General features: G+C 43.6%; 55 protein-coding genes, 1 tRNA gene and 1 CRISPR repeat array (1 of these 57 running past the window's edge). Of the genes, 33 read left to right on the top strand and 23 right to left on the bottom strand.

Annotated features, from left to right (window positions below; genetic code table 11):
• Positions 1–614: the start of an amidase gene (locus tag ACQY73_RS11550; RefSeq protein ID WP_428665760.1), read on the bottom strand. The gene continues 1,051 nt to the left of window position 1, outside the view; 614 of the gene's 1,665 nt are visible here — the first part of the coding sequence; its start codon is at positions 612–614; its stop codon lies off the left edge, out of view.
• Between the two features lie 156 nt (positions 615–770).
• On the opposite strand from ACQY73_RS11550, the gene ACQY73_RS11545 reads away from it, so the two are divergent.
• The 5 genes from ACQY73_RS11545 (at position 771) to ACQY73_RS11525 (ending at position 2,670) form a co-directional block, all read left to right on the top strand.
• Positions 771–842, top strand: a tRNA-Arg gene (locus ACQY73_RS11545).
• 158 nt (positions 843–1,000) lie between these two features.
• Entirely contained in the window at positions 1,001–1,828 is an 828-nt protein-coding gene (locus tag ACQY73_RS11540) for a phage integrase SAM-like domain-containing protein (RefSeq protein WP_428665758.1), read from the top strand.
• Between the two features lie 196 nt (positions 1,829–2,024).
• Positions 2,025–2,171, top strand: coding sequence for a hypothetical protein (locus ACQY73_RS11535; RefSeq protein WP_428665755.1), 147 nt, complete (start codon positions 2,025–2,027; stop codon positions 2,169–2,171).
• Positions 2,172–2,222: 51 nt separating this feature from the next.
• Positions 2,223–2,393 carry a hypothetical protein gene (locus ACQY73_RS11530; protein WP_428665752.1) on the top strand — a complete coding sequence of 57 codons (171 nt, stop codon included), beginning with the start codon at positions 2,223–2,225 and terminating at the stop codon, positions 2,391–2,393.
• Positions 2,394–2,397: 4 nt separating this feature from the next.
• Positions 2,398–2,670, top strand: coding sequence for a hypothetical protein (locus tag ACQY73_RS11525; RefSeq protein ID WP_428665749.1), 273 nt, complete (start codon positions 2,398–2,400; stop codon positions 2,668–2,670).
• Between the two features lie 126 nt (positions 2,671–2,796).
• Here ACQY73_RS11525 and ACQY73_RS11520 read toward each other — a convergent pair whose 3' ends face one another.
• Positions 2,797–3,105 (bottom strand): hypothetical protein, encoded by a 309-nt coding sequence (locus ACQY73_RS11520; RefSeq protein ID WP_428665747.1) that lies wholly within the window; start codon positions 3,103–3,105, stop codon positions 2,797–2,799.
• A 57-nt stretch (positions 3,106–3,162) separates the two neighbouring features.
• Here ACQY73_RS11520 and ACQY73_RS11515 point away from each other — a divergent pair, with 57 nt between their 5' ends.
• The 9 genes from ACQY73_RS11515 (at position 3,163) to ACQY73_RS11475 (ending at position 9,901) form a co-directional block, all read left to right on the top strand.
• Positions 3,163–3,525, top strand: a complete 363-nt coding sequence (locus tag ACQY73_RS11515) for a helix-turn-helix domain-containing protein (RefSeq protein ID WP_428665745.1) — start codon at positions 3,163–3,165, stop codon at positions 3,523–3,525.
• A gap of 3 nt (positions 3,526–3,528) precedes the next feature.
• Positions 3,529–3,876 carry a helix-turn-helix domain-containing protein gene (locus ACQY73_RS11510; protein ID WP_428665743.1) on the top strand — a complete coding sequence of 116 codons (348 nt, stop codon included), beginning with the start codon at positions 3,529–3,531 and terminating at the stop codon, positions 3,874–3,876.
• Between the two features lie 320 nt (positions 3,877–4,196).
• Positions 4,197–4,565: a membrane protein insertion efficiency factor YidD gene (gene yidD / locus ACQY73_RS11505; RefSeq protein ID WP_428665741.1), complete on the top strand. Its 369-nt coding sequence runs from the start codon at positions 4,197–4,199 to the stop codon at positions 4,563–4,565.
• An 8-nt stretch (positions 4,566–4,573) separates the two neighbouring features.
• On the top strand, positions 4,574–4,762 hold the full coding sequence (locus ACQY73_RS11500) for a hypothetical protein (protein ID WP_428665738.1): 189 nt from the start codon (positions 4,574–4,576) through the stop codon (positions 4,760–4,762).
• Positions 4,763–5,489: 727 nt separating this feature from the next.
• Positions 5,490–6,302 carry a hypothetical protein gene (locus tag ACQY73_RS11495; RefSeq protein ID WP_428665735.1) on the top strand — a complete coding sequence of 271 codons (813 nt, stop codon included), beginning with the start codon at positions 5,490–5,492 and terminating at the stop codon, positions 6,300–6,302.
• 81 nt (positions 6,303–6,383) lie between these two features.
• Positions 6,384–6,791: a hypothetical protein gene (locus ACQY73_RS11490; protein ID WP_428665732.1), complete on the top strand. Its 408-nt coding sequence runs from the start codon at positions 6,384–6,386 to the stop codon at positions 6,789–6,791.
• Positions 6,792–6,839: 48 nt separating this feature from the next.
• Entirely contained in the window at positions 6,840–7,574 is a 735-nt protein-coding gene (locus ACQY73_RS11485; protein WP_428665730.1) for a hypothetical protein, read from the top strand.
• A 263-nt stretch (positions 7,575–7,837) separates the two neighbouring features.
• On the top strand, positions 7,838–9,379 hold the full coding sequence (locus ACQY73_RS11480) for an SBBP repeat-containing protein (protein WP_428665727.1): 1,542 nt from the start codon (positions 7,838–7,840) through the stop codon (positions 9,377–9,379).
• A 330-nt stretch (positions 9,380–9,709) separates the two neighbouring features.
• Positions 9,710–9,901 (top strand): hypothetical protein, encoded by a 192-nt coding sequence (locus ACQY73_RS11475; RefSeq protein WP_428665725.1) that lies wholly within the window; start codon positions 9,710–9,712, stop codon positions 9,899–9,901.
• A gap of 200 nt (positions 9,902–10,101) precedes the next feature.
• Here the strand turns inward: ACQY73_RS11475 and ACQY73_RS11470 are convergent, their stop codons facing one another.
• The gene (locus ACQY73_RS11470; protein WP_428665723.1) at positions 10,102–10,719 is read right to left on the bottom strand and encodes a hypothetical protein; all 618 of its coding nucleotides are present in this window, start codon (positions 10,717–10,719) and stop codon (positions 10,102–10,104) included.
• 144 nt (positions 10,720–10,863) lie between these two features.
• Between ACQY73_RS11470 and ACQY73_RS11465 the strand changes: the two genes are divergently transcribed.
• Both ACQY73_RS11465 and ACQY73_RS11460 read left to right on the top strand, forming a co-directional pair.
• Positions 10,864–11,241 (top strand): hypothetical protein, encoded by a 378-nt coding sequence (locus ACQY73_RS11465; RefSeq protein ID WP_428665720.1) that lies wholly within the window; start codon positions 10,864–10,866, stop codon positions 11,239–11,241.
• 40 nt (positions 11,242–11,281) lie between these two features.
• On the top strand, positions 11,282–11,656 hold the full coding sequence (locus tag ACQY73_RS11460; protein WP_428665717.1) for a hypothetical protein: 375 nt from the start codon (positions 11,282–11,284) through the stop codon (positions 11,654–11,656).
• 2 nt (positions 11,657–11,658) lie between these two features.
• Here ACQY73_RS11460 and ACQY73_RS11455 read toward each other — a convergent pair whose 3' ends face one another.
• Positions 11,659–12,045, bottom strand: coding sequence for a hypothetical protein (locus ACQY73_RS11455; protein WP_428665715.1), 387 nt, complete (start codon positions 12,043–12,045; stop codon positions 11,659–11,661).
• Between the two features lie 425 nt (positions 12,046–12,470).
• Between ACQY73_RS11455 and ACQY73_RS11450 the strand changes: the two genes are divergently transcribed.
• Positions 12,471–13,583, top strand: a complete 1,113-nt coding sequence (locus ACQY73_RS11450) for an acyltransferase family protein (RefSeq protein ID WP_428665712.1) — start codon at positions 12,471–12,473, stop codon at positions 13,581–13,583.
• A gap of 165 nt (positions 13,584–13,748) precedes the next feature.
• Here ACQY73_RS11450 and ACQY73_RS11445 read toward each other — a convergent pair whose 3' ends face one another.
• Positions 13,749–15,017, bottom strand: a complete 1,269-nt coding sequence (locus ACQY73_RS11445; protein ID WP_428665710.1) for a hypothetical protein — start codon at positions 15,015–15,017, stop codon at positions 13,749–13,751.
• Positions 15,018–15,260: 243 nt separating this feature from the next.
• Here ACQY73_RS11445 and ACQY73_RS11440 point away from each other — a divergent pair, with 243 nt between their 5' ends.
• Entirely contained in the window at positions 15,261–16,004 is a 744-nt protein-coding gene (locus ACQY73_RS11440; protein ID WP_428665707.1) for a BPL-N domain-containing protein, read from the top strand.
• A gap of 22 nt (positions 16,005–16,026) precedes the next feature.
• On the opposite strand, the gene ACQY73_RS11435 is transcribed toward ACQY73_RS11440, so the two are convergent.
• A complete protein-coding gene (locus ACQY73_RS11435) occupies positions 16,027–16,410 on the bottom strand; it encodes a nuclear transport factor 2 family protein (protein ID WP_428665704.1) in 384 nt (127 codons plus the stop codon).
• An 878-nt stretch (positions 16,411–17,288) separates the two neighbouring features.
• On the opposite strand from ACQY73_RS11435, the gene ACQY73_RS11430 reads away from it, so the two are divergent.
• From ACQY73_RS11430 to ACQY73_RS11420, 3 genes are all read left to right on the top strand, one after another.
• Positions 17,289–18,407, top strand: a complete 1,119-nt coding sequence (locus tag ACQY73_RS11430; RefSeq protein ID WP_428665701.1) for a sensor histidine kinase — start codon at positions 17,289–17,291, stop codon at positions 18,405–18,407.
• Positions 18,404–19,174 (top strand): LytR/AlgR family response regulator transcription factor, encoded by a 771-nt coding sequence (locus ACQY73_RS11425; protein WP_428665698.1) that lies wholly within the window; start codon positions 18,404–18,406, stop codon positions 19,172–19,174. Before ACQY73_RS11430 ends, ACQY73_RS11425 begins: the two co-directional genes overlap by 4 nt.
• Positions 19,175–19,733: 559 nt before the next feature.
• A CRISPR array of direct repeats spans positions 19,734–21,146; the repeat unit is 30 nt; unit sequence ATTTCAATTCCACATTGGTACGATTAAAAG.
• Between the two features lie 92 nt (positions 21,147–21,238).
• Positions 21,239–21,433: a hypothetical protein gene (locus ACQY73_RS11420; RefSeq protein WP_428665695.1), complete on the top strand. Its 195-nt coding sequence runs from the start codon at positions 21,239–21,241 to the stop codon at positions 21,431–21,433.
• Between the two features lie 28 nt (positions 21,434–21,461).
• On the opposite strand, the gene ACQY73_RS11415 is transcribed toward ACQY73_RS11420, so the two are convergent.
• Positions 21,462–22,478, bottom strand: coding sequence for an MsnO8 family LLM class oxidoreductase (locus ACQY73_RS11415; protein WP_428665692.1), 1,017 nt, complete (start codon positions 22,476–22,478; stop codon positions 21,462–21,464).
• A 121-nt stretch (positions 22,479–22,599) separates the two neighbouring features.
• Between ACQY73_RS11415 and ACQY73_RS11410 the strand changes: the two genes are divergently transcribed.
• Positions 22,600–22,947, top strand: a complete 348-nt coding sequence (locus ACQY73_RS11410) for a winged helix-turn-helix transcriptional regulator (protein WP_428665689.1) — start codon at positions 22,600–22,602, stop codon at positions 22,945–22,947.
• A gap of 85 nt (positions 22,948–23,032) precedes the next feature.
• On the opposite strand, the gene ACQY73_RS11405 is transcribed toward ACQY73_RS11410, so the two are convergent.
• Entirely contained in the window at positions 23,033–24,010 is a 978-nt protein-coding gene (locus ACQY73_RS11405) for a hypothetical protein (protein ID WP_428665686.1), read from the bottom strand.
• Positions 24,011–24,378: 368 nt separating this feature from the next.
• Positions 24,379–27,555 carry a PQQ-dependent sugar dehydrogenase gene (locus ACQY73_RS11400; RefSeq protein WP_428665684.1) on the bottom strand — a complete coding sequence of 1,059 codons (3,177 nt, stop codon included), beginning with the start codon at positions 27,553–27,555 and terminating at the stop codon, positions 24,379–24,381.
• A 303-nt stretch (positions 27,556–27,858) separates the two neighbouring features.
• On the opposite strand from ACQY73_RS11400, the gene ACQY73_RS11395 reads away from it, so the two are divergent.
• Positions 27,859–28,653 carry a hypothetical protein gene (locus tag ACQY73_RS11395; protein WP_428665681.1) on the top strand — a complete coding sequence of 265 codons (795 nt, stop codon included), beginning with the start codon at positions 27,859–27,861 and terminating at the stop codon, positions 28,651–28,653.
• 69 nt (positions 28,654–28,722) lie between these two features.
• On the opposite strand, the gene ACQY73_RS11390 is transcribed toward ACQY73_RS11395, so the two are convergent.
• Positions 28,723–30,840: an acylase gene (locus ACQY73_RS11390; protein WP_428665679.1), complete on the bottom strand. Its 2,118-nt coding sequence runs from the start codon at positions 30,838–30,840 to the stop codon at positions 28,723–28,725.
• Between the two features lie 289 nt (positions 30,841–31,129).
• Between ACQY73_RS11390 and ACQY73_RS11385 the strand changes: the two genes are divergently transcribed.
• Positions 31,130–31,771: a YggS family pyridoxal phosphate-dependent enzyme gene (locus ACQY73_RS11385; protein ID WP_428665676.1), complete on the top strand. Its 642-nt coding sequence runs from the start codon at positions 31,130–31,132 to the stop codon at positions 31,769–31,771.
• A gap of 46 nt (positions 31,772–31,817) precedes the next feature.
• Here the strand turns inward: ACQY73_RS11385 and ACQY73_RS11380 are convergent, their stop codons facing one another.
• From ACQY73_RS11380 to ACQY73_RS11360, 5 genes are all read right to left on the bottom strand, one after another.
• Complete coding sequence (locus ACQY73_RS11380) at positions 31,818–32,141, bottom strand: cupin domain-containing protein (RefSeq protein ID WP_428665673.1); 324 nt, start codon at positions 32,139–32,141, stop codon at positions 31,818–31,820.
• Between the two features lie 30 nt (positions 32,142–32,171).
• Positions 32,172–32,699: a DinB family protein gene (locus ACQY73_RS11375; RefSeq protein ID WP_428665670.1), complete on the bottom strand. Its 528-nt coding sequence runs from the start codon at positions 32,697–32,699 to the stop codon at positions 32,172–32,174.
• Positions 32,700–32,799: 100 nt separating this feature from the next.
• Positions 32,800–33,432 carry a pyridoxamine 5'-phosphate oxidase family protein gene (locus ACQY73_RS11370; protein WP_428665668.1) on the bottom strand — a complete coding sequence of 211 codons (633 nt, stop codon included), beginning with the start codon at positions 33,430–33,432 and terminating at the stop codon, positions 32,800–32,802.
• Between the two features lie 57 nt (positions 33,433–33,489).
• Entirely contained in the window at positions 33,490–34,116 is a 627-nt protein-coding gene (locus ACQY73_RS11365) for a LysE family translocator (RefSeq protein WP_428665665.1), read from the bottom strand.
• Positions 34,117–34,139: 23 nt separating this feature from the next.
• Entirely contained in the window at positions 34,140–35,024 is an 885-nt protein-coding gene (locus ACQY73_RS11360) for a GNAT family N-acetyltransferase (protein WP_428665663.1), read from the bottom strand.
• Between the two features lie 108 nt (positions 35,025–35,132).
• Here ACQY73_RS11360 and ACQY73_RS11355 point away from each other — a divergent pair, with 108 nt between their 5' ends.
• The 4 genes from ACQY73_RS11355 (at position 35,133) to ACQY73_RS11340 (ending at position 39,470) form a co-directional block, all read left to right on the top strand.
• Complete coding sequence (locus tag ACQY73_RS11355; RefSeq protein ID WP_428665661.1) at positions 35,133–36,569, top strand: amidohydrolase; 1,437 nt, start codon at positions 35,133–35,135, stop codon at positions 36,567–36,569.
• A 153-nt stretch (positions 36,570–36,722) separates the two neighbouring features.
• Positions 36,723–38,189, top strand: coding sequence for a PLP-dependent aminotransferase family protein (locus ACQY73_RS11350; RefSeq protein ID WP_428665659.1), 1,467 nt, complete (start codon positions 36,723–36,725; stop codon positions 38,187–38,189).
• A gap of 153 nt (positions 38,190–38,342) precedes the next feature.
• Positions 38,343–38,930, top strand: coding sequence for an HD domain-containing protein (locus tag ACQY73_RS11345; protein ID WP_428665656.1), 588 nt, complete (start codon positions 38,343–38,345; stop codon positions 38,928–38,930).
• Between the two features lie 84 nt (positions 38,931–39,014).
• Entirely contained in the window at positions 39,015–39,470 is a 456-nt protein-coding gene (locus tag ACQY73_RS11340) for a Uma2 family endonuclease (protein ID WP_428665654.1), read from the top strand.
• A 56-nt stretch (positions 39,471–39,526) separates the two neighbouring features.
• On the opposite strand, the gene ACQY73_RS11335 is transcribed toward ACQY73_RS11340, so the two are convergent.
• Positions 39,527–40,558 carry an alpha/beta hydrolase family protein gene (locus ACQY73_RS11335; RefSeq protein ID WP_428665652.1) on the bottom strand — a complete coding sequence of 344 codons (1,032 nt, stop codon included), beginning with the start codon at positions 40,556–40,558 and terminating at the stop codon, positions 39,527–39,529.
• Between the two features lie 184 nt (positions 40,559–40,742).
• Here ACQY73_RS11335 and ACQY73_RS11330 point away from each other — a divergent pair, with 184 nt between their 5' ends.
• A complete protein-coding gene (locus tag ACQY73_RS11330; protein WP_428665650.1) occupies positions 40,743–41,339 on the top strand; it encodes a Pycsar system effector family protein in 597 nt (198 codons plus the stop codon).
• Here the strand turns inward: ACQY73_RS11330 and ACQY73_RS11325 are convergent.
• From ACQY73_RS11325 to ACQY73_RS11300, 6 genes are all read right to left on the bottom strand, one after another.
• The gene (locus ACQY73_RS11325) at positions 41,336–42,400 is read right to left on the bottom strand and encodes a hypothetical protein (RefSeq protein WP_428665648.1); all 1,065 of its coding nucleotides are present in this window, start codon (positions 42,398–42,400) and stop codon (positions 41,336–41,338) included. The genes ACQY73_RS11330 and ACQY73_RS11325 overlap by 4 nt on opposite strands.
• Positions 42,401–42,480: 80 nt before the next feature.
• On the bottom strand, positions 42,481–44,640 hold the full coding sequence (locus ACQY73_RS11320) for an ATP-binding protein (protein WP_428665645.1): 2,160 nt from the start codon (positions 44,638–44,640) through the stop codon (positions 42,481–42,483).
• Positions 44,641–44,670: 30 nt separating this feature from the next.
• Entirely contained in the window at positions 44,671–46,803 is a 2,133-nt protein-coding gene (locus tag ACQY73_RS11315) for an ATP-binding protein (RefSeq protein ID WP_428665643.1), read from the bottom strand.
• A gap of 140 nt (positions 46,804–46,943) precedes the next feature.
• Positions 46,944–48,260, bottom strand: coding sequence for an OmpA family protein (locus ACQY73_RS11310; protein ID WP_428665640.1), 1,317 nt, complete (start codon positions 48,258–48,260; stop codon positions 46,944–46,946).
• Positions 48,261–48,340: 80 nt separating this feature from the next.
• Positions 48,341–50,524, bottom strand: a complete 2,184-nt coding sequence (locus ACQY73_RS11305; protein WP_428665638.1) for a sensor histidine kinase — start codon at positions 50,522–50,524, stop codon at positions 48,341–48,343.
• A gap of 13 nt (positions 50,525–50,537) precedes the next feature.
• Positions 50,538–51,914 (bottom strand): ATP-binding protein, encoded by a 1,377-nt coding sequence (locus tag ACQY73_RS11300; RefSeq protein WP_428665635.1) that lies wholly within the window; start codon positions 51,912–51,914, stop codon positions 50,538–50,540.
• Positions 51,915–52,018: 104 nt separating this feature from the next.
• Here ACQY73_RS11300 and ACQY73_RS11295 point away from each other — a divergent pair, with 104 nt between their 5' ends.
• The 4 genes from ACQY73_RS11295 (at position 52,019) to ACQY73_RS11280 (ending at position 56,312) form a co-directional block, all read left to right on the top strand.
• Complete coding sequence (locus tag ACQY73_RS11295; RefSeq protein WP_428665633.1) at positions 52,019–55,132, top strand: cyclic nucleotide-binding domain-containing protein; 3,114 nt, start codon at positions 52,019–52,021, stop codon at positions 55,130–55,132.
• 69 nt (positions 55,133–55,201) lie between these two features.
• On the top strand, positions 55,202–55,438 hold the full coding sequence (locus tag ACQY73_RS11290) for a hypothetical protein (protein ID WP_428665630.1): 237 nt from the start codon (positions 55,202–55,204) through the stop codon (positions 55,436–55,438).
• A gap of 86 nt (positions 55,439–55,524) precedes the next feature.
• Positions 55,525–55,857, top strand: coding sequence for an HNH endonuclease (locus tag ACQY73_RS11285; protein WP_428665627.1), 333 nt, complete (start codon positions 55,525–55,527; stop codon positions 55,855–55,857).
• Positions 55,854–56,312, top strand: coding sequence for a GNAT family N-acetyltransferase (locus tag ACQY73_RS11280; RefSeq protein WP_428665625.1), 459 nt, complete (start codon positions 55,854–55,856; stop codon positions 56,310–56,312). Before ACQY73_RS11285 ends, ACQY73_RS11280 begins: the two co-directional genes overlap by 4 nt.
• Before the next feature lie 93 nt (positions 56,313–56,405).
• On the opposite strand, the gene ACQY73_RS11275 is transcribed toward ACQY73_RS11280, so the two are convergent.
• Positions 56,406–57,389: a hypothetical protein gene (locus ACQY73_RS11275; protein ID WP_428665622.1), complete on the bottom strand. Its 984-nt coding sequence runs from the start codon at positions 57,387–57,389 to the stop codon at positions 56,406–56,408.
• Positions 57,390–57,671 lie beyond the last annotated feature (282 nt).

The raw sequence follows: 57,671 nt of genomic DNA, 5'->3' as shown, positions 1-57,671 counted from the left end.
CATGTGGTAGGATAGCCTTTTTTCGCCAATAGATCTTTCGCTCCATAGGGAATTCCATGCAACGGTCCGCGGTATTTTCCGATTTTGATTTCTATATCAGCCTGAGCTGCCTGTTGGAGGGCCGACTCCTCGGTTAATGTAATGACATTGAGCAGCGTTGGGCTATATTTTTTAAGTCGGGCAATAAAAAACTGAGTAAGCTCAACGGATGAAATTTGCTTAGTTCGGAGCAATTCGCCCAATTCTGCCACAGTATAATACGCCAAACTGTCTTGTACAGCCGGTAAATGGACTTTTTGTAACACACCGACTTTAAATGGTCTTTTTACTTTTTCGAACTCAAAACCCGTCGGCACCGGGTCAAACAAAAGGGCAGGGGCTACATCGTTGGTAAGGGTAATTTTGCGTACCCTATCAAACCCTTTGAGTTGATTGTTAAGATTGTCGATCATCGAATCGCGCTCGGCAGTGCTAAACTCAATGCCAAAGACTTTGGAGGCATAATTGGCAATGTCGGAGGTAACAGGTTGATCAGCCGAGCGGTAGGAAGTTCCGAGTAAAAAACTGCCAAGACAGGCTGCAATAATAAAAATAGGGAGAATAATTTTTTTCATGTAATCTTCTGTTGATGAGTGAAAGGGAGCAAAACTGAAAAGACAAACGTATAAAACCTGTTTGCAATTTAAGACAATATTGTATATTTGCAGCCCGTTTGAGTGGATAGTTGGACATAACCATCAAAGTTCATTCAAAGGAATTGACATATTGCTGCACCCGTAGTTCAATGGATAGAATTGTGGTTTCCGGTACCATCGATAGGGGTTCGAGTCCCTTCGGGTGCACAGAATTAGTACGACATAGTACAACGTAATATGAAAAACGCCTTAGATTCAATTCTAAGGCGTTTTTTGTTTTATTTCGCACCACCACGTACCATGATGTACCCAAAATGTTTCAGTAATGACCGTCACTCCGGAACTTAATAACCGCCCGAATAAGCATGGTTTGCATACCATTCAAATACGGATCTCCCATAACCGAAAAATTAAAAAGAATTACGTTGGAATATGCCGTTCCATTAGCCGATTGGAACCCCGAAAAAAAAGAAGTGCAGAGATCCAATCCGCTACACGTTCCGATCAATGCCGCCATTAAAATGAAGGTTCTGGAAGCGCAGCAGGAAGCATTGCGCAGCCAAATTCAGGAAAAACCGCTCACGGCAAGCCAACTTAAAAAGCGTTTGAAAAAACAGATATCGGGCGATAGTTTCATTGAGTACGCTCAAAAACGAGCCGATGAAACCGTTAACCCTTCTTCCAAAGCCAACCTGCAATCCACACTTAATAAGTTCAAAGAATTCCTGAAGCAGGAAGATTTGCTTTTTCCTGAGTTGGATTACGACCTTCTCAAGTCCTATCAGCGGTATCTAAAGAAACTCGGTAATGCTACCAACACCATATACAACGCCATGAAGAATCTTCGGGCAACGTACAATGAAGCACTGGTCGATGAAGTGAATGAGACTGATAAAAATCCCTGGAAGCGGATCAAGCTCAAGAAAGAAAAGACGATTCGACGTCGACTCAATATGAAAGAGCTGCTCAGCGTAGAGCAATTTAACCTACGACCCGGTACCGCAGCTTTTCATAGCCGCCATGCGTTCATGTTGGGGTTTTATTTGCAGGGTGCCCGCGTTACAGATCTGTTGCTGCTTACCTGGTCAACCATCAAAGACGGCCGATGCGAGTATTACACCAGCAAAGGTCACAAGTTTTGCTCTAAAAAGATACTAACGCAGGCATTGCCCATTTTGAAATATTTCAGATAAATGTCGGTCAATCTTAAATCAACGGACTACATACTGCCTTTTATTAAACTGAATCGTAAGAAGGTATCTGCCGAGGAGTTTCGTGATCACATCGAAAGCATTAACGCGCAAATGAACGGGCACCTGTACGAGATCGCAGAAAAGCTTCAGATACCGCGCTTCAGTATGCATACAGGCCGCCATACATTTGCCAACAATGCCATCCATCCGAGCTTCAAACGGCAACATTCATGCAGTATCGGATGCCATGGGCCATAGCAGCATCCAGATCACGGAGCAGTATTTTGATTCAGCCTATCGCGACGAAAACGACGCGCTGGGAGATATGGTGTTTGGAAAATAAATCAACTTTTGTTTGTTCCGTTATGGAACAAATGGTACTTTTATACGACAAATGAACAAACAACTGGAATTGATAATTGCCAGGCTGGAACGAGCAAATGTGCAACTCAGGAAACTTCTCGAAAGCTACGGCACCAAGATCACAGAAGAAGAAGTAAACGAGATTCTTGACGAAATCTTAAAGAATGAAGAAACCATCGAAAAACTTAAAAAGGGACTTTAATACTATGGACATACGATCAGAAATTCAGGCGGCTCTGGCCGAGTCAAGAGCTGCCCGTCAGGAAGCCGAAAACTACCTGATCCTAAATGGTGAAACTGTCAATCTGGTTGAATGGGTCACTGCCAAGGAATACGCACGGCGGTTTGACATCGAAAGCACAAACGTAGTGACCAACTGGATTCGCAGAGGCATCATCCCTCCCGAAAATGTCAGAGTCATTCATGAGCTCAACGATATTCGGCTGATCAAGGCTATTCCGTACAAAGAATCTGCCTAACGATTTCTTTGTTACCAATACTTATGCCCGTTGATCCAATCGACGGGCTTTTTTGTGTCCTTTTGTTTCATAGCCGTTCAATCAATCTTTGAGCAAAAAACAAATTCTATGAAACGACTTGCTCCTCTACTTCTCTGCCGGCAGGCTCAGTGCGATGGTAGTGGGATTCAGGATAGGTGGGTTTTGAATACCGGCAATTTTCTCCAATCCAAGCACCACGCGCTCCAGACGGTCGGCGCTGGCTCTTCGTTTGCTCGACACCGCCGAGGCCGCCCCCTGCATCCAATCGGCTCCTACCTGATCGCGGGCATAAATAAAGCGCTCTATCAGTCTATCCCGAATGGGCTTCATGGCCGTTTGCTCAATACTTTTGCGATGACTTTCATAGTATCGTATATTGCATAATGTTAAAATGGCATGACAAATTTTTATCATAATATTGATAAAAATAAATTATATTGTGATAAAAATTCCCATAAAATTTGTGTATCAATGGAAGTCTCTGAAAACCAAAGAATTGAGATTTTAAGGAAGTTTTTGAAAATGAGCCAAACTGAGTTTGCAAAATCAATTGGCATGTCTCAGTCGAACTATAATATGGCAATTAAGGAGGGAAGAAACATTTCAGGAAAACCTGTATACTTACTTCATAGTGTCCACAAAGTCAACTTAGATTGGATTTTCGGAAAAATCGACAGTGAAACGCCCGTTTTCATAAATGACTCAAAAGAAGAAGACAAAATCAGAGAATTGGAGCGGGAGCTTTTGAAAACAACACAAGAGCTGCTCAAGTACAAAACCCGTGAAAACGAAGAATTAAGAAGTAAATCCGCAACAGCCGGGGGTCAGAAGTAACGAATGAATCAATTTTCCAAAAATCTAATTCACTTAATGATTCAACGAGGGCTAACCGAAAACGATATCGCCAAAATGCTCGCCATAAAGCCCTCCACAGTTTTAAATTGGATCACCAAAGGCACACTCCCAAGAGCAAACCGCCTCTATGCACTAAGCGCCATCTTGGGCGTATCCACCGGCCAATTATTCACCGAAGAGCCGCTCCTATCTGAAACCGAAAAGCTTCAAAAACACCGAAGGCAAGAGCTGGAGCAACAACTCCTCCAAACCACCAAAGAGCTTCTGGACTTCAAAACCACAGAAAACGAACGTTTAAAATATAATCCGGCTGTTCCTGCTGGGCAATGAGAATTAAGGGTAGGTACAATAATATGCCAACCTATATCTCCTTTCGGTATAGTTTTAATAATCTCCAATAAGTAGGGTAAAAGTAAGACATACGAGAAGTGCATAAGTAACTGCAATAGGTAAGCATGCATTGGTTTACTGTGTAGAGTTCTTCATTGTAACTTTTTGATATTCAATCAAGAATGCCGCTTGATAACTTTTTTGCGGGAGCTAAATAAATAACATGTTTTTTTGCTAACATTGCGTTTTATGCATTGCACATAGAGCATGTCGATTGCCCTTTGAAAACAAAACCCAAGAAGGTTGTAATCCGTTTTAAAATGATTGATCCCAAAAATATAAAGATAGGCAACGACACATTTGAATTTAATGTAGACCCCAAAGATGCGGTATTGATTGAGCGCCACTTCGCCAAGTTGACCAAGCGAGATAAAGAAATAGAGAGTCTAACTATCCCTGACAAACCGATATGGTTAAACCTCATTATTCGGTCTATCCGCTTTTACCAAGGCAACCTATCGCATAGACTTGGTAACAGATGCGTTTTTGACCCAAGCTGTTCGCACTATGCAGAACTTGCTTTCAGAGAAAAAGGATTTTTAAAGGGAGTAAAATTAACAATAGCCAGACTCAAACGATGCCGACCGGAGAATGGCGGCATTGACGAATTGACTAAACCAACCAACTGATCAGTAATATGGACTATAAAATCGAACAAATCGGAGCACAGTTTACAAACAAGGCCATTGCCAATCTTGAAACAAGATTCACTCAACATGCCAATGAAGGCTATAAATTTCATTCAGTCTTCCAGATTCAAAAACCTGGCTGTTTAGGAATTGGCGCGCCTACTATAACCTATCTTGCTGTGTACGTTAAAGAGTAACGGCGAACAAGTAGTTTACTTTTCTTATATCTCTTGGGTCTGTGCTTTTCCATAGACCCTTATTCCTTTTTAAGCTATCCTGTACAGGATAGAAATAATGAATTGGATAATTATTAGAGTAATATTTGCATTTATACAACTTAAAGGAAAATATAGAAGTTCTTCTTATCTATTTGTTAAAAAGCATGAACAATGGTAAATATAGTCCTAGATTCAAACATTATATTAAGACAACCAAAGGTGTTAGGCCTAAGAATCCCGGAAATTCGTTTCTAGATTCCCTTTGATGTAATTAATGAACTAAATGATAGGGCTACACAGCGAGGAGCATCGGAAGATAAGAGAATAGATTTAATAGCGAAAGCGTCCGAACAAGGCTTTGTTTCCATTATAGACACTAATAGTCCAAAATATCAAAAACATCGTGATATTTTGAACGCAAATAGAGTTAGTAGTACGGATTTAGCTCTTTTAATTGTTGCATTATATTTAAAGGATAAGGGTGAAACGGTTAGAATCTGCCCCGTGGTCTGTGTCCCCACAGACCATTTCCAAACACTGAAACAGTACCCTATCTACGATGTCGGCAACGTAGCCTTCGAGCAGATTGTATTCAGGATATTGAAGGAAATAAAATGATACCAAGCGTTTATGTGACTCCACATCCGTATATAAATAAGGAATTAATAAATTGATTGCCGTTTAAATCAGCAGCGACAACGTTCAGATGAAAAAGCTTTCCTCTTATATTCTTCTTCTTTTAGTGATAGCCTGTTCAAAAAAAGACAACGTCGACCCGGCGCTGGATTACATAACTGAAACGGGCTTTGAAACAGGGTTTGATAAAACTACTATGACAAAAATTGAGTATGACGCTCAAAAAAGACCAACTATTGTCAGGATCTTTGACATTCTTGAGATATTTGGACCTAACGGCATCTTTATTACTTACAAAGGCAATAGGATAGAAGATATAGTAGTGAAAAATTACGGAAAGACCACTAATCATAAAATCGAATACCTGTCTGACAATGAGGTAACTATATTCTCCGATTATGGCAATAGCGCAACTTATTTCAGAAATCTTGTATTTTCCAAAGAGGGGCTCCCATTAAAACTAACCACTCAAAGAAATTCGCAAGGCCCAATTATAAGTGAGAAAATTTTCACCTATAACGCTGACTTAAACTTGCTCAAAATAGAATACATGGAGTACGGGACTTTACTGAGTTTATATACATTTAGTCAACATGATAAAATGAAGAACCCATTTTATCACAATGCCATGTTATGGACCATAATAAATACCCTTTATGGAGTTCAAACCTCACTCTGGGGAAGCATACTGGCTATTTCTAAAAATAACCCTACAGCAATGAACGACAGGAGCGACTTTTATAAACACGAAATATCATACAACGATAAAGGATTCCCTGAATCGGCATCTACTATATTAGCACATTATAACATAATTACTCAGCAAGCCCCAAATGAAAGCGATTACATAAAATCAAAATCCAAGACTTATTTTAAATATTGAGCTGCTCCGTGGTCTGTGTCCTCACAGACCTACTAATGATACTAAGCGTTTATGTAACTCCAAATTTTGTACTCCTGGCGGATGGCTAATGCTTATAAAAATAATTTTCTATCTGTTCTACTGGTATTTTTGTCAGTTAGCTGTATTTCCACTAGTACTGATACCTATCAAATTGAGGATGCAAGTCAAAAAAGAGTTTTTACTCCTTTTGTAATGAGCCCTCGTTCTACATCATACAGTATGCATATAAAAGGCGAAATAAACGGTAAAGCAGAATTACATTTTTTACTGCCAAATCATGATTTTAGTAAGGGTCCATTTTGCTCTGATTATCACGAAAAATTAGATTCAGGCAAAGTAGATAAATATTTAGGGGGAGATTATTTCGGAGGCTTCGAAAGGTCCACTATTTACTACTTACCCTGTACCGCCAAAAAAGGGTATTTAACCATTGAAGTAGCCTTCAACAAAAACCTGAAAAATAGGTAAATAACCTTTAAGGACTATGAAAGTACTATAGACAGACTGCAACATACTATGGGATATTGGACAACCTTGCATTTATTTGATTATAAAACTTTCTATAACGAGCGCGTGCCTGTATTGAAAGGGGAGAAAGGAAGCTTAGAAGAGGACTGTTTAGAATTCCTGAAACTCTATACCACGTGTGGAATTGCTCATTTCTCCGAATCAAAGGTGAGCGCACTGATCAGGCAAAACATTGAAACAATTAACAGAATTTCTAATTCATTTGATACGTCTTTTAAGGTCCATCGCGAATTTCACAAGATTAAAAACCATAACGACCGCAGCCTCTATCTGAGTCAGTTGGAAGGCTATTCGGACTTTGGCAGATTTATGGAGTACTATATATTTAAAACGTGTGCGGACTTCTTTCCGCACATTCCTCTTGGCAAAGGTGGAGTAATGCGAAATTTTACTATAAACTTCAAAACACTTTCCTACAGTATTATTGGAGAATTTGACAGCAGGAACGAGTTTTTTTGTGACGACATGATGGGGGTATCAAATTGGATTAGCAGCGAAGATGTTGAATTACTTTATCTTGACAAGGAAAATTTGCATTTTGAAGATAATGGACGTGCTGATGCTTTTCTGACATTACTTGATATTGCTTACAAAAATGGTCTTGGCTTAGTTATGGGTATTGATATGAGAGAAGACCGACTGGAATTATTACCAAGTTATAAGTTGATAAGTTCAGCCGGTTGGGAAAACATAAATAAAACGGGACTCCTGTTCAGGCGATAGAAAAGCAGAGAGAAAATCAATTCTTCCTGTCTGCTTCTTGGTCAGTGTGACACAGACCAAAGGATAGGAAATTGATATAGCATCTTGCTCCTTGGTCAGTGTCCTCACAGACCACATATTAAGAACTCAAAGCAGCACCCACGGCTCTTTTCCAAATCGTACTGTAATTCAGATTGCTTATATTTACAAATTATTAATAGCGGCAAAACAACTCCTTTAAGTTGTTGCCTATTTTTTTCTTAAGCTTAAATGATCTGCCTTATATGAAGAAAATTTACTTCTTTTTTTTATTTTATTGCCTGTTTTATACAAGTTGGTCGCAAAACGCAACAATTTCCCCTACAAGCCTTACTCCTCCCAAATTAACATATGAGCAAATCGTAAGTTTAGCTTCCCCGGAAGAAGGCCAGATGGTCTATGATATTTCATTTAAATGTCTCCGAATGTATAATGGAAGAAAATGGATTTGTCTGACACAAAATACGTCTCCTGATGTTGTTGCACATCAGGCAGGAAGTACAGCTACTGACATTGGAAGGGCAATTACTGTTGATTCACAAGGCAATATTTACATAACGGGCAATTTTTCCGGAGTAGCTACTTTTGGTAATACAAGAGTTGAATCAATAGGAAGCAACGATGTTTTTGTAGCTAAATATAACCATTATGGTTTATTACAGTGGGTCAGACGAGGAGGAGGATTTGGTTATTCCTATGGAAAGAGTATTGGGGTAGATAATAGTGGTAATGTGTATATAACCGGTAGTTTTTACAGTAGAGCTACATTTGGCAATATTGCCCTTACTTCCGTAAGGGGAGATGATATATTCATTGCAAAATATGACACGAATGGAGTCCTGCAATGGGTAAAACAAGGTGGAGGTGATGGTGATGATGATGGAAAGGCTTTAGTGGTTGATGATAGTGGAAATGTATATGTAACCGGCTATTTTATCTATAATGCGATTTTTGATGGTACTTCTTTTCCTTCCTCAACTTATCCAAGTACATTTATTGCTAAATATAATTCGAATGGCGAATTACAATGGATTAAACGAGAGACGGGAGCCGGGGCTGTTTACGCTGCAGCAATTGCAATGGATACCTATGGCTTTATTTATGTTACCGGGTCGTTTTATTATAATTCTGTTTTTGGTAACATCACACCACTCGTATCGGCAGGCGGTTCTGATGTATTTATTGCTAAATACAGTACCGAGGGGGTATTTCAGTGGGCTAAAAGAGAGGGAGGCACAAACAATGATGTAGCTACCTCTATTGCTGTAACTCATGATGGTTTTTTTTATGTTTCGGGAGCATTTTTTGGTACTGTAAATTTTGGAGGTTCCACAAGTCGAACTGCCATGAGTAACACCAACACAGATGGATTTATTGCAGGATATAGAGATAATGGGGAATTTGCCTGGGTACGTCAACTAGGAGGAACGGACTACGAATTAGTTAATTCACTGAGCCTTCACCGATATGGAGGATTGTATGTAACAGGATTATTTGAGGGAACAGTTAATTTTGGCTTTAACGTAACGTGTACTTCAAAAGGGAAGTCAGATGTATTTGTTGCAAGATATGATGAAGTTTCCGGAAATATTGAATGGATTGAACAGTATGGAGGAAGTTGGAGAGATAGTGGTGTCTCTGTTAAAGTTGGTACCAATAGAGACGTATATGTAACAGGTGGTTTTGAATCAGATGTAATATTTGGTAATACGTTACTGTCTAATTTTGGATATTCCATTTTTGGAGAAGGAGGAATGGATATGTTTTGGCTACGATTACGCAAATGATATGTTATAATTAGTAAAGAATTGGTTTTTAATTTTTTTTGAAGCAATGCTTAATACAATTAATGAGAGAAGTACGGATGCCGAAGCCATGAATAATTAAGTCAAAATTTTAATATGTTTCAGTAATGATTCAGCGGCTAAGTTTAAATTGTTTATAAGTCATTGATTATTAGATTATTATAAAGATAGTGTTGCAAAACCTTCGGGTGCACAGAATTAGTACGACATAGCACAACGTGATATGAAAAACGCCTTAGATTCGCTTCTAAGGCGTTTTTTGTTTATTTTCGTACCACCACGTATCAGGGTAAACCCAAAAATGTTTCAGTAATGACCGTTACTATACAGATGGCTCCCATTACCGGCGACTACAACAAAGACAAAGGAAGTGAGAAGAAGGCAGCAACCACCAATCAGGAGAATACCACTCACTTGAGTGATACAGTTGACTATTATGCCGTTTACATATCAAAACCACATCTTTCATACTCGTACGTTTCCTTTGATATGGAGTTTATGTAGATGGCTTTGAGCTATTCGCCGTTTCGAAAATGGAAATTAAAATGTTAAAGGACGGGCTTCCCTGAGAGATTTGTACAGTTAAAAAAGTACTATCCACTGACAACTTGCTGTTTATGCGGCGGTTGTCAGTGGATAATTCTTAAAAAGGGTGCAACTTTTTAAAAAGTCTTTTTAATGCATTTCTATCACTATTTTTCTGTTTACCAATTTGACCCAATAAAACCCGAAAAGCGAGAAGGTTGAATACGAAGCGTATCGGGAGAAGTAGAATCCTTGGTTTTAGCGACACGAATAAACGTCATCATAAATTCACCTTCCACATACCCTACGGATTTCTCTACTTTTGTCACCCGAATAAATTGTTGTGTACCTGGGAGTATGTGATAGGTATCCTTACCGGTATCAAATTCGCTGGTATAAAATGCGGCCTGCGGAATTGTATCGGGGCGGCAGGGCGATTTATGCACTTCATCAAACTTATATTCTCCCGTTCTTAGGGGAATTGCACCAATTGCAATAGTCTCAAACGGATACTTCCTATAATCTTCCAAGTCATAATAACGATCAATTGACAGTGAGAAGAAGTTTTTGTAGAGCGGGTCCAGATGCTCTAACCAACAGGAGGCACAGGTAGTTCGAGTAGCAACAGTAATGCCGTTAGATAAGGTTTGATTCCATGGTTTTCCATCCATGACAATTTGAGCAAAATTGCGAGGGATGGGTGCCGGCTCCTCTTCCTTCTCTTTTTTGCATCCCAACAGGCAAAGCAAACAGACCCAACTCAGTAGTGATGTCGAGGTGACTTTGGAAGTTTTCATGGCGTTATTATTTGATGATGTAATAAATAATCAACCTGCCTTGAGGCTTTTTATTATTCAAGGTATAAGTGATTTTTCCTTTTGATACACCTGAATTTTGAATCTAAAATTTAAATACCTTTATAGTACTCAACCTCAACCGTTATGAAAGCCAAAAGATACACCATTTCAATTCTCAGCTATCTATTGCTGGGATTTTGCGGATGCCATAAAAAGGATGTCATCCCTATCAGTAGTTTAAGCTGTAAATGGCCTGACTATAATTCAGTACAGGCAAAAATAACTGATGTCATTACTACCGTTCAGGCAACACATAATGATACGGTATTTGTGTTTCGAAACCCAACTCCAAGTAATGAAAACGGATCACAATGGTTGCCATGCAACATGCCCCAACAAGCAAAAAAAGCCGGCATGAAGGTCAAAATAAGCGGCTACATAATAACATTTCCGGGAATTGAACTGTCCAGTCTCATCTATGGAAGACCCTTTGAACTTATATCCATTGAATATTTACAGTAGCACCATTTCTCTTAATAAACCGTACTCAACCTCAACCGTTATGAAAGCCAAAAGATACACCATTTCGATTCTCAGTTATTTACTGTTGGCATTTTGCGGATGCAAAAAGTCAGACTACGTTCCTATGAGAAGCTTAAGCTGTAAATGGACTTCCAATTATTCAGTAGAAGCAAAAGTAATTGATATGGTCACCACCGTTCATCGGAGCGTTTGGAGGGATACGGCATATATAATTCGGGATTCAACTCCAATGAGTAAGTATTCTTTTTGGTTGGCGTGTAACATGCCCGAAAGAGCCAAAAAAGATAGTGTCAAAGTTAAAATAAGTGGCTATATAATGACATTTCCGGGGATTGAAGGAGTTCAGTTTAAACATGGACACCCCTTTGAATTGACCTCCATAAAATATTTATAGTATCACCATTTTTCTTTAAAACCTTTAAAGCTCTCTGCCTTCGGCAAGTTTCCATACTCCTCCGTGGAAATGATGTCCCGGTTGATCACCCGCTCAAAGCGATTTTTGCCCTGAATATTGAGCTTACACCGCAGCGGGTTCGGCACCGTCTCGGGAGTCGTGCCGCCGTGGTTATCGTTGAAGTAAAGCTGAATGCTCGTCATCCGATTGTCGGCGTAGCTGGCCGCTACCTTCGTTTCTATCAGCCGAATACTGCGGTTCAGCTCCACCACCATCTTTTGGTCTTCGGCGGCCGAAGCATCGTGCTCGCAGTCGTTCTTGCGCTTCAGATAATACTTGATCGACTTCCGACCCTGATGGTTCACCGGCCGCAGGTGGTAGATCGTCATACCGTGCGGCACCACAACCCTGTTCTGATTCGGTACCTAAAGTATATACACAAATAGGGTTTGACAATTTTTGCCCCAATTTTATTTGGCGTGCTGCATAATAATCGTCCAAAATAGGCAGGTATGGGGTGGTAAATACTTATTTTTTAGCTATGATAGCATTTTGAAGTTTATTTTCTATCACCAAAAACATAGAGCGTTGGGGGCACACTATCTACGACGTGCGCAATATCGCCTTCGAGCATATTGTCTCTAAGAGACTGAAGGCGAGTTTGTGACTCTTCTCATCGGTTCGATGATAGACACTGACCTTTTTAAGTTACAATCAATGTGGCTATTTTTTTCTGTCATGACACCGGCATATTATAACCGAAATAAAGAAGTCGTATATTTGACCGGGGGATACAAGACGCTTCTTACTGTTAATGAACAATAACAAATTTGGCACAAAGCCGCATTATCAACTACTGGATGGGCTTCGGGGGGTAGCAGCTATTATCGTCGTATTCTTTCACCTTACTGAGCCGCTTGCCAAAAGCCACCTTGACAATGTTGTAAACCATGGCTATCTGGCAGTTGATTTTTTCTTTCTCCTATCCGGCTTTGTAATCGGTTATGCTTACGACGACAGATGGGACAAATTAACCGTCGGCGGCTTTCTTAGGCGCCGGTTCGAGCGGCTGCAACCACTCGTTGTATTGGGCATGACCCTCGGCGCCATCGGCTTTTACTTTACTGATTCAACCATATGGCCGCTCATTCATACGGTTCCTGTATGGAAGCTGATCGTCGTTATGCTGATAGGATATACGATTTTACCCATTCCACTTTCCATGGATATACGCGGCTGGCAGGAAATGCATCCGCTCAACAGCGTTGGCTGGTCCTTATTTTTCGAGTATATAGCCAATATTCTCTATGCGCTGGGACTAAGGAAATTATCTGATAAAGCATTGGCTTTCTTTGTGGTAGTGGCAGGTGCACTGCTTTTGCATTTTGCAGTTACTAACCCCAACGGAGACGTTACCGGTGGCTGGACACTTAATGTCGAACACATGCGTGTTGGGATAACGCGTACGATATTTCCATTTTTTGCCGGGTTGCTTTTATCGCGGGTAGCCAGGCCGGTCTATATCAAGAATGCTTTCTTATGGTGTAGTGTGTTGGTGGCGGCTGTTTTGTTTATGCCAAGAATAGGCGGTGCAGAGCATGGTTGGATGAATGGTTTGTACGAAGCTTTTTGCATCATCATTGTCTTTCCACTGATTGTATATATCGGTGCCGGTGGTGTGGTGCGTAGTAAAACAGAAGAAAAAATTTGTCAGTTTTTCGGCAATCTTTCTTACCCATTATACATGACACATTATGTGCTTGTCTATTTCTACGTAGCATGGGTAAGCAATCACAAGGGCATTACGTTATGGCAGGCTTGGCCTTATGCACTGCTTACATTTTCAGGAGCTATCGTGTTGGCTTATGCAAGTTTAAAGTTGTACGATGAACCGGTAAGAGCTGGGTTGCGAAAAAAGCTGATGTAACGAAAAGAAAAGTATATTGTACCGGATTAGAATTCCGGCCTCACTGGCCTGTAAAGTAAATCAAAGCCAAAATAAGGTATGAATTTTATACTTAATCTAACCGGCAGATAATCAATGCTTACCGCTAAGTAAGATGCTGCATGTAAATTTAGAGATGAAAATAAATCACAGCAGGAATACGGTAAAATAACCTTTTCGGCCTTGCTGAATACCCATAAACAGCAGTCGCTCATTTCCAAGCCAGTGCGGCACATAGTCACTTGATGGAATCAGGCCCGGTAACAGGTTGATTTGACGTACCTTGCCTGTAGTTAGATCCCGAACCCATAGGCTGTAGGTACCGGCCGACGGATCGGTTCTTGTACTTAGAAAAGCAAGCTGTTTTCCGTCCGGTGAAAACGAGGGATTTGTGTCGATCCAGCCGGGCTGCGTTTCAAAATAATTCACTTCGCCACTTCCATCCGGTGAATAAAGGGAAACAACGGCGCGCCATTGCGCGTTGTCATTGTTGTTGCGGGCGCGTGACACTGCGATGAAGCGGCCATCCGGCGACCAGTCTATGTCGGTTTGTCGAATGTAATTTGATTCGCGAATGGGCAAAACAGGTGTCAGGGGAATTGGCTGACCACCCGATGTGGCTATTTTCCAAAGGCGGGATTCTTCATTGGAAACCGTAGAGAAAGCAAGCCACTTGCCATCCGGCGACCAGTCTACCCCTTGTATCAGGGCAATATCTACCACCGGAAGAATTCGCGTATGCTCGGACGCAATATCGTAGATCATCAGGCCATTCTCTGTGACGGAAGGATAAGCAAGCTGCTTTCCGTCCGGCGAAAATGTAGCGCCCGCACCCTGTCGAGTAACAAGTTTTGTAGAGACAGGGCGTTCATATTGCATCTCAGCTATATACAGCGGAATCTTATATTGGCCCGGACCTTCTTCAATTACTAAAGAATACGTTGTTTTCGTGCCATCCGATGTTACATCTCCTCCCATTACGTCTCCTGACAATCCAAATCCGGGGTAGTAAGCCGATTGAGACAAAAACCCGTTGGTGACCATCACCGAATTAGAGTTCACAGGTGGTGCACTTTTGTTTTTCGATACGATTCGGGCAACTAATTGCTCCCCACCTTGAGCCACAGGAATATTGATTGATTTTTGGTTAGCATCGAGGGTCTTGTAGGTATGAAACGCCCCCAACTCACCGGTAGCAATCTGTACTTCGTATTCTTCAGCTTCCACATCGGCAATATCGGGGCAGGGTGCCGTAATACAAACTATATGCATTTCCTGCCAGCTGAGCTTATACTCGGCCCCACTTATGACAATCTGCAACGTAACCGGTCTTACCCGTTTCGTAGGATCAATCGTTTTCTCCCTGCAAGAGCTCAGGAGTAAGAGTACAATCAACCGGAAAAGAGATCGTTTCATGGTAAAACCGGTAACATGTTTTGGTACTTTAAAGACGCTAACCGATTCTAAAAGGTTGTGACATCAATTATATAATACCAACTGGTTTCGATGATTGTTCTGCAGAAAGAAAATTTGGCAAAATTTGTATTGTACAAGTGTTGCAGCTTACTTACAGAAAAAGTGTATCAAGCCTGCATTAAACAGCCGTTATTACAAAGCCCTATACAGCAAATTCTTAATAATTATAAAAAAATAACAGGAATGGCAAAGTCTGAAAATAGGCGTATTTATTTGACTTTTTTTATGATTATGCTGTTGTTTGCAGCCTGTAAAAGTGCACTAAAAGAAGCCCCGATTTTACTTTTTGACGGTACAGGCACGTCGCCTAACGACGTGGAAGCGATCAAAGATATTTTGGCCTCAAATCATCTGGATTTTGTTACGGTAGATTCCGATCAACTAAACGAGTTGGATACAAACCGGTTGAAGAAATATAAGTTGATCATCATACCCGGTGGGAATTTTATAGAAATGGGTAAAGGGCTTACACCGAAAACTGCCAACACTATCCAAAAGTCGGTTCACCAAGGATTAAATTATTTGGGAATTTGTGCCGGCGGTTTTTTGGCGGGCAATACTCGAAATAATAGCTTCAATATTGCCAAAGGTGTACAATTTAAATTTTATTCAGCTGAGTATAAAGGCATAAGAAAGGCGGCCGTTGCTGTTATCAATGCAGATGGAGCAACGATCGAACATTATTGGGAAGACGGTCCTGAATTCAGTAGTTGGGGAAATGTGGTTTCAAAATACCCGGACGGCACACCGGCAACTGTTCAGGGAAATTATGGTTCAGGGTGGGTGGTGCTTACCGGAGTACACCCGGAAGCGCCGGAAAAATGGAGAAAAGAGTTTTATTTCTCAACGGCCATCGAAAGCAGTCATAACTATGCGGTCGGACTTATAATGGCAGCAATGGAAAAAAAAGCAATGCCTCATTTTTAAGCAGCCTCAATAAATTTTCCTATTAGCCTTTTACATAAGCCAATTTTTCCGACACCTTCCCGTTGCGGACTTTGAAAATATCCACGCCCCTCAAATGCCAGGGTTTCCCTTCTTTTGTCTTGCGATAGATCCATCTCACTACACAACGGTCACCACTGACAAATGCCTCCTCTGTCTCAAAGACAGCGTCCGGATTGGAAGTAAAGAATTTTTTCCAATACGCTCGGACATCATCGGCTCCCACTAAACGGGTGCCGTCCGGTTGTGGATTCGTATTTTCAAAGATACAGTCTTCGGTCATGGCATTCATCACCGCATTGACATCGTGACGATTGAACGCCTCATTGAACCTTTCTACTGCCGCAAGTGTAAGGCTCGTCGTATTATTTTCTGTTTCAGTTGTCATACCTGTTTTTGTTTCCTTTTTGCTCAAACCGGTTTTACATGATGTCAAAATGCACGACATCAGGAAAAGAAGTATCAAAATTCGACTCATTTTATGTATCGTTAAAATGGTAATTGTGCAACGGGACGGTTGACTTGATATTAACCCTATCAGCCTAAACTTGAGATAGATTTATCAGGTAAAAGTAGATGCCAACCAAAGATCATTCAATACCCTCTGAAGGGTATTTTTTTTGTCTTTTTTCACCGACCGAATTTATCCTAAAGCCCGAATGTAACTATACTTCATCCTCATTCGATACCTTAAAGGAGCAATTCGTCGGGGTCTATTTTGATGTACATTGATCAGGTCTTACTTTTGGGCATATAATTCCAAACGCGGATAATTTAAACCTATTTTACCACCTTATTATAAACAATAAACTTTTTGGAAACGGCCTATCATTATTTTTCAAGATTTACCGAATAAATTAAAAAAGGTAATACTTCATCGTGATCCAACGGCTTTTTGTAAAACCATTTCATTTTAATAAGACAACAGGAACATCATGTGAGGAGTTAATTCAGCCTTTTCTGAAACTGCATGAATAAAGAAGAAGTTAGTAAAGAATTCATATTTATAAATGGTTGGATGAATATGAGCGGCAACATCTTCGATATAATGCGGACTGTTAGATTGTTCTTTTTTCGGCTAAGTAGACCTCTCATAAAACGAGTAAATAAAAGTACCGATCTTACCGATATTTGCTATTTTTGCTCATCAGGAAATGCGCTTCCGAGGGCCATTCAGGCAATCAAAAAAGTCATTCAAACAATCAAAAGGGGAAGTCCGTCGGGATAATTTGGCAGCATGGGTTGGAAACTTTATTTTTATCGGCAATGAATAACAGCTCAGCCGACCGACTGACCATTCGCCAAATGGGGCAACTTGCGTTGAGTGTCTCGGTTATTTACATGCCTCTACGGATGTACGCCCTTATTCCGGATATCCGTCAGCAATTGTCATGGGAGCGAATACCGCTTTGGACAATGGAATTTATCGTGATTGCGCTCTTTTTTTTTCTGTGGATCGCCTTTATTGAATGGTTACAGCACCAACTGTATAATTGGTTTGGGAATGACTTTTTAATTGAATTTAAGATTCCTGCCCAACTCGCCACATTTATCATTGCCTGCGGTATGGCCATTGTCTTCAATATCGGTTTTCGAGCCCTGTGGACGATCACCGAAAATGCCCTGGAAACGCAATTCGGGATTTTTCAAAAAGAATCTGCCCGCAATTTAAGTTATCGAAATTTTCCCCGATTTCCAATGAAAAAAGGGATCAATTCTCTCACCATCATGGCATTACTTTCAGCGTTCTACCTTGCCTCTTATCGGAGAGCTTACCTTAAATTCGAAATTGCACGGTTAAAGGCTGAACAAATGGAAAAAGTAAACCTGCAAATGCAATTGACAGCCCTTAAAAATCAGGTTAGTCCGCATTTTCTGTTCAATAATTTCAGCATTTTGACTTCGTTGGTCGAAACAAATCCTAAGTTGTCGGTTCAATTCATAAATCGACTCTCGAAAGCATACCGTTATATTTTAGAGCAAAGTGCACACGAACGCATCAGTTTAAAAACAGAGCTTGGTTTTCTTGAGACCTATACTTTCTTGCTTAATACCCGCTTTGAACAAAGGCTTCAGGTCAACATAAATATATCCGAAAAGGAGGTGGGCAATTATTTCATTGCCCCGCTTACCTTGCAATTATTGGTTGAAAATGCCGTAAAACACAATCGTATGTCCTCCGAAGAGCCGCTTACAGTGATGATTGATATTCTGGGGAGTTATTTAATGATCAGCAATCCTATTCAGCGTCGACAGAAGTCCGAACCGTCAACCCGGCTGGGATTGCAGAATATTATTGAACGCTACCGATTAATGACCGACAGTCCTGTTTTGATCAGCGAGAATGATGGTTTTTTTGTTGTTAAAATACCGCTTCTGCAATGAAAGTACTGATCATTGAGGACGAGACGCTAACGGCTCAACGATTGCAGGCATTACTCCACAGCTATGACCCGTACATTGAGGTGTTGGCCCAATTCCGCTCCGTCAACAAAACCATTCAGTGGTTTCAGGATGCTTCTCATCCCCAACCTGATCTGATCTTTTTAGATATTCATTTGGAAGATGATCTTGGATTTCGAATCATTGATGAACTACAGCTTACGATCCCCATTATTTTTACCACAGCTTACAACGAATATACACTACAGGCATTTAAGGTCAACAGCATTGATTATCTGCTTAAACCCATTGATGCTGACGAATTGGCCGGGGCGTTAAATAAGTTCAAATTACATTGGCAGACCCGGAAACCGGCATTGATTGACACCTCGCCGCTGGAGCACCTGATCGAAAAATCAATGCCAACTGTCTACAAAGACCGTTTTATGGTTTCTCTGGGCCCAAAATACCGCAGTATTAATATCAAAGATGTGGCCTATTTCATATATGAAGATCGGGTCACCTTATTGATTACCAACGACGGAGACCGTTGGGCGGTCGATTACAGCCTCGACAGGTTGGTTCAAATTCTTGATCCTCATTTGTTTTTTAGGGTAAACCGATCATTGTTGGCAGCCCTATGGGCCATTCAAACGGCCCATTCATTCTCCGGGGGTAAACTTAAGTTGGAGTTGGAACCCATTCTTCGGCAGGAAATATTTGTAAGCGGAGACCGAGTCTCAAGCTTTAAAGATTGGTTGGGGAAATAACGCATGCTCCACAACCCATAAACTGCAAAATTTTCAGACAAAAAAGAAGTGACCGCAATTTTCGATCATCTGAAAAGCGAATTCAGACACTTGATTTCGCCATTGGGTCTTTTTAATTTTTTTGCCTCAAAGGCAGATGATATTTTCGATGTAAGTTATTTCAGTAAGCAACTAACACACAGGTTAAACTGTAATAGGCATATCCTTAAATTGAAATAGAAAAAAGTTGACCGGAATCGGGGCTGCATTTTGCGGCCTCGTATTTTATACTGATAATCCATCTTTCGAATCTATTATCTATCTTTTTGTTGAATTGGATCAATTCCTTGAAAGCTGCCTCTTTTAGAAGGTGGCTTTTTACTTTCTTCATATCCTACCAACAACTGTACTCTACTATGGTACGATTAAAAGATTAGCACGCGTTTCAAAACGAGTATTACGAATAAATTTCAATTCCACATTGGTACGATTAAAAGCGCAGTACAACGGCGGGGAGATCTTTAAAAACCCAAATTTCAACTCCACATTGGTACGATTAAAAGTTTAAGCGTTCATTGGTATTTCAATTCCACATTGGTACGATTAAAAGTGCCAACCAACGACGTAACTGCTCACGCTATTTCAATTCCACATTGGTACGATTAAAAGAAGCCAATGAAAAACCGGCGCTGTCCTGAAAGGCAAATTTCAATTCCACATTGGTACGATTAAAAGTCCATCAGGATATGAAAATGAATGTTGCCGTTTTTCATTTCAATTCCACATTGGTACGATTAAAAGCGGCAATTCCTGAAGCAGTTTCCGGACTGGATGCCTAATTTCAATTCCACATTGGTACGATTAAAAGTACCGAGATAGCAAAGATCAATGCTGTCCTGAAAGGCAAATTTCAATTCCACATTGGTACGATTAAAAGAAGGCACGTCAGGTGCTAAAAACGCTGCATGAACTATTTCAATTCCACATTGGTACGATTAAAAGCGTCAATCATGTTCGACAGCATGGCGGGGTTGGTTTATTTCAATTCCACATTGGTACGATTAAAAGTTCACTAAGCAATACGCCTATAGTCACTCGGTCAATATTTCAATTCCACATTGGTACGATTAAAAGCACAAAGCCCCGATTTCAGCATTGATCGTTAAATAATATTTCAATTCCACATTGGTACGATTAAAAGCAATCGTGGCTCCATGCTGTCACCATCTATTTTGAATTTCAATTCCACATTGGTACGATTAAAAGTAAAGTGTATTTAAAGAGAGGGCACCAATTGTATACAATTTCAATTCCACATTGGTACGATTAAAAGGATTCGTGATATTGACAGTATCAAACTGTAACGGCAATTTCAATTCCACATTGGTACGATTAAAAGGTTTCAATTCTTCGGCCTTCCTTAATTCCTCTTCTGATTTCAATTCCACATTGGTACGATTAAAAGATGAAAAACTTTCGATGCACGTGGCCAGGCATACAATTTCAATTCCACATTGGTACGATTAAAAGAAAGCCACCCGCGTCGACGGCGAACACCGCATTATCATTTCAATTCCGCATTGGTACGATTAAAAGCAAACTGAATCCTGCCAAAGAAAACGGCTATTCAGCAATTTCAATTCCGCATTGGTACGATTAAAAGCGGGGTACGATTTGAAATGCGTACCGGCCAAAGGAAATTTCAATTCCGCATTGGTACGATTAAAAGTGCCAATTTTATTGCCGAAAAGCTCAACATTGAGCGATTTCAATTCCGCATTGGTACGATTAAAAGCCGGCAATTGCAAATCCGATGTTGATACGTTCACCGTATTTCAATTCCGCATTGGTACGATTAAAAGTATGCTAGAGCAAGAATTGCAAGACCGTTATAATAATTTCAATTCCGCATTGGTACGATTAAAAGAGGAGAAATACAGTAATAAGATCGAAACGCGGGAAAATTTCAATTCCGCATTGGTACGATTAAAAGGCGTTGAAAAAACGGTTATTTTGGCTCAATTTCGGTTGTTTTTTGCCTGATTCCAAACACAAAAATCGTCGAAGACCAATACTGTGATTTTAATGGACCTTCGACGACTGCTGATAATCAATCGCGTATCAATAAGAGATACCCTTGATATGTATTTTCAGCACATTAAAGACCTTTCGCTTTTGCCTATCGACGATAAACTACAGCAAGGATTCATTTTTCTTCGAAACAAATTACAGAAAAGTATTGGTACGCATGCACTTTATCCCAAACAGGCACACTCATAAAGTTGTCGGAAAAGCCAAGCATTGTTCCTTAACTCAGTTCAAAAACCTGAGAAAGTAATTTGAGAGATTGGAGCCTTAAATGGTGGTTGGCCGTAATGCATTGGACCATGATCTCGTCTGAACCGTAAGCTTTTCCGATCTTCTCCAGATCAGTTTTAAGGCTCTCCGGCGTACCGATCAGGTATCTTGGTGGAAACCGTGGATCAGTTAATTCTTCCGGTTCAGGCACACCTCCTAAAATGCGGATGGCATTTGCTTCGGTTTCCATGGGGCTTTTCAAATCGCCCTGCCTCATCCGTCTTACCATTAACTGCGCCGGAGCGGCCAATGCCGCCGCCTGTTCCCGGGATTCTGCGCAGTAAACACTGAGCGATATGATCAATTCAGGACTTTTTACCCCGGTTGCATCTGCGGATGGCTTGAAATTCCTTCTATAATGCTGAGCAATACTATAAGATTCGGTCGGATTGATAAAACCTGCAAATGCATATCGGAGGCCAAGTCGGGCGGCAGCGGCGGCGCTCCACGAACTTGAGCCCAGCAACCACAAGTCAGAAACCGTACCGTCGTTATATACTTTCACCTTATTAAATGGATGCTTTGCGTCAAACCCATCGTTTAGCCAGGCGCATAATTCGGTGATTTGTTCGTCAGAATCGTCCGATAGTTGCCGTTGCTCTCGGTTGCGTTGCAACACAAAGTCAGATACCGGCCCGGTCGTTGCCCGGCCGATGCCCATATCAATTCTTCCGGGAAAGCTATCTTCCAGGATACCAAAGACTTCCGCCACTTTAAAAGGGCTGTAATGGTTGAGCAATACCGACCCTGAACCAACCCTGATCTTCTTGGTATTGGCGGCAATATAAGGAATGAGCACCTCAGGCGCACGTCCGGCAAAGTTTTCAGTGTTGTGATGTTCGGCCAGCCAAATACGGTTATACCCCCACTCTTCGGCTTTCTGCGCAGTTTCAAGGGTATTTTGGATGGCTTGCCGGCGGGTTCCGCCAAAAGGCAATGGAGACAGATCAACAATGGATAATTTCATAGCTTTTACATATAATCAATGTAAAATTAGCCTAATTTTGCTATCAATTGTATAGTAGTTACCTAAAGGAAAGTGAAATTGATAGTTATTGAATTGATATATTCTTAAAAATGAGCCATTTATGGAAAAGGTCAATTATTGTGAATGCCTGGATTCTCTGCTACCGGTACGGGATGCGTTGGATCTGATCAGTGGCAAATGGAAAATTCAGGTGATTATTTCCATTGGGGTGGGCAATCACCGTTTTTCTGAAATACAGCGGAGTATTCCGACCATTACCCCCAAAGTTTTGGCAAAGGAGTTGAAAGACCTCGAACAGCACCGACTGATCAAAAGAGAAATTCTGAATTCCTACCCTGTCACCATTCAATATACCCTGGAACCTTATGCCGATACACTTACACCCATCATTCAATCTTTAAAAGAATGGGGTAAATCACACCGTAAAAAACTTTTTGCATTGACATAAAAAAGCCACCCACCACATCAATCGCCAATATATTGAGCGAGTAATATGATGGGTGGCTGTGAATTATTCTGCCGTAGTTAAAGAACTAAAACTGTACGCCGATATTAGTTACCAAATAGTCGTATGGCTTGGTTTCGAGCAAATTATCATTATAAGAATTGTAGTCTTTCCGCTCTGTTACATACCCATCCGCGTTTAGTTTGTAGGAATAATAAGCACCTGCTTTATAGTAAGGATCATTTGGATAGTGTAGTGTTTGTGACATCAATAAGTGCTTGCTTTGCTTACCGAATATGGAAAGATAGCGTTCCGGAATAGGCTGTCCCCAAGTATCTAGTCCATAGACATTCGGAAGGTGTACCCAGTGGGAATTCATCGGATACTGATCGTCGAGATACTGAACAGGTGCTATTTGGTTAGGATTGGGGCTTCGCTGTGAACCGTTTAAATTATAGGTAAACGTAAAGAAATATCGTTCACCCGTAGTTTTCTCAACGCCATTGTCCATATAATTTACAAATGTTCCGGTTCTGATCAAATCGCCGGTGGCATTGTATACAAGATCGGTTCTGGTAGACGGCGAGTTCTTCCGCGTTATGGTTTTCAACTGCCCCTGCGCATTGTACTCGTATTTCCAGACACTGGTCTGAGAGGACGCTCCAAAATTGATAGGATACATGCTGACACCGGAAAGGAAGTAATCCACCTGTGTTGATTCGTAGCAACGTTTGGTGGCCGGATCAATCAGGTAAGTATCTTCCAGTGCTTTCTTACCGTCAATATACGAAGTCGCTTTGATCGTATTGCCATTGTAAGTGTACTCCCGAGAGTAATTGGGGTGTGTTACGGTGTGTAGTCGGCCGTCATTGTAATACGTCAGATTTGCCTCTCCAAACTTAGTGATCTTGTAATTTTTCGGAATGGTTGGTAAGATCACATCATTTGTAGCGTGAGCGATCTCAACGGTTGGTTCATTGGGTGTCACTACGTCGTTTTCCCGGCATGCACCGAGTGAGAGAATCAAGCCAATGCAGGCTGTCATTTTTGTTACTAATGCTTTCATTGCTGTGTTTACTTTTTACTTTTTTTAAGTTACAGGAGCAGAACCCCCGGTTGCGATTGCGATGCAAAGGTGGGCGAGGCAAGGCTCGGCATTCAAGAATTTATTGCCGGTAGCCACAATTTACGCGTTAAGTCGTAGCAAAGTCGGACTTGAGCCGTTTTTGAAGAAATTGTAATTTACGAAGAAGCCGTAAGCTGATTTGCCTTTAGTGCCCGGGCATAAACGCTTAGAAACGCGCAATATTCGACCCCTAAGAAAACCTGTAATTGAGAGAATAAAATTGAGTTCATTACAACAAAAACGGTCGAAATGTTGAAGCATTTTACTTCAACATTTCGACCGTTTTTTATTGGTAAACTGTTTGATCTTTAAGGTTTTGCAAACAAAATCCAATCTAATATCATTAAATTTTTGTCTTTCACCTGATCGTTACGGAAGACAAAGAAGAGATCGGTAATTCCCTCTGTTTTGGTGATCGAAGTTGAAACGGTTTGCCAGGGCGGCCCGCTTTTGACTGAACTTACAGGCGATACATTGACCGTGCCGAGCAGTTTTCCATTAGGAGAATCTTTATAAATGTCGATTCTGCCGCCGCGCGAAGCGTTGGTTGCCACGTTGAATGTCAATTGTCCAATGTCGGTCAGGTCCAGTTCTTTAAATCCGATATACGACCCATCCTTAATATCGCCGACCCAAGATTGAGTGCTGCCATCCTGATGTTTGCGGTCAACATTGGCCGACGAAGTGAACGATTCGGCCTGAACGCGGGAGTTGCGAAGAATAATTAATTTTCGACCGGTCAGCGGGCCGGTAAATGTGTTTCCTTTGTCGGTATAATTGGCAGAAATCACATAATTACCTTCTTCCGGCTCATTGGCGGGCAAGTTGGGGGTATAGCTTCCCTGAAGCGGTAACCGTTTGGTTCCTGCGTCCGTGAGCGATAAAATGTATCGGACCATCTCACTCGTTTCGGTTTCGCTGTGTTGCGGGTGCGCCGACATGACATTCTTGCCCCAACTTCCGTTACCGCCGTTGATGATCTTTCTGGCCAACATCGGAACCGCACTTTCGCCGGCAGGATTGTAACGCTTAGAAATTTCCGTCAAACTTGGCCCAATGGATTTGGCGGTTAGGGCGTGGCAGGATTTGCAATCGCTTTTGGTAACGAGGGTCTTTCCCTGAATGTACTTGGCGCCAACGCCGTCATTGTCAGGACTGTTGGTGGTCAGCAAGGCCAAGTCCTGCCCCTGTGCCAGATAATCTACGGCAAACCTGACCTGCTTGGGCAGAATTCCTTTGTTCAGACTTCCGTCTTCTTTGTCGCGGATGCTGACCGAATAAGCAATGGGGGTTTTATCAAAATAGAATGAGCGATTGCCGCGCAGGGCAATGTCCACTTGCGGGGTTTCGTTCCCTACTTTAATGACCTGTTCAGTGGTTGAATGCTGCCCTTCGGCATCCGTTACCGTTAGTTTCAGTCGATAGGTGCCCGGTTTGGGGTACGTAAAGGAAGGAGTCAATGCGGTTGATCTTTGGCCGTTACCGGATTCCCATTCGTACGTAATTTTATCGCCCCGGTCGTAATCAAACGATTCTGCGGCCGACAGCTTAGCGACCAACGGAGCAGCGCCTACCGTTTTAGAGGCGGTAATTTTAGGGATCGGACGTCGGTTTCCGTCTGCAAATTCGATCCGAACCAACTGAGAATCAGGGTTACGGGCAAAATAATTGACGCCGTACGCCAATACATACATGGCGCCATCGCGCCCGAATTTCATGTCGATGGGTTTGGAGATAAACGTTGTAGGCAGGAAAGGTTCGATTTGTCGCATATCTCCCGCTTCATTGAACGTCACGACTTTGATCCAGCTTCGCGCCCATTCGTAGATGAACATTTTGTTGTTATAATAGGTTGGAAACCGAACGGCTGATTTTTTATAATCATTAAGGTAGTAAAATGGCCCGGCCATTGCGCTCCGTGAGCCGGTGCCTAACATGGGAAACTCTGCCGATTGATCGTACGGATACCAGATCATTGCTTTCTGCGCGGGGGGCAGGATTTTCGAGCCGGTGTTATAAGGTGATTCATTGACCGGGCCGGCAGGATCAAAAAACGGCCCGATCTTATTGGTGGCAAAATCAAAGTCAGCGTAGGGCTTATTATCGCCCACAAAATAAGGCCAACCGAAGTTGCCCGGTTTGCGCGCCTGATTCCATTCATCCTGGCTTTTGGGGCCGCGTTCGTTTGCAACTCCTCCGTCGGGGCCAACGTCTCCCCAGTAGAGAAAGCCGTGCTTATCTACCGTGATCCGGTAGGGATTCCGAGCACCCATGACATAAATCTCAGGCCGACCGGCCGAGCCGTCTTTTGGAAACAGGTTACCGTCGGGAATGGAATAAGTGCCATCGGCATTGAGCGCGATGCGCAAAATCTTTCCGCGCAGATCGTGTGTATTTCCGGACGATTTCTGCGCGTCAAACGGCCCTCTGCCGGGGCGCTCATCCAAGGGGGAAAAACCATCCGATTCTTTCGAACTGGTGTTGTCGCCTGTAGATAGATACAGCAGACCATCCGGACCGAAATACACATTTCCTGCGGAGTGGCAACAGGTTTCGCGCTGTACGGCCACTTGAATCACTATTTTTTCAGAACTCAATTGCAGGCTATCGCCTGTAAAGAGGAAGCGGGATAGATTTTGGACCGATTGTTTTCCAACGGGTGAATAATAGAGATAGACAAAATGGTTTGATTCAAATTTAGGGTCCAGTTCCATGCCCAACAGTCCGTCTTCGTAGTTACCGGTCAGGTGAACGGGAAGTTTGTTAATAACCTTCGTGGACTTGGTCGTTGGGTCATAAAGCTTAACATTTCCCCGACGCTCAATATACATCACTCTGTTGTCGGTCAGGATTTCCATTTCGATGGGTTCCTCCATGTAAGAATCCAGTACAGTTGTCGTAAATCGGTTTTCTTCAGGAGTTCTGGCGGTGTGAGCCTCTCGGTAGCTCATGGCTTTACCGGTCAGGATATTTTTAAGTTCACTGATCAGCGTTTGATCGGGAACATAGTTGGTCGTGGCGTGAAATACCTGACCACCATCGTAAGCCCTAGTGTTAAAAACAGCCTTACCGGCATCGGCCGACTTAGTATTGCCTGCAAACATATCGTTATACCAGGGCCATTGGTAGGGGGTAAATCCTTCACTATTGACAAATCCCAATCCACCGCCGGCCTGTACAAAACGCTCAATTTCATTTTGTTGCCATGTTTGAAGCACATCGAAGGATGTTTGCAAAAACACAACGGCCCGGTAGTTTTTAAGCGAGTCTTCTGCGATATACATACTGTTGGAAGTCGTATCGGCGGCAATTCCGTTTTGTTTCAGGAGGGATAGCAGTGTACCGGCAGCGGGCGTTGGCGCAGTCGGGTTACGAGTGTTTTTCAGAAAGATGAGTACAGTGTCCTCCTTCCGTAGGTGCCAACCTGTTAAAAGAAGCAGCATCAGGGCGCAGAAAGTAACACTGAAAAAAGAACGTAGTTGCATTTTTAGGAATGTTCGTTAAGTAAATAGATCGTGGAAAACGCAGCAATAAGAGAACGGTATGAATGTGCGGATATACGTACAAATATCTGCATTAGTTTTTAGAATGGCATTGGGCTCCCGATTATATTTAGTGACGCAGTGTCTCAGTAAATGTATTGCGTCAGAGTTGATGATTACTCTTTATATCTCACGCTTAAACCGGTATAAATACAGCCGGGAAGACTTATGTAATCGGTAACGTAATTCCCTGTCTTACACAGTATTCAATGTATGCCCTTTCCTCTAAACATCTACTGATAATCAATGAAAAAAATCATCAACGTCGGCCGTATATTTTACGCTGCCGCCCTGATCGTGTACGGATTTCAACAATTCATTTACGCTGATTTTCGTCCGGTATTTGTGCCGGCGTGGCAATCATTCCTTCCGGGGCTTCCCGTTTGGGCTTACCTTTTCGGAATAGGGCTTATTGCAGCAGCATTGGCTATTGTATTGGAGAAAAAAGCAAAAGAAGCGGCACTCATTTTGGGAGTTGTTTTTCTGGCATTGGTCTGTTTGGTGCATATTCCCTATGAGATCATCGCAGACCCTTACAGCAAACATTTGGCCTTGTGGACAAACGCATTAAAAGAACTGGCGTTAGCCGGCGGAGCCTTTATTGTTGCCGGTACATTTCAGGAAAAAAGTACAACGCCTGCTTTCCTGAAACTATTGGAACCCATTATTCCCTTTGGAAGGATATTTTTTTCCATTACAATGATCAGCTTTGGCATACAGCATTTTATGTACGCAGAGAACGTAGCTACCTTGGTGCCGGCTTGGATTCCCGACCACCTTTTTTGGACTTACTTTGCCGGCGTAACCCTTATTTGTTCAGGGGTTGCCATCATTTTAAACATACGAATGAAGCAAATTGCCGTTCTATTGGGCACAATGATATTTCTTTGGTTTATCGTGTTGCACCTTCCAAGAGCGTTCGCAGAAGGCTTGGCCAACCGAGGCAATGAAGTAGCCAGTTCATTTGATGCCTTGGCGTTCACCGGTATTGCATTTATGATCGCTTTTGGAGTTTCCGTTAAAAACGACGAGCTGCTCTAAACAGCGTCGGACGATGTTGTTGATATAAAATAGGCTGATTCAGACGACTTTACAGTAGCTTTTTGTGTCTTATTTGAACACTGTTTTTTCGGCCAAATGCTGTTCGGCTTCTTCACGCGTAAACCAAACGGGGCGCATTTTTTTCTCTGAAAGCAGCGGCAATTGGTCATTATTATGTTTGGAGTCCGGTTGGGACGCGTTGCCGTAACTGGTCAATACTTTGGCCTTCAACGGTTTGGAAAATTCAATTGCCGCTACGTATGTATCACCGTGTGCAGGAACATATTTGCCGTCGGTGGGTGCCCCCAACGTCATTGTTCTGAAAACACCCATTGGGCCGGGACCGCCGTTGCCGGGCAGATCAACGTCTCCGATGCGGAAACGAAATACCTCACCCCACGGTACATCCAACCGCCCATAGGTAGCTTTTACATCTTTGGCGGCTTCCACCAACGCAGCAACTGCCGCTTTTGGATCGGCGATACCTTTGGGCGTATTAACAGGGTCGTTGAGATCCCAAGGAGTGGAGAATAACTTAGATGCGGTACCCAAACTGTTGAGTTTTTCCGTTCCGCCTACCCATTTCCGAACGAAACGATCAAACAAAAAGGCACCTTTGCTGTCGTTGTCGGTGTTGTGATCCCACTTGGCCAACACCGCTGCGGCTTCTTTGGCTTCAGGGCTTGCGTTGGCTTCTGCCGCTGCGATCAGGTCACCGGCAATTCGGTCAGCCAGCTCCATTCGGGTAGAAAGTTTCAGTTGGATAAATTCATCCAATGAAAGCTTGCCGGCACTCATCAACATTCTTACCGAGCGCTGCGTCCGAAACGACATATTCGGCACGGGCGCGATGTAGGAGGGAAAATCTTTGTAGTTATTCACCATTGGTATAGTGGCGGTCCAAGGTGGCTCATTGGTATTTTGTAACCAACCGGTGGTCGGATTACGTACTTTCGGCAAGTCCTTGTAAGGATGGGTTTTGGTCCATAAGGTAGCGGAAGTATCACCTTTTACCACACCCGACCAATATTTCCAGTCGCCCAAAGGACGAACGGGCACTTCCGCGTTGAAAAGATTGAAAATGTTTCCTTTGTTATCTGCAAACATCAACGTGTACATTGGGATTTGTAATCGGCTTACGGCGGCTTCAAATTCGGTCAGGTCTTTCGCCCGCGCCATGTCCCAGTATTGCTCAAAAATGCCCGATTGCCCAAGCCCCGCCACTCGCATGGCAATTAATTTGTCACCCTTTACGCTTACTACCGGGCCGTGAACGGAATGGCGAATCACCATTTTTTCTTCCTTCAATGTTCCATCGGTCTGCTTGATTTTCAAGAGTTGTTCTTTGGTTTCGAAAGCCTTTACTTTGCCATCCCATTTATAGCCACCATCCACGGGGGTAAGTTCGTAGAAATCCTGCCCGTCGTTGGTATTAACCGTTTGCGAATAGCCTGCGGTAGCGTTAAAAGCCATTGTCAATACCGGGAAGCCCATCCGGCTGATGCCGTAGGTATTTACGCCGGGCGAAACGAGTTGTGCTTCCACATAAAGGTACAGATCTGTCCAGGGAAGGTGCGGATTAGTCAATAACAATGTGTTCCCGTTTGCTGATTTAGATGGGCCTACGGCCCAAGCGTTGGAGCCGTTTTTGTCGCCCTGCATCCGCTCCACTGCTGCTACCTGCGATTGCGGAGCCAAGAATACAAAATGTGTCACGCGTTGAGCATGCGCGATCACATCGGTAGCTGTGATCGGCAACGCCATTTTGGCGTCGGCACTTATTTTGTTGGGATTTTCTTTCGCGTAATCATTTACTCCCTGCGCAAAGGCATCCAGATTTTTTCGCATGGCCGGTTTTTGTAGCCCATACCACTCGGCGGCTCGTTCGTGAATGCTGTTGGTGATTACCCAACGGTCGGCCTGCGCGTATTTCTCGCCCCAATATTCAGCACCTTTACCGCGTGCCTGTCCGTACAGTTGCAGGATCAGATTGCCGTGATTTTTTGCCTGCGCCCAGCCATATGCGTAAAAAAGACTTTCGTCGTTTTTGGCATAAATGTGAGGCACTCCCCATGTGTCCCACAGGATTTCAGCCTGTTTGTAGGAAGGTTTTTGTTGGCAAAAAGCCGTTTCAGTCCGGAAGACTGTTACTAAAAGAAAAGAGAGAAGGATAAATTTCCGCAGCATGTTGATTCAGTGTGAAGTGTAGTGTTTTTCATCTTGCTATATGAAACGACCGAGATGAAATAACCAACTGCAAAATAACAAATTGCCAATTATTCTTTTAGTAAATGGCTGTATTTTAGATGATTATTCTTTATCAATTATACTATGCCAATGATTAGTATAAGATTTTAAATAATGGCTGATTTACCTTCTTCCAAACCGCTTTGTTTACAGTTTTTGAGTAAGTTTACGCTCGCCTTTTTGAGAGTGTAGAAGTACTTTGTTGCAAGTAATTAATTATCAATGAGTCATGTCAATTGCTGAGAATATCCAGAAAATAGAAGCTGAGATTGCCCCCAATGCCCGATTGATCGCCGTTACCAAAACCAAACCCGTAGAAATGCTCATGGAAGCCTATGATGCCGGTTTTAAGCGTTACGGAGAAAATAAAGTGCAGGAAATGGCGACCAAATACGAACAAATGCCCAAAGATATTGAATGGCATTTGATCGGACATTTGCAGACCAATAAGGTAAAATACATTGCGCCGTTCGTGGCGATGATCCACTCGGTCGACAGCCTTAAATTATTGCAGGAAATCAATAAACAAGCCGCTAAAAATAACCGCGTCATTGACTGTTTGCTTCAACTCTTTATTGCGCAGGAAGAAACCAAATTCGGTCTTTCGGAAGAAGAGGCCAAAGACCTGCTGGCTTCAGCAGAATTCGGCCAATTGAAAAATGTGCGTATCGCCGGACTTATGGGCATGGCTTCCAACACCGAAGATGAAGACCAAATTCGCCGGGAATTCAGAGGCTTAAAACTATTTTATGATTCATTGAACCTGCCCTTGACGGAATTATCGATGGGCATGAGCAGCGATTATTTGATTGCTGTACAGGAAGGCAGCACCTTGGTACGTGTCGGAAGCGCCATTTTTGGTTCAAGATAACAAACCGTCAGTCGGTTGGAAATGAAGTAACACAACCGACTGACGGTTATTTTTCAACAACAGGGCCGAAAAACAGAACCCACGTCGAAAAGTCTTCGCTGAATGCGGAGAACTTATGGACGGCGTGAGCAGGTACAAACAAAAAATCCCCCGTTTTTACTTCAGTAGTTTTCCCCTCCAATTCAAAAGTAGCCTCACCGGTGGCAATGATATATACTTCATCGCGGTCGTGCGGTGTTTGTCGGTCCACCAAATGCGGTTTATACAACTCAAGCTCAAGCGTACCGTTTTGAAAAAGCAACAAAAATTCCTTAGTATGTTGACTTAACTTTTCGGTCGCTTCGGCAAGGCTCACTTTATTAGGAAACATGGCTGTATGGGTAAAAAAATAAGCTGAAAACTATGCTTGGAGCAGTGGAAAATAGCGCTCCTTCAAAACGTTCAGGTGGTGAATGGGATGCCCGATCAACACAAATCCCAACGCCAAAGGACTGATGTTTTGGTTAAAACTGATGCCTTCGCGATGCAACATTTCGTCGCTGAAACTTTTGAAAAGAACAATGGTCGATTTACGTACCAATGAATATTCTTCCAACAGGTCGTCGATGGTGCGACTGTTGGCGGTGGTATTTGCCCCGAAAAGTTCTTCATCATATCCCGGCAATGCCGTTTTGTCATTGCGAGAAAAGCGCATGGCGCGGTACGACATAATGCGTTCATTATCAATAATATGTTGCAGAATGTCTTTGGCCGTCCATTTGCCCGGAGCGTATACTTGGTCGCCCAATTGAAGCATGGCTTCCCGGATGGTTTCGTCGTGGTATAGATTGGCGGTTTTTTCGAGTCCTTCCACCACATCAATATCGTCGACGAGCAAGATATAGCGGTCAAAAAACTTCGGCATGTGTTGAATATCAGAACGTTTCATAAGGTATGTGGTACGGCTGGGGCGACACTCGCCGGCCCGTCCGTAATTTAAAAGTGGTAAAAGAGACAAGAGGTTTATAAAGCACCTGATTCAAGCTATTTTATAAATGACTCAAATGCGCAGGCAAAGGTACGTTTTTACTTAGATCATCCGCAATAGGAGTAGCGCGACCGCTGCGCAATGGAATCAATCCCGACCAGATCGGCAATGACTGATCTTCCTCATCGTCGATGGGCATACCCGTACGAATTTTGGCCGATGCTTCTTCTATTTTGAAGCCCAAAACCGTCGTTTTCTTCACTTCACTTTGCGTCATTGGACGAAGGTAGTCCCAACTATCGGGAACCATCTTTTCCGTTACCCACTTCAAAACTTCCGCTTTTTGTTCGTATTCTTCCACTTTTTCGGCGGTAGAAAACAGCACCACCGAGCGGTAATTAACCGAATGATGAAAAGCTGACTTTGCGACCACGAGCGCGTCGGTGAGCATAACGGTGATACACACAGGAATGCCTTTTTCGATCTCACGAATGAAATGACTGCCTACCGAGCCATGCAGATAAAGCACGTTTTCGTAGCGGGCAAACGCCGTTGGAATAGAGAAAGGTTGGCCATTGATGACGCAACTGACGGTGCAAAAAAGCGCTTCATCCAAAATAGAATAGATGGTTTCGTCGTCATACTGAGCGCGTTTGGCGGAGCGACTGGGGATGGTACGGGGAGTGGGCTGCATAGATTGAAAAGTGTTAAATGAAAAATTGACTATTGGGCTGTTAAAAGGATTGCTGTTTTACTTGACTTTATCGAATGCGAGTTTGGCGGCGAGGCTCGTTAAAATGCTCGCCATAAACCATTTTTGCAGGCGAATCCAACGGGGATGTTGACCGAAAAAAAAGGCCATGCGTTGAGCACTTAACACAATGATGAAATTGACCGAAAAACTGACGGACACCTGCACCAAGCCAAGCAATAGGTTCTGAGAAAGCACATTTCCCAATTCCGGTTTGACAAATTGCGGAAAAAACGAAACATAAAACACCGCTACTTTGGGATTCAGTACATTGGTAAAAAAGCCCATTCGGAAAAGCTTTGCAGCGTTGTCCTGCGGTAGATTTTTGGTTTCGAACGGAGTAGTGGAATAGAGTGCCTGCCATGCCAAATAAAGCAAATACACCACGCCAACTGTTTGTAGAGCTGTATAAGCAAAAGGCACCGCAAAAAGCAACGTGGTCAACCCAAATGAAACGAGTAAAATGTGAAACAGAAAACCGCAAATAACTCCTGCCAAAGAGATCAGTCCGGCACGTTTTCCCTGCGTGATCGACCGGCTGATGAGGTAGATCATGTTCGGCCCGGGACTGATGACCAGACCGAATGCTGCCGCCGCAAAAAAGAGTAAATCAGTGATTGATAACATATTACTTTACTTTTTCTACAAAATTACGCCTCTGCCGGCACATGATTAGTATCCAATTTTGACAAATCAGGTAGTCCACTATAGCTGAGACGGTAATAAGGAATCTGTTTGGTTGGCTCAAATCCCAATTGTTGGGCGAGCTTATACGAACCTGTATTGGTTAATCGGCACGCCCAAATGGGCTCGTAACGGTTTGTGAGGCAATGGTCAATCAATGCCGCACAGACGTATTTAGCCAGTCCTTTTCCTTGATATGCTTTGAAGGTTTCGATACCCAATTCCAGTTCCCGGTCATAAATAAAAGAGGAAAAGGCCGTGGAGACCGCTTTTCCGTGATGGAGCAAACTGAATCCTATACCATGTGTGTAAAAATCTTCGGCGTTGTTCCAAAAATGGGAGGGAATGACGGTACCTTCAAAAGATTCAAAAATGGCGGTATCGGTTCGAACAATTTGGTAATTTTCAGGCAATGGTTTTGTCCTACAGGCGGCATATTTAGTTATATTAAAAATAAAATTAACGCGCGTTTGGCGAATAACTAAACCGGTATGTTCTAAGTCAAAGTCCTCTTCGGATATTATTAAGTTGCGCCCTATGAGAGCTGATAATTTTTTATCCCACGATTCCGGAAAAGCCTGTAACCACTCTATACCGTTTCTTGTGTTTGATCGGTGGAGAATGTAGTCGGCTAAACCATTATTAAAAGCGTCATTGCCGGAATTGCCGAAAAGAAGCGACATGCCGTATGGATGTTTGATGTAGAAAGTATCGGGATTTCCTATATCATTTACCCATATCTCTCCATTTACCCGATTCTCAACCACCGAGCGCGCAAACAAATGATTGATGGACACCGTTTTAAGGGGCTGCACTGCTTTTTCGTAATTGCTTTTCGGTAACAATTTCATTGTTTCTTTGATGTTCTTTTGACAAAATTATATCTTTACCGGATTGCCATAAGTATCCACTTTTGACAAATCCGGTAGTCCACTTCTTCAACCTAAAACAATCACCTGATGAGAATCTGTTTTACAATTATTCTGGCCTTGGCAACGAATATGCTGTGGGCTCAAACTTCTCCTAACAAAGCCCATGAAAAGGCTATTCAGGAAATCAGTCAAAAAGAAAAGCAATATGGCGCGATGGCCAAGCAAATTTGGAATTACGCCGAAGTAGGGTATCAGGAAGTGAAAAGCTCGGCGCTTTTGCAGGAACAGCTCAAAAAAGAAGGTTTTAACGTTCAGGCAGGCGTGGCTGAGATTCCTACTGCTTTTACCGCCACCTTTGGCGAAGGAAAGCCCGTCATTGGAATTTTGGGCGAATTTGATGCGTTGCCGGGCCTTTCGCAGGATTCCGTTCCGGTCAAAAAAGCCATTGGGGGCATTGCCGGCCATGCCTGCGGACACCATTTGTTTGGGGTTGCTTCAATGGCATCAGCTATTGCGGTCAAAAATTGGTTGGTTCAATCAGGCCACAAAGGCACGATTCGCTTTTACGGAACACCCGCCGAAGAGGGCGGCGCGGGCAAAATATACATGGTGCGGGCAGGGCTTTTCAACGATGTAGATGTGGTTTTACACTGGCATCCGGGCGACGGGAACAGTGCGAATCCCTCCTCGTCCTTGGCCAACAAATCGGCTAAATTCCGTTTTCACGGTATATCAGCCCATGCGGCAGGAGCCCCGGAGCGGGGCCGCTCGGCGCTGGATGGAGTGGAAGTTATGAATTATGCCGTCAATATGATGCGAGAACACGTTCCTTCAGCATCGCGGATTCACTACGTAATCACCAATGGAGGCAAAGCCCCTAACGTGGTTCCGGATTTTGCTGAGGTGTATTACACAGTGCGTCACCCAAGCCGTCAATATGTAACGTCTATTTGGGAACGGGTACAGAAAGCGGCACAGGGAGCGGCATTGGCTACGGGCACTACCGTAGATGAAGAAGTAATAAGCGGGGTTCATGAACTGCTTCCCAACGATGTGTTGGCACAAATCATGCACAGCAACCTAAAATCGGTCGGAGGGGTCAAATACACTCCTGAAGAAGTAAAGTTTGCCGAACAGATCAGTACATCGGAAGGCATGGGAATCCGCGAAATTGCGTCGGCCGCCCAAGTTGAACCTTTGTCAAATGAGGGCGGTGGCGGTGGTGGCTCGACAGATGTAGGCGACGTAAGTTGGGCTGTGCCAACGGTAGGTTTACGAACGGCTACTTGGGTGCCGGGTACACCCGCGCACAGTTGGCAAGCCGTGGCTGCCGGCGGAATGAGCATTGGGCGCAAAGGCATGATGGTAGCTGCCAAAACATTGGCCATGACGGCCATTGATTTGTTCCAAAACGAAAAGGTAATTGCGGACGCCAAAACTGAATTTGAAAAACGGCGAGGTGCCAATTTTAAATACAATGCATTGATAGGTGACCGCAAACCCGCTCTGAATTATCGGGATTGACAATTCGTGGCATTGGGTTGTGAGCAACCCGGCCGGCGGTTTTGAGAATCGCAGCGGCGCACCGCCCGCCGGCACGGCGGTATTTGTGCAGCAGGTTTTGAGAAACCTGCGCTGAGGTTGCTCACCACCGAAGTATACCAAAATCAGCATACAATGATTGCCTATCAGTCACATTTAGTTATTGACAAAACGGCCAAACAACCCGCTTATCTCCAATTGGCGAATCAGATGACGAATCTGATTCGCGGAGGCGAGTTGCGGGCAGGGCAAAAACTGCTGGGTTCGCGGCAACTGGCGCTGTTTCTAAATATTCATCGCAAAACAGTCGTTCAGGCATATGACGAACTATTGGCGCAGGGATGGCTTGAAAGTCGGGCGGGCAGTGGCACTTACGTGGTCGAAAATCTGCCCGAAATGACGCCTCAACCACTGGCAGATAGCCAAAAACTTATTATTAATCCGGCCAAAACCGCAGGTTTTTTATTCAACGAAGCCCCGCATTTACAGCGCCCGGTCTTGCTGTCATCATTCCAATTCCACTTGGACGACGGTTTTCCTGATCCTCGATTGGCACCTTTAAACGAACTGACCAGAGCGTACCGCAGCAATCTTTTGCACGGAAACTCGTATGTGCGTTTGGGCTACGGAGATACCAAAGGTTCGGCGTGGCTTCGGCGGGAATTGGCAGATTATTTGAATGAGACAAGAGGCCTGAAAATAACCTTAGAGAATGTACTCATCCTGCGCGGTACGATCATGGGGCTGTACTTGGTATCAACGAGTCTATTGAAAAAAGGTGATAATGTTGTTGTGGGATCATTGAGTTGGGCGGGGGCCAACATGAATTTTATGCAGGCCGGAGCCAATGTGCTTAAACTGTCGGTAGATGAATACGGCCCCGTGGTGGAAGAATTGGAGCAGCTTTGTAAAAAACAGCCGATCCGATTGGTCTATCTTACGTCTCACCACCATTATCCCACCACCGTAGCTTTGCGCGCCGACCGCCGCCTGAAGCTCCTGCAACTGGCGGAAGAATACGGTTTTATCGTTTTTGAAGATGATTATGACTATGATTTCCATTATTTAAGCAAACCGCTTTTGCCTTTAGCGAGTGCCGACCGCGCAGGAATGGTGTTGTATTGCGGTTCGTTTACCAAAGCCATTTCTCCGGCGTTTCGGGTAGGGTATTTAGTTGGACCGGAAAACGTTATCAATCATTTGGCGCAATTACGACGGATCATTGACCGACAGGGGGATTTAATATTGGAAAACAGCTTTGCCGAATTGCTCCAAAGCGGCGTGATTCAACGTCATTTGCGTAAGTCTTTGCGCGCTTACCGTGAGCGCCGTGATGTCTTTTGTGAATTGCTGAGAACTACCTTGGGCAATTGTCTGGATTTTCAGGTACCCGATGGTGGAATGGCCGTTTGGACACAATTTGATAAATCAATTGATTTAGCGCTTTTGGCCGAAAAAGCAGAGAAAAAAGACCTCTTTTTTTCGAATGGAATGCATCATAATTCACCCGGCAGTGCACTGAATGCCACTCGTTTAGGCTTTGCCTCATCGACGCCGGAAGAACTGGAACAGTGTGTAGACATTTTAAAAAGTGTGATTTAAGAGAGCGAAATGGAGTGTTATACCGGGAAGGTTTTACGAACACTTTTACATTTTACATTTCTCAGTTTCTCATTTTTCAGTTCCTCTGCTTCCCCCGTTTTTGGAAATCTCAATCTTTTCACAAAAATTGTGTCATTATCGTTTCGGCACTCTATGAATATTGAAGACGTAGAAATCTATATTCTTGACAAACTTCGCAAAAATCTTTCGCCCACGCTCTATTATCATGGGCTGCACCACACCGTTGATGTCGTGGAAGCTTCGTTGAAAATTGCTGAGGCGGAAGGAATTGTAGACGAAGAGTCGTTGCTTTTGCTCAAGACAGCGGCACTTTATCATGATGTGGGGTTCATTACTACGTATCGCGGGCACGAAGAAGAAGGCTGTCGGATAGCCCAACTTACGTTGCCGAATTTTGGCTATAACCCTTCACAAATTGAAAAAGTTTGCGGAATGATAATGGCCACCAAGATTCCGCAAACTCCTCATAATCATCTTGAAAAGATCATCGCCGACGCTGATCTTGATTACCTTGGCGGCACTCAATTTTGGCCCATTGCCAATTCACTTTATGAAGAACTCCGCGAACGTGAAATGGTGACTGATCTTCAGACATGGAACAAAATTCAGGTAAATTTTCTAACCGCGCATTCGTACTGGACCCCCACCGCGCAGGCGTGGCGTGATAAAAAAAAACAATCTTCCCTGGAACAACTGGTTGAGATCGTAAGCGGCTATTAGTTTATTGGCTGAAAGCCTTTATTTGGAGAAGAGGTTTGGCATCATTGGATAATTAATTTTCTTAGTAAAAAATCATTAGCGATTATGGAAACACCCACGTTAGAATTTGAAACAGAAGATGTTATTTCTTATAATCATGCTAAGATTACTTACCGACTGGCTAAAATGTTGAGTATTTATGATGAACAATATGACATTTTACCTGAGTTGGAATTTGAATTATCTCATGGTAGAGCCAAGCCCGATGTTGCTATTTGCAGATTGAATAAAGTAAGTTGGTTGAGAGATATTATTCGCCCTACTCAGCCTCCTTTATTGGCGATAGAAATACTTTCACCACGGCAGGCGTTGAGTGATCTGACTGATAAATCGTTGGACATATATTTCCCTTCGGGAGTTCCTGCGGTATGGGTTATCATTCCTCAGTTTAAGCAAATTACAGTAATGACCGGCTCAGGGCAGGAAAATTTCTCAACGGGTATAGTACATAACGAAGATACAGGGATATCGCTTGATTTAGGGAAACTATTTGCCGAATAAATAAATGCAAAAAGATAAAGCCTTACAATTATCGTAAGGCTTTATCTTTTTTATCGCTACTTCACCGGATTAGGCGGTGTAAGGTGCGGTGCCAGAAAACGATACACCTCCGCGCGCGATTCCCGCGCCAACTTGGTATCTATTCGGTTGAAAGTGTGCCCACCCGGAGCATCTTGATAGATTTTGTAATCAAACTTTTTGCCATTGGCTTTCAGGGCGTTGATCAGGCCTTCCACTTCCAGTACATTCACGTCTTCGTCGTTGGTATTGGTATGCACCAAAAGCGGCGTTTTTAGCTTGTGGGCGTTCCACATCGGCGACCGCCGGCGGTATTCCGCCACGTTTTCAGAAGCATCTTTGCCCAAGTGCGTGGCGGCCGAAAATTCATTACGATAACTTTGGGTCTTATACCCCATACGTGCGATCAGGTCACTGACAGGCACGCCGGCGTAGGCCACGCGGTAATCTTCCGGATGGTCGAAAATATTCATGAGCGTGATCATTCCGCCGTGACTCCAACCCATGATCCCCACACGGTCGGCGTCAACTTGCGGCATATTTTCTACTGCCCAACGTTTGCCTTCCAACACATCGTCGTTTTCGTAATCGCCGTAGTCAATTTGTTTGTAAAATGTGCTGCCGTAGCCGGTGCTGCCTCGATATTCGGGCGCAATAATGATGTAGCCCTGATCGAGTAATTCCCGAACAATATGGGCATAAAATGTATTGAAATCCCCGTGCACGCCGCCGTGGATAAGCACCATGAGCGGCAGTTTTTTGGACGAAGAAAACTTCTTGGGAACAAACGTATAAGCAGGAATAATGACCGGATTGTTAGCGCCCTGACCCGTTGGATTTTTGACTACGTGCGGCGGTCTGCTCGCATAGTTGACTTTATCTATAACGGCAATATCACCCAGTTTTTGGTACCAAAGCAGGTCGTCGATGGTTTTAGTGAGGCCTTGGTCGGTAAATCGGAGGTTGTCTTCCAAGGCTTTGATGCGGTCTGCCAAGTCGGTGGGCGAAGTTTGGGTCATGCCCGCCTTGAAAATGAAACTCAGTAACAAAATAAGGTAATGTTTACGCATGTGTTGTGAGGGTTTATTGATGAAAACGATGAATAAATGTTAGTGTTCGGGTATGAGTAAATATATTCTTAAATTGCGTATTCACAAAATCAGGCAGAAGGCTTTGCCGGCGTTTTGATGTTATAAAAACTTGATAAGCACCGAATTGTCCTACTTGTAAATCTTACATTCGAAATCAACACTTATGGAGCAGGAACCTTTGGGGTTGCCCAAACCCGAAAAAATAAAAGACAAATCCAAAAAGGATAAAAAAAAGAAACCGGACCGTACGGTAGAAACGATGTATCGTTCTACATTGGCCAATCATATGCAGTTAAGTGCCTTGGCCGATCAGAAAGCAGGACTGTTGGTGTCGGTCAATGCCATCATTATTTCGATCATGGCCTCTTTTATGGTGCGCGAATCGTTTGATAATGTGTATCTTATCATTCCTACGTGTCTGCTTGTGGTGGTTTGTTTATCAACCATTACGTTTGCGCTTTTGGCTACGCGCCCGTCGGTAAAACCGCAATCCCAAAAGTTGGACGTTGACCACGTTCATAAGATGGATCTATTGTTCTTTGCCGATTATACCGCGCTTACGTTGGAACAATACCAAAAAGCCATGAAGGACATGATGAGCAAAGAAGACCAACTGCACGACAGCCTTCTCAAAAATATCTACATCCAAGGTAAAGTCATGGAACGTAAATACCGTCGGATCAAAACGGCCTATACCATTTTTATCATTGGATTTCCCGCGGTGTTGGTCAGCTACCTTGTTACACTGTATTGGGCTTAGTCGAGTTTTTTGACGCTCGGTTTAGAGGCTTCAACAACAAATACGTCTTTAAGCGATTTAGGGTCGTCAATGATCTTGTAAAATTCGTCTAAGTACTTGATAGTTCGCTTGATATAGCCTTTCTCCAGTTGCGGATTGTTTTCATAAAGCGCATAGATATGTGGTTTTAGCCGCCTGAAATTCTCAAAAACCTGTTGAAATACCGCCGGCGAATACGTAAGACCGCGATAGAGGCGCTGCCGCACCGAATACAGGTTAAGCACCTGCGGCGGACGGGCATATTTGGCTTCAATAATGCCCGAATAATCAAAATCGTACGGAACGGCCTTAATTGTCGTGGTATAGTCGAGCAGCTTGATGTTATGCAAAAACGGCACCGACCAGTCAGTGTTGCCGATCATGTACTCAAATACCGAAACTGTAGCCATGCTGACCGAGTCAATGAGGTACATCGGAATTTGCTTTCGGTACATATTTTTTACGCCGTTGCGTTTGGCTAGATAGGTTTCATCTTCCAACAGAAAAGCAAACCGTGTTTCGGGATCGCGTTTGCCGGCAGAATCCTGATAGGTCACTTTTGCCAATCGGGCTTTGAAGCTGTTGTCGGTGAATAAATTATACATTTTGTACACCAGATATTCCTGAAAAATGTATTCTTCGTTTTGACAATGCGTCACGAGTTTCAGCAGATTCTGGCGTTCGAATACGGTGTTTTTGTCCTTTTTGTTTGGGATATTTAACAACAACGGAGGGAACGTACAATTGGCGGGCGAGCGCCGAAAATTCCCTCTTACTTTGATCCTGACCTTGAGCGAAACGGCTCCTTTTTTCTTGCGCCCGTACTCTAGTTTTGCCCAGCGATAAGGCTGCTTTGTGCTTTTACGGTCTTTCATCAGCGGCGCAAAATTGGTCGTGAGTGTAAACTCCAACATCTCTTCTTTTTTGAAAAGCGGGCCTAATTTTACTTTGGTCGTATCCTTAGGGGTTTTCTGCGCAAAGCCTTGTAAATTAAGTAGTAATAAAAAGCCCGCGATGATTTTACGGAAGATGGAATGATTCACGAGATAAGACGTTTTTAGGATTGGCTGATGAATTTTTTCAATAAATGATGGCAAAAGAGTGAGTACTTTTCAGCTAAAGATCAGATCGGCAATGTAATTACGAATGTGGTTCCTTCTCCTTCTGCGGTGATGACGTCGATGGTGCCGCCGTGGCCTTTGGTGATGATGTCATACGCCAGACTTAATCCCAATCCGGTACCTTCTCCGGTGGGCTTGGTGGTAAAAAAGGGCTGAAATATTTTGGCTTTGGTAGCTTCCGACATGCCTGTTCCGTTGTCTTTTACGCGAATTTCGATGTTGTTTTTATTGGCTTTTGTGGTTACTTCGACATACGGACGGGCCGTCCGTGCCACAGCATAAAAAGCATTATTGATCAAATTCAATAACACCCTTCCAATGTCTTGGGGGACGACTTTAACGGTAGGTAATTTTGGGTCAAGGTTTGTTTTGAAATCAGCGTTAAAGCTTTTGTCTTTGGCCCGCAGGCCGTGATAGCTCAGGCGCAGGTATTCGTCGGCAAGGGCGTTGATATCGGTCAACTCCATTTCGCCGGTACTGGTGCGGGAGTGTTCGAGCATTCCCTTCACAATCGACGAGGCGCGCTTGCCGTGGTGATTGATCTTTTGTAGGTTTTGCTCAATATCGCCCAGCAATTCCGCTTCCAGTTCGGCATCTTGCTCCTTGTCTTTTGCCGCCAATCTTATTTCATTCAGTTCTTCCAACATTTCAATGCTTACTTCCGAGAAGTTATTGACAAAGTTCAGCGGATTCTGAATTTCGTGGGCAATCCCCGCTGTCAATTCCCCCAAACTTGCCATTTTTTCTTTTTGGATGAGTTGATCTTGGGTAGCTCTCAGTTCGTTCAGCGATTGTTCTAATTGAGCGGTACGTTCTTTGACCTGACGCTCGAGGGTTTCGTTTTGGGCGGCCAGCAATTGCTGTTTTTCCTGTTCCTGCGCCAATGTTTTTTTACTCAGCGCAGTGTTTTCGCGCAGCTTTTCGATCAGATCTCTGCTGGTTTTGGAAAAACTGATGGCTAAATATAATGAGATGGACAAGGGTACACAGAGTACCGCAATTTGGTAGGTGATAATTCCTCCCAAACCGCGCTCAACGATGGGTTCGAAGCCATAGTTCTTAAGCAAGAGATCCACATAAAACAGCAGAAACATGACCAACGAGATCGCCATTCCGATCATGATGAGTCGTGCTCCGGGTAAATGGCGTCGCAGGGCCAGAGCCGTTACCCGAATGACTTCGGCGGTCATCAATAGTTCCGTGCCAAATTCGGCCCAAATGGACCCCAACGAATAGGGCGTAAAAAGGGAGACAACCACCAATAGTCCAAAAACAACGATCAGCCAGAACAGAATTCCGGTAGGCTGATGGTAAATCTCATAAATAGCCCGGATCAAAAAGAGGTAAGCGATGGGAAAGGCAACAGTTTGGGCGAATTCGGCCAAAAAGTATTCAGAAAGGTGTTCAAAATAATCGAGCGTAAGCGGAATGCAGAGGAAAGCAACGCCCAAAAATAACGTTGTAAATGAAAAATATAAATTGGCCCGTTGGGTACGATAAAGCAGGTAAAAAGACAAATGCAGAAACGTCAGAATAAAAAAGACTCCCACCTGAAACCAACCATAATACGTTTGATGCCGCAGGTATTTGTTGACATCATTGGCGTAGGCCGTCTCGGTGACGGTGGCTTTGAAACAATGATTTTTGTTGAAACCTACGCGATTGTAAAAGGGACTGCGCTCATAAGCCACTCGAATGGAAATCTGTACGAAGGGATAACTGACAGAATAGGGGAGGCCAATGACGTTGGTTCTGAATATATTAACGGCTCGAATGGCTTCCGGCTTAGCGCTGACCGTCCCGACCTTGCGGGCCAGAAGGCCATTGATGTAAATTTCAGAAGCAACACTTTGACTGATCAATAAAGTGGTAAGCTTTTGAGCTACCACAGGCGATAGTTCTATGGTAGTTCTGAACCAGCCGATATTCTTTTGTGTGAGTTGAGGAATGGTGTTAACATCCTGCGTGGGATTGACATCTGCCCAACCGGAATCGTCAAATTCCGGATTGGCCCATTCCGGATTATCGCCGGCATGCCATTTCCAGTTTTTATCGAGCACCACCCCTTTTGGAGGAATGGTGTCAATGGTGATAATGCTCTGTGCAACGACGTTGGTAAGCGCAATGAACAGGATCAATAGACTGAATAAACAATTTTTCATGAGGTTTTCCGGGCTGTTTTCGGCTGATGATTACTCTTTGATGGGCAATTTTACGATAAATTCCGTGCCTTCTCCTTCGGTACTTTCCACATCCAACGTACCGCCATGCCCTTTGGTAATGATATCATACGCCAGACTTAATCCCAGTCCGGTGCCCTGACCGGTAGGTTTGGTCGTAAAGAAAGGTTGAAAAATTTTATCCTGCACTTCTTCAGGTATGCCGGTGCCATTGTCTTTGACGCGAATTTCGGCCCAATTGCCCGTTTTTTTATCGGTTATTTGCCTTATGCTTACTATGACCAAAGGTTTATAACCCTCAAGATGAAGCATTGTTTTCTGTTGCACCGCATAAAAAGCGTTATTGATAAGATTGAGTAACACCCGGCTGATGTCCTGCGTAATGACGTTGATCTTGGGCAGGTTTTCGTCAACCTCGATCTTGAAATCGGCATTAAAACTCTTGTCTTTGGCCCGCAGTCCGTGGTACGCCAACCGCAGGTATTCGTCGGCCAAGGTATTGATGTCGGTGGGTTCTTTCTTTCCCGAGCTTGCCCGGGAATGTTCGAGCATTCCCTTCACGATCGACGAAGCGCGTTTGCCGTGATGGTTGATCTTCTGTAAGTTTTGCTCAATATCGCCCAATAATTCGACTTCCAATTCACCATCCTGCCCCTTATCTTTTGCTTCCTGTTTTATTTCGTTCAATTCTTCCAGCAATTCAATGCTTACTTCCGAGAAGTTGTTGACAAAATTCAATGGGTTCTGTATCTCGTGGGCAATGCCTGCCGTGAGCTCTCCCAGAGAGGCCAGTTTTTCGGATTGTATAAGTTGATCCTGAGTGGTTTTGAGGTGATCGATGGATTCCTTGAGCTCGGCCGTTCGTTCGGCTACCTGTCGTTCGAGGGTTTCATTTTGGGCGGCTAAGATCTGTTGTTTTTCCTGCTCCTGTGCCAAGCTTTTGGCCGATAGGGCTTCAATTTCCTTGATCTTATTGCGTAATGATTGCTGCGTACGTGAATATTCGCGCACCAACGAAAAGGATAACCCGACAGGAATGCTAAACAGCATCACAAGCAGGAAAAGAAGCCCAACACTGAGAAGCAATTGGAAAGAACTGTTGTCATATTCTGAAAAGCCCACAAAAGTACCCGCAATGATAAAAAACGTAATGGCCAATACCAGACAGCCCGCCGCTACGAGAAGCGAATAAATAGGCACTTTGGCATTGGCATCTTTTCGCCGATCGGCCAGTATACTCACTCGGATAAAGTCAATGAAAATCAGCAGGAAAGGCAGCAAAATAGGCACAGCATACAGCGCTCCTATATCCATAATAACAAAAACCAAACTTACAACCATTGATATGAGTTGTAAAAAGAAGAAATATCGAAAGGGTTGGTGGAGATATTGATAAAGTGATACATTGATCAGCATCAATCCGACATACGAAGTGATCAGTGTTATTAATTCACTGATTTGTTGGTGGCTTGTGGTTTGCAGATTATCTTCCAGGCTGCTGAAAAAAAAGGCAATGGCAAACGCAAGCATGGTAAAGCCAAGCGTAAGACTTACATTTTTGGGGCGATTTGAGGCATAAAAAGAAAAATGTAAAATGCTGAAAATTAAGAAAACGCCGATACTGAAATAAAGAAAACCGGCCGTACGTTGCGTGGTTAAATGTACGTGGGAAGCGATGGCCTTTGATTTAAAAACCTTCAAACTGAAAGCTTCCTGACCGGAGCCGGGGTAATGAAAATGACCTTTTGTGTGCGAAAGCCGAACAGCAATGGTGTGTTGATTCGTATCGGGAAGGGTGAAGGAAATCATTTTTGGACGAGCATCCGTGATCTCGCGGGCTGCGGATGTACTTACTCTTCCCAACGTATCCAAGAGTTTGCCGTCCAGATAAATTTCAGCCGCTCCGGATTGAATAACATAAAAGCAAAGAGGGGTATTGACCAAATCTGCGTGGATCTTTAAACCACGTCTCAACCAACCGATTTGGGCTTTCCGTAACTCGGATAAATTGTGAATATTTTTAGTGGGGTCTATAGAAGCCCATTTTTGATCGTTAAAGGCCGGTTTCGCCCAAGCCGGATTGTCGCCGGCGTGCCATTTCCAATATCTTTGCAAAGGGGTGCCGCTTTCAGGGAGGGGGCGCAAAGCCGGAACTGTTTGGCCTTGTAGCTGTGCGCAACAAAAAAGTAAGAAAAAACTAAAAATGTACTTCATTCAACAACGCCGGTTTAGGAGTGAAATGGGCGGGAAATTAACAAATGTACTAAAATAGGAAGATTAATTTTTTACTGTACTCGCAGCATTCGCATTTCTACCCGACGGTTTTTGGCGCGATTGATCTCTGAATCATTGGGAGCTATAGGTTTATCGGGGCCAAATCCCACCGCTGCAATGCGACTCTCATCAATTCCTTTTTGAATCAGAAACAGTTTGCAGGCAATTACCCTATCGCGCGACAGTACGGTATTGAGTTGGCGTTCGCCTTCGTTAGAGGTATGTCCGGAGAGTTCAATTTCCATTTTCGGATTAGCGATCAGCAGGTCATAAATGCGATTGAGTTCAGCCGTCCCCGCAGGAAGTAGTCGGTAGCTACCCTGATTGAACTGAATGTTGTTCATCACAATGGCATCACCTTCTTTCAACTCCTTATTATTGAACGAAATGGCTTTGGAGCGTTCCAATAAAATATCTTTACTTTCGGGTTCGGCATTGGCTATTACGTCAAATACTTCTCGCCCTGAGGCGTAGTTTTTAGCGCTTGCTTCGGCTACGTTGAGGCCAACCGGAATATCGTTCAAGGTAAATGCGCCTTCTTTGTTGGTGGTAACTTCGCCGTACCCTTTGACCCGTACCGTGGCGTTGGGAATAGGTTCGTAGGTTTCTTTGTCTTTCACAAAACCCGTGATCAACCCTTTATACACCAACGATTTAGGATTAATGAGCAACTTTATAAAATCAATTGCGTACCCATCGGCCGCCCCGGTGGTAGGATCATCTATCAGTAGTTGAAGTTCTTTTTCTTTGAGCAAAGGTAACAGCTCATCGGGTAGCCGGACGGTGATGAATTTTCCGATGGGACCGGTTTGGTTCAATACATTGATGATGCGTTCGAGGTCAATGAACCGTTTGCCGTTGAGCGTTGCCCGAAAGTTGGAACACATCACGGGCACTTGAAAATCATCAATAAACATTGTCAGCGTAGCGGCCGTTACGTTAGTTCCCTGCAAGGTCGCTAACGGAATTTTAATGGCTTCGGGTAAGGTATTTTGTCTTCCCTGCCCTGAATACCCATCGCCGCCGCAGTTGTTTACTTTTTCGCCAAAGGATGAGCCGAGTAAAATTCGATCCAATCCCGGCAGGTCTTCGGTTTTTGGGTCCCACGGATAGGAGTGAGGCTCCGTAGATTTTCCCGAAAAAGGATTGAAATTTTCGGCCCAGCCAAATCCCAAATTGTCAATGTCGCCTATACGGATCATTACGGCAGCTTCGGCGGTATTTTTCAGTATTACTTCATTTTTGCTCCAATCACCGTCATTGGGCGTTGTTTGGGCCATGACGCGGCAGGCGACAATTAAGAAAAGAAACAGGAATACCTTTTTCATAACATACCGATTTTTGCCAAACGGTTAACTGCTTTATTTACAGGTTAAATAAAGCGAAAAATTTGCATTTTTCAGCACATTTACCCAATGGGTAATTTGATCGTAAATGTCGTTCCTTCCCCTTCTGTACTTTCTACATCCAACGTACCTCCATGTCCTTTGGTCACAATGTCATAGGCCAAACTCAGCCCCAATCCCGTGCCTTCGCCCGTGGGTTTGGTGGTAAAAAAAGGTTGGAAGATTTTAGCTTTGGTAGCGGCTGACATACCTGTGCCGTTGTCTTTTACTGTTATTTCAACCCCACCCAACCCTCCCCTCTGAGGGAGGACTTTTGAACTAACTGTTACTTTTGGCTGATAATTGGGAATGCCTTGTTTTGCCCGCTGATTTACTGCATAAAACGCATTATTGATCAGGTTTAACAATACTCTCCCCATGTCTTGGGGAATAACTGCTGTTTTTGGAAGATCAGGGTCAAAATCGGTTGCTAAGTGTACATTGAAACCATTGTCTTTGGCTTTTAAGCCATGATAAGAAAGTCGTAAATATTCGTCGACCAACGCATTGATGTCGGTGAGTTCTTTTACGCCTGTGCTTGCTTTTGAGTGTTCGAGCATTCCTTTGACGATGCTGCTGGCACGTTTGCCATGATGGTTGATCTTTTGCAGGTTTAGCCTGACATCGTCGGCAATGGCTTTGGCTTCTTCGGGATCGCCTTTGGTAAGTTCTTCCTGCATTTCTTCCACCAGTTCGGCCGATACTTCCGAGAAATTATTGACAAAATTCAACGGATTTTGAATCTCGTGGGCAATGCCCGCCGTCAATTCACCCAAAGAGGCCAATTTTTCCGATTGAATCAATTGATTTTGGGTGGTTTTCAGGTCTGCCAATGATTGCTCTAGTTCAGCAGTACGTTTAGCCACTTCCCGTTCAAGCGTTTCATTTTGGGCGGCGATCAATTGATTGCGTTCGATTTCTTTTTCTTTGGCCAGACGCTCATTATCAATGCTTTTCTGAGCATTTTCTTTTTGCAGATCATTGTAGCGTTCAAACAGATTAAAAGCAAACAACACCACCAGCCAGAAGATACATCCCAGTTCAAGCGACCGAAAATCGCCCACCAGCAGGATTCTGAATACCGGAACACTGAATATAATATTCAATAGAATGTAGGGCAAAGAAGCGATCAGAAAAGTGATATAAAAGCGATCACGCCGTTTAACAAACAACAGGAGCGTTATGAGAAGAGAGCTGAATAACAGCGCTCCGTGTAGTTGAATTTTCGTATCGGGAAGGAGAGAAATGGCCTTCGCCCATACAAATTGCCTAATGATAGTAAGCAGCTGATTGAAGGAAAGAAAGGCCGCAAGCGAGATAAAAAATGTATCCCATTTAGGATAAGAGGAAAATGTTTTGAGCGCATGGCGGAAGAATTGCGCCAGAAAAAAGGTAATGAATATCCATGCCCCATAAAAGAACGGTGAATAAATCCGTAATTCTCTATTTCCCAAGTTAGCATATGCAAAGAAGATATTAGTAGCTCGGTTGAACGCCAGAAACAGCAAAAAAAGGGCAAAGTACAAATACATTCTTTCTCTGACAGTAAAGAAAAAGAACAGATTGAAAATAGCCGTTATTAACAAAAAGCCCATCATAAAGGCTTCTTTTAAGTGCGAAGAGTTGTAAATAGACGTTCGGCTGTCACCCGTATCAATGTAGTATCGCTTTATGACTCGGTCGGTGCCGGCAAGGGCAATGGAAAAGTCGGAAGATAACCCCGGTTTTTTGTTTTTAACTCTTTGATAAACAGTTAGTTCTTCCTGCGGTTGCAGCACTAAGGGAACGGCATCTGCGATTTTGAGACCGTCTTTTTGCTGCCAGTTATTCATCAAACCGCTTCGGAGATGCTTCCACGTTTTGTTGGGTTGAGATACATAAAAATCATCGTAGTCTGACACGGAGTTTAAACTGACACGCGCCTCACGATTCATGGTGTTTTTGAGCCGATACCAAAACCAATAGGTCTGACTCACTGTATCGGTAGGGGTTTTTGCGCCTCTGTAATGAAATCGGTGTCCTGAATGCAATACTTCATTAAGTGTCAGCTTTCCGTCTTTGTCCTCGAGCATTTGCCATTGATCAGCACTGAAATGTTGGAGGAAGGCCGTATCAGATTTGATCTCATAAATAGGCGGCAACGGATTTTGCCCACAACAAACCAATGAGATACCAACGAAGAGGAAAGATGAAAAGAAGATTTTCATGTTGAGATAAAGTTTAAACGGGCAAACTTACCACAAACGTCGTCCCTTCACCTTCCACCGACTCCATTTCCATTGTTCCGCCGTGGCCTTTGGTCACAATATCGTAGGCCAAACTCAGCCCCAATCCCGTACCTTGGCCGGTGGGTTTGGTGGTGAAAAAGGGTTGGAAAATCTTGGATTGAACTTCTTCGGGAATCCCTGTGCCGTTGTCTTTAACGGAGACGATCAGCTCATCGGCTGTTTTTTTGGAGCTAACCCAAACGGTAGGATCGTAATTGGCGATTTCTGATTGACTTTTCTTTTGAACGGCGTAAAAAGCATTATTGATCAAGTTGAGAAAGACGCGCCCCATATCCTGCGAAACCACTTCGGTTTTTGGCATATCGGGGTCAAAATCAGTAACAATTTTGGCGTTAAACGATTTGTCTTTGGCGCGTAAGCCGTGGTAACTCAATCGTAAGTATTCATCGGCCAGCGCGTTGAGGTCGGTCAATTCCTTCTTGCCGCTACCGGCGCGTGAATGTTGGAGCATTCCCGTGACGATGCTGGCTGCGCGCTTGCCGTGATGGTTGATCTTTTGAAGATTTTGGACGATGTCGTTCAGGATTTCGTCTTCCAATCCTTCGTCGCGGTCGGCTTGAGCTCTGGCCCGTTCTCCTTTCAATTCATCCAACAATTCAACCGATACTTCGGAGAAATTATTGACAAAATTGAGTGGATTTTGAATTTCGTGGGCAATGCCGGCTGTCAATTCCCCCAACGAAGCCAGTTTTTCGGACTGAATAAGTTGCTCCTGTGTTGCTTTCAGGTTGTCGAGGGCGTTTTGAAGTTCTTCTTTCTGTTGTAAGATTTCGGCCGTCCGTTCAGCCACCTGCGTTTCCAGATCCAGCTTTTTTAATTCCAAAATGCGATTGGCTTCTTCTTCCTGTTCACGTTTTGTTCGCTCTTCTTTAAGCGCTTTATCAAACGTTTTTTGCTGATTTCGAGCGACCAACGCAAGAATAAAACTCGCAGTCATGGCAATTCCTTTGAGGGAACCAAAGAAATTATCATGCTCTTTATAAAAAGTATGAACCCAGTAATCAGCCAAATTGTCTATCAGAAATGCAAGCCCTAAAGGTCCGATCATCCACAATAGCAGACGCGCATTCGAAACTTGTGCTCTCAGTATATAGGCAGGAACGGAGACCAACATCAGCAAACCGAAGAAAACCGGAGGAGAAATAAAGTCAGTATCTGAAATGACTTCTACGGCCAATAATCCAAAAGCAACAAAGCGAGCGTATTTCAGGCGCTGATCCCATTCGGGGAGGCGCTCTTTGGTTTGCAAAAACTTTTGAACAAAAGGCAGTAAGAAAAAAGCAACCATGAAAGGTGGTAGAAAATTCATAGCTGGAAAATGATAAGGTTTGGGAATGATTAAAATCGTAATATAGGACTTGCCGTTGTTTTTTCTCCAATATCTGTATTTTTGTCGAATATTGATTACTTTTTATGTCTTCATCTTCCCTGTACCGTTCGTTAGGAATCCGAGCCGATGAAATTCGAACCGTCGGACTGTTTTTTTTGCATCATTTTTTTCTGGGCTTTGGCACCATGCTGATCTATGTATCGGCCAATGTCATCCTGCTCGAAAACCATCCGGAGAGCAGCTTGCCATTGGCCTATATGGCGTCGGCGTTGGGGATGATGGTCATTGGTAAAATATATACATACTTTGAGCATCATTTGAGGTTAAACCAGTTGGTTATAAGGGTTTTGTGGGCGGTGATCGTGCTTACGGCCATTATACTGGTCCTTGTTTCTTTTGGTCATTCAGTTGCAGCGGCGGTGGCGATCATGGTGGGTTTTCGGGCCATTTATCTACTTACTAATCTTGAATTTTGGGGTGTATCGGCGGTGGTGTTTGACGTGCGTCAAAGCAAGCGTTTATTTGGGGTTATCAGTGCCGGTGATATGCCGGCCAAGGCTTTGGGTGGGATGTTGGCGGTATTGATTCATGGACATACGGAATTGATCTTTCTGCTCTTTCTGGCGTTTGGATTCTTTTGGGCCGCCATGTATACCGCCGTTTTGACGTTTCGTTCGCACCACGTAACCACTTCTCACGGCACAGAAACCATTCAGCGGCGTACCATGCCGCGTTTGATCACCCAATTATTTGGAGGCAGTCAGTTGATTTTTGCCATGTGCCTGAGTTTGACCGCCGTTGCGATAATGGCTACGGGTGTAGAATACGCTTTTTTTATCAATGTAAAATATAAACTTCACAGCCAGGCCGAGGTGATGAAGTATTTGGGAGGCGTGTTAACCCTTACTTATCTGTTGGCAACGTTTGTAAAACTGGTTGTATCGCGGCAGACAATTGAATATTTCGGTATCAATAAAGTGTTGTCTTTACTGCCCGTGGGAGGTTTGGCTGTGGCGGCGGGCTTAGGCGCTATTTTCTTTTTAGGATATGATGAATCGGTGCAGTTGGTCGCGTATTGCTTTGTGTATCTGGGGTTTGAAGTGGTTCGTCGTGCGCTTTTTGATCCCGTTTTTCTCGTGTTGTTTCAGCCGCTTTCGCCGCACCAACGTTTGCGCGGGCATACACTTGCCAAAGGATTTTATGAGCCTTTGGGGCTTGGATTGGGAGGATTGATGCTTTATCTCAGCCATCATTGGTGGCAGGGCGGCCAATGGTTTTTGGTGGAAGAGATCGTAGTGGGAGCGGTGTTTGCGCTTTGGTTTTTACGGCGAACGTACCTTCAATACGTCGCTACGTTGCAGGAGGCGCTCAGTAAGCGGTTTGTGGCGGTGGAAGATCTGGCAATTCCCGATGAGGCAATCAAAGCAGTTTTGGAAAACCTTCACAGCGATAAACCCAAAGAGGTTATCAATGCGGTAGATTGGCTGAGTAGCAACCATACGCACGGGATTTCGCAGGATAAATTGCACGATTACATTACGGAGCTGTTTACTCACCGCGATGATCGCGTGCGTTTGGCAGCTATTGAAGCGATTGATAAATTAGGTTTAGAGTTAAAAACCAATCAATTACGAAAAATAGCCGTGGAAGATCCTTCTCCTGCCATTCGAGAAGTAGCGGCAAGGATCGTAAGTAAAATATCGCCAACGATTGGGAATGAGTTGTTGTATACACCTGATATACCGGTCAGAAAAGGGGCTATTGCGGGGCTTTTGACGCATCAACCCAACCATACGTTTGCGCTGACAGCGCTGGAAGCCATGCGTCAGAATGCGCATGCAAACAGCCAATTGGCAACGCTGGCAATTGTACGTTCACTGAAATTGACGCAATACATTGACTTCGTCAAAGAGTCTTTTGACCATGCTGATTCGGAGATAGTTCAGGCAGCTATTGAAACGGCCGGTGTGTTGCCGAGTGAGGTATTGACCGAGAAACTGATCGATCTTTTATCGGAAAAACACTACTGGCGTACGGCATCAAAGAGTCTTGCCAATGTTGAGGGTGAAGTTGTCGGGTCGTTAAATGAGCGCCTTACCAAAACAACTTCGGCAGATTTGGAACGGCGTTTTGTGGCGGTTTGTGCTCAAATGCAATCCAAAGAAGCGTATCAGTTGTTGTTAAAATTATTACAACGCCCCCATGTGTCTGTCCGGACGGCCGCTTTGCACGCATTGCGAAATTTTAACACTTCCAAAGACTCATCACTGTTCGAAAAACTCCTTCATCAGGAACTTCTGCTCGTTCAGCGCCTGCTTCACGGACAGACCGAGTCCATTGAGGAAGACCTTAAAAGCAGCCTTAGCTATGAACAGGAGGTAGCAGTACAGCGTATTTTTGGTCTGTTAATGCAATTGTATGATCCCGACCTGATCGCTGATACGCAAAACAGTGTGTTGCACAGTTCGCGGGAACGGCGGGCTAATTCGCTCGAATTGCTTGAAAATATTGTTTCGCGCCAAGCCTACGGGAGCTTACACGCGTTGCTCGACGATGTCTCGGATGCGGAAAAGATCGAACAGATCGATTTACAAATGGGCACTTTTTCGAGCAAAGATTCCATTAAAGAATACATTCTTCAACAAGGGATGCGGCATTTTACAGACTGGACCATTCGTCTTACGCTCCGTGGAATGCCACCTGCTCAACTGTTCAACTATCCTGATCTACAACTCATGAGTCATTCTTCTGCCGCCGCCAAAGTGTCAATTACAGAGCGTGTGATGGTTTTGAAAAACACCGACCTTTTTTCCGAAACACCCGAAAATGTATTGAGCAGCATTGCGCCCATTATGAAGGAAGTAAGCTACCTTGAAGGAAAGGCCATTTTTGAAAAAGGCGACTTGGGCACGAGTATGTTTGTGATTTACGATGGCGAAGTAGGCATCTACGACGGGCAGGTACAATTGGCGACATTTAGCCGAGGCGATGTGTTTGGAGAGTTGGCATTGCTGGATGCGGAACCTCGTTCGGCAGCGGTCATTGCGCTCTCGGATGTTCAACTTTTCCGCGTTGATCAAGCCGATTTCTATGATCTGATGGACGAACGTGGAGAAGTACTGCGCAACATCATCCGTATTCTCTGCCAACGCATTCGTAATCAGAATACGAAGCTGAGGATGATGGCTGCGAAGTAAAACTATCGGTAGAGAGTCAACAAAAGTTGAAGTGATTTTTTATCTTTATAAAGCTGACAAAGAAAGAAAATGAGTGTAACAGAAGCATTTGGTGATGTAGCAAGTTTGATTGCGCAAATGAATCCGGAAAAGGTGGTTGCCTTAAAAGCGTCTAAACAAATGTCGGAACAAGTAGAGAAACTGGTTGTACTGAAAAAAGAAGGTACAATAACCTTGGAACAGGCGGCTGAACTGGAACGGTTTTTGGCACTTGATTTGTTTATCAGCCTCGCTAAGGCCCGTGCTCGGATATTAATTACAAAATGAGGCGAGGGATTTCTGAAAAATTGCCTCGATTAGTAGCTGAACGCGCGAACTTTCGGTGCGAATACTGCTAAATCCATTCTGATAATATGTTTCTTTCGTTCGAAATAGATCATGTCATTCCATTAAATCATGGCGGAACTAATTCCGGTGACAATTTAGCTTTTTCCTGTCCGCATTGTAATCAGCATAAAGGGTCTGACTTTGCTACGTTATTAGATAATTTTGAAGATATTGTAGTATTGTTTAATCCAAGAATGCATCAATGGGCAACCCATTTTGAAATTCAAGAGGGTGAGATACTTCCTAAAACTCGGATTGGCCAAGCAAGTGTCAAGATATTTCGTTTTAATCAACCTGATTTGGTGATACTTCGTCAACTGTTAGTGCAAGCAGGGCGTTATCCGCCAATAAAGCTATGAATAACGCCATTACACTTCTAAAAACGGATGCAATACATCCTGATTTCAGGGAATTGGTTAAACTGCTTGATGCCCATTTGGAAGACAAAGATGGCGATAAGCATCCGTTCTTTGCACAGTTTAATACGCTTGATGCCATCAAACACGCCATTGTAGCGTACGAAAATGATGTGGCCGTGGGCTGCGGTGCCATTAAAGCCTACTCCGATGCTGTAATGGAAGTGAAACGTATGTACGTCAAACCTGAATACCGGGGTCAGGGAATTGCGTCGCAGGTTTTGGCTTCGTTGGAAGAATGGGCCAAAGCAATGAACTATTCAGAAACGATACTGGAAACCCTCAAAGCTCAGACTTCAGTAGTAGCAATGTATTTGCGAAACGGCTATGAGATCATCCCCAATTATGGTCAATATCAAGGTGTTGAGAGCAGTGTTTGTATGAACAAGAAATTATAAAAAGAACCGTTGGTGTTTTTCGCCAACGACGGCCAACAATGCAGTTGGCGAAAAACACCAACTGCGGCTTTGATAAAGAGCGACTCCTTTGGTTTATTGAACCGTTTTTCGCACCAATACAACATTATCCAAAATCAGATTGGACGACCAAATAAAGGAAGCCGTTGACCAGACGGAGCTAAAATTGGTAAAGGCTGTTTTATTGTCTACGCCCACTGAGGCAGTGCTGTAAATTTTGGCTGATGGCCAACCTGCGTCATTGTATGTTTTGGTGTTCCAATCAGCAGGAATCGCCCAATGCAAGCCGTAACAGGAGCCGTCGCAGGTGGGCTTGGTAGAAGCACCGGCCGATGAGCGACTACCGTCCGCCGTTTCCGTTACCGCATTCACATCGGCAAGCGGGGCAATGTAATAGGTTTGAGCTTTCCAAGTGGCATCGGTTTTGGTGCCGTCACTGAAATAAGCGATCAGGCCTCCATCGCCCGGGTAATAAGAACTTCCGCCGTTCGCTTCGGAGCCTAAGCCCAAATTCTCTTCCCAATCAACCAATTTAAACGCAATCGTGTAAGGTTTTTTTACTTTGAACTGTAAAACGCCGGAATTAAAAGGTGTGTAGGGAACCGGGTCTACGCCAACCAGTGTACCATTGATGTACAATTCGAAGTAATTGTCGGCAAAAACATAAGCGGTAATCACTGTTCCATCGGCGTCAATCACGGTTGTGGGCACTTTTGTTACGTCCAATTGACTGATGTTGCTTAATTTGACACCACTGCAATCGTTGTATAGATCAGTTGCTTTTTTCCCCGTCATATATTGCGTTTCTGCGGGTAATATCCAAGGTGTTTTGCCGTCAGTTGATAAAATAGTACCGACTGCTGCCACTCTTGAGCCGCTGCAACCCGTCAATAGGTTGGTGGTTGTGGTTGCCCCCAATCCTTTGGTGACGGAGCCGGTGCCGGTATAAGTGGTTGTGTTGGCGGCAGGATCTTCGCTGCTTTTTTGGCAGGCAGTGTTGAACAACAGTATTGCCCCTAAAAAAAATGAAGTTGCTTTCTTGACTTGAGAATGAATCATGGAATAAGAAAAATTAGAGGAGAAAAATAAGTAAGAACATGTGTACTCAACGTTTATGACGCCAGCCGGTGTAATATGGTCACTGACTTGGCAGAATTCGTAAAGAGAATTTCACGTTTTTGGTTTTTTCTTGGTTAGACGCCAATACGAATTTTTTCCTTCGCTATTTCGAGAAAAACCTTGAGGATTTGTAAGAAAACGTTGATTTGGAGAAATTAAATAGTCGATTCTCGCAAGCACAAAAAAAGCAGCCGGCGAAAAACACCGACTGCGTGGAAATAG

This window comes from Runella sp. (assembly GCF_965279615.1).
Lineage (GTDB): Bacteria > Bacteroidota > Bacteroidia > Cytophagales > Spirosomataceae > Runella.
This window is presented reverse-complemented; position numbering and strand designations above follow the sequence as displayed.

Coding starts and splice junctions, on each gene's coding strand:
- ACQY73_RS11540 (WP_428665758.1), top strand. CDS start 1,001: ATGGTTTGCATACCATTCAAATACGGATCTCCCATAACCGAAAAATTA.
- ACQY73_RS11535 (WP_428665755.1), top strand. CDS start 2,025: ATGCCATCCATCCGAGCTTCAAACGGCAACATTCATGCAGTATCGGAT.
- ACQY73_RS11530 (WP_428665752.1), top strand. CDS start 2,223: ATGAACAAACAACTGGAATTGATAATTGCCAGGCTGGAACGAGCAAAT.
- ACQY73_RS11525 (WP_428665749.1), top strand. CDS start 2,398: ATGGACATACGATCAGAAATTCAGGCGGCTCTGGCCGAGTCAAGAGCT.
- ACQY73_RS11520 (WP_428665747.1), bottom strand. CDS start 3,105: ATGATAAAAATTTGTCATGCCATTTTAACATTATGCAATATACGATAC.
- ACQY73_RS11515 (WP_428665745.1), top strand. CDS start 3,163: ATGGAAGTCTCTGAAAACCAAAGAATTGAGATTTTAAGGAAGTTTTTG.
- ACQY73_RS11510 (WP_428665743.1), top strand. CDS start 3,529: ATGAATCAATTTTCCAAAAATCTAATTCACTTAATGATTCAACGAGGG.
- yidD (WP_428665741.1), top strand. CDS start 4,197: ATGATTGATCCCAAAAATATAAAGATAGGCAACGACACATTTGAATTT.
- ACQY73_RS11500 (WP_428665738.1), top strand. CDS start 4,574: ATGGACTATAAAATCGAACAAATCGGAGCACAGTTTACAAACAAGGCC.
- ACQY73_RS11495 (WP_428665735.1), top strand. CDS start 5,490: ATGAAAAAGCTTTCCTCTTATATTCTTCTTCTTTTAGTGATAGCCTGT.
- ACQY73_RS11490 (WP_428665732.1), top strand. CDS start 6,384: ATGGCTAATGCTTATAAAAATAATTTTCTATCTGTTCTACTGGTATTT.
- ACQY73_RS11485 (WP_428665730.1), top strand. CDS start 6,840: ATGGGATATTGGACAACCTTGCATTTATTTGATTATAAAACTTTCTAT.
- ACQY73_RS11480 (WP_428665727.1), top strand. CDS start 7,838: ATGAAGAAAATTTACTTCTTTTTTTTATTTTATTGCCTGTTTTATACA.
- ACQY73_RS11475 (WP_428665725.1), top strand. CDS start 9,710: ATGACCGTTACTATACAGATGGCTCCCATTACCGGCGACTACAACAAA.
- ACQY73_RS11470 (WP_428665723.1), bottom strand. CDS start 10,719: ATGAAAACTTCCAAAGTCACCTCGACATCACTACTGAGTTGGGTCTGT.
- ACQY73_RS11465 (WP_428665720.1), top strand. CDS start 10,864: ATGAAAGCCAAAAGATACACCATTTCAATTCTCAGCTATCTATTGCTG.
- ACQY73_RS11460 (WP_428665717.1), top strand. CDS start 11,282: ATGAAAGCCAAAAGATACACCATTTCGATTCTCAGTTATTTACTGTTG.
- ACQY73_RS11455 (WP_428665715.1), bottom strand. CDS start 12,045: ATGACGATCTACCACCTGCGGCCGGTGAACCATCAGGGTCGGAAGTCG.
- ACQY73_RS11450 (WP_428665712.1), top strand. CDS start 12,471: ATGAACAATAACAAATTTGGCACAAAGCCGCATTATCAACTACTGGAT.
- ACQY73_RS11445 (WP_428665710.1), bottom strand. CDS start 15,017: ATGAAACGATCTCTTTTCCGGTTGATTGTACTCTTACTCCTGAGCTCT.
- ACQY73_RS11440 (WP_428665707.1), top strand. CDS start 15,261: ATGGCAAAGTCTGAAAATAGGCGTATTTATTTGACTTTTTTTATGATT.
- ACQY73_RS11435 (WP_428665704.1), bottom strand. CDS start 16,410: ATGACAACTGAAACAGAAAATAATACGACGAGCCTTACACTTGCGGCA.
- ACQY73_RS11430 (WP_428665701.1), top strand. CDS start 17,289: ATGAATAACAGCTCAGCCGACCGACTGACCATTCGCCAAATGGGGCAA.
- ACQY73_RS11425 (WP_428665698.1), top strand. CDS start 18,404: ATGAAAGTACTGATCATTGAGGACGAGACGCTAACGGCTCAACGATTG.
- ACQY73_RS11420 (WP_428665695.1), top strand. CDS start 21,239: ATGGACCTTCGACGACTGCTGATAATCAATCGCGTATCAATAAGAGAT.
- ACQY73_RS11415 (WP_428665692.1), bottom strand. CDS start 22,478: ATGAAATTATCCATTGTTGATCTGTCTCCATTGCCTTTTGGCGGAACC.
- ACQY73_RS11410 (WP_428665689.1), top strand. CDS start 22,600: ATGGAAAAGGTCAATTATTGTGAATGCCTGGATTCTCTGCTACCGGTA.
- ACQY73_RS11405 (WP_428665686.1), bottom strand. CDS start 24,010: ATGAAAGCATTAGTAACAAAAATGACAGCCTGCATTGGCTTGATTCTC.
- ACQY73_RS11400 (WP_428665684.1), bottom strand. CDS start 27,555: ATGCAACTACGTTCTTTTTTCAGTGTTACTTTCTGCGCCCTGATGCTG.
- ACQY73_RS11395 (WP_428665681.1), top strand. CDS start 27,859: ATGAAAAAAATCATCAACGTCGGCCGTATATTTTACGCTGCCGCCCTG.
- ACQY73_RS11390 (WP_428665679.1), bottom strand. CDS start 30,840: ATGCTGCGGAAATTTATCCTTCTCTCTTTTCTTTTAGTAACAGTCTTC.
- ACQY73_RS11385 (WP_428665676.1), top strand. CDS start 31,130: ATGTCAATTGCTGAGAATATCCAGAAAATAGAAGCTGAGATTGCCCCC.
- ACQY73_RS11380 (WP_428665673.1), bottom strand. CDS start 32,141: ATGTTTCCTAATAAAGTGAGCCTTGCCGAAGCGACCGAAAAGTTAAGT.
- ACQY73_RS11375 (WP_428665670.1), bottom strand. CDS start 32,699: ATGAAACGTTCTGATATTCAACACATGCCGAAGTTTTTTGACCGCTAT.
- ACQY73_RS11370 (WP_428665668.1), bottom strand. CDS start 33,432: ATGCAGCCCACTCCCCGTACCATCCCCAGTCGCTCCGCCAAACGCGCT.
- ACQY73_RS11365 (WP_428665665.1), bottom strand. CDS start 34,116: ATGTTATCAATCACTGATTTACTCTTTTTTGCGGCGGCAGCATTCGGT.
- ACQY73_RS11360 (WP_428665663.1), bottom strand. CDS start 35,024: ATGAAATTGTTACCGAAAAGCAATTACGAAAAAGCAGTGCAGCCCCTT.
- ACQY73_RS11355 (WP_428665661.1), top strand. CDS start 35,133: ATGAGAATCTGTTTTACAATTATTCTGGCCTTGGCAACGAATATGCTG.
- ACQY73_RS11350 (WP_428665659.1), top strand. CDS start 36,723: ATGATTGCCTATCAGTCACATTTAGTTATTGACAAAACGGCCAAACAA.
- ACQY73_RS11345 (WP_428665656.1), top strand. CDS start 38,343: ATGAATATTGAAGACGTAGAAATCTATATTCTTGACAAACTTCGCAAA.
- ACQY73_RS11340 (WP_428665654.1), top strand. CDS start 39,015: ATGGAAACACCCACGTTAGAATTTGAAACAGAAGATGTTATTTCTTAT.
- ACQY73_RS11335 (WP_428665652.1), bottom strand. CDS start 40,558: ATGCGTAAACATTACCTTATTTTGTTACTGAGTTTCATTTTCAAGGCG.
- ACQY73_RS11330 (WP_428665650.1), top strand. CDS start 40,743: ATGGAGCAGGAACCTTTGGGGTTGCCCAAACCCGAAAAAATAAAAGAC.
- ACQY73_RS11320 (WP_428665645.1), bottom strand. CDS start 44,640: ATGAAAAATTGTTTATTCAGTCTATTGATCCTGTTCATTGCGCTTACC.
- ACQY73_RS11310 (WP_428665640.1), bottom strand. CDS start 48,260: ATGAAAAAGGTATTCCTGTTTCTTTTCTTAATTGTCGCCTGCCGCGTC.
- ACQY73_RS11305 (WP_428665638.1), bottom strand. CDS start 50,524: ATGAAAATCTTCTTTTCATCTTTCCTCTTCGTTGGTATCTCATTGGTT.
- ACQY73_RS11300 (WP_428665635.1), bottom strand. CDS start 51,914: ATGAATTTTCTACCACCTTTCATGGTTGCTTTTTTCTTACTGCCTTTT.
- ACQY73_RS11295 (WP_428665633.1), top strand. CDS start 52,019: ATGTCTTCATCTTCCCTGTACCGTTCGTTAGGAATCCGAGCCGATGAA.
- ACQY73_RS11290 (WP_428665630.1), top strand. CDS start 55,202: ATGAGTGTAACAGAAGCATTTGGTGATGTAGCAAGTTTGATTGCGCAA.
- ACQY73_RS11285 (WP_428665627.1), top strand. CDS start 55,525: ATGTTTCTTTCGTTCGAAATAGATCATGTCATTCCATTAAATCATGGC.
- ACQY73_RS11280 (WP_428665625.1), top strand. CDS start 55,854: ATGAATAACGCCATTACACTTCTAAAAACGGATGCAATACATCCTGAT.
- ACQY73_RS11275 (WP_428665622.1), bottom strand. CDS start 57,389: ATGATTCATTCTCAAGTCAAGAAAGCAACTTCATTTTTTTTAGGGGCA.